Here is a 54,435-nt window from a genome sequence, read left to right as displayed (position 1 = left end):
GCCGATCGAGAAGGGCAGCAGCGTGCCGTCGAAGCTCTGCCCGATCGCCGTGCCGACCACGATCCCGATCAGCGTCGTGATCGAGCCGTAAAGCGAAGAGGCGGTGCCGGCGATATGTCCCTGCGGCTCCATCGCGAGCGCAGTGAAGTTGGCGACCATCATGCCGAACGAGAACATCATCAGGGCGGAGAGCACCATGAACAAGGCGAGCGGCAGCACGCCGAGACTTTCCGTCAGCAGCATCACGCCGGCCACGACGGTGTAGAGCGTCAGCGCTCCGTGCGAGATCACGCGCATGCCGAGCCGTCCGACCAGCCTCGCATTGAGGAAGCCGGCAATGGCGGTGCCGGCGGCGATCACCGCGAAAGCGAGCGGGAAGTAGTGGCCGAGATGATAGATGCCGGTGAAGACCTGCTGGGCGCAGAAGACATAGGCAAAGAGTGCGCCGAAGACGCTGCCGGCGGCAGTGGCATAGCCGATGGTCTGGCGATTGGTCAGGGTCTGCCGAAACGCGGAGAGCACGTCGGCGGGTGCCAGCGACCGGCGCTCGGATTCGGGAAGGGTTTCAGGCAGCCGCAGCACGCACCATGCGAGCGCGAGCAGCCCGTAGAGCATCAGCACCACGAAGATGCCGCGCCAGGCCGTCACCAGCAGTACCGCCTGTCCGAACGAGGGGGCGATCACGGGCACCGCGATGAACACCATCATGGCAAGCGACATCACGCTCGCCATGCGGCGACCGACATAGCAGTCGCGCACGATCGACGTCGCGATCACGCGCGTCGCCGCGGTGCCGAGTCCTTGCAACGCACGCGCCAGCAGCAGCGTCTCGAACGAGGGCGCTGCGACCGCCAGCACGCTCGCGACCGCATAGACCGCCATGCCGCCGAGCAGCACCGGCCGGCGGCCGAAGCGGTCCGACAGGGGGCCCATGACGAATTGGCCGGCGCCGAAGCCGATCAGGAACGTCGACAGCACCAGCTGGAGGTGGTTCGCGACGGGAATGTTGAGGGCAGTGCCGATGCTGGGCAGCGCCGGCAGCATCATGTCCATCGCAAGCGGATTGAGCGCCATGATGGACGCGATCACGATGACGAATTCTGGAAAACCCATCGGGCGGTGTCCCGCGGACACCCAATCGTCGGCATTGACGTCGGACAAGAAGATTACCCCTGAAATCGAGCGACTTTATCTCCGTGCATGCTGCGTTGCACAACCCATGTTTCGGGATGGCTGGCAGGCGGAGCAGGTCCGGACAAGATTTGGTGAGAGCCGTCGGAGCGGAAGCGCAAATGAGGTCAGCGGGTGCTGCGGGCCCGCTCAATCTCGTCCTTGCCGGTGAAGTGATAATAGAGGGTCTTCCTGGTGACGCCGGCCTTCTCGGCGAGCGTATCCATGCTCACTTGTCCTGCTCTTCACCGCGCTCATATGCTTCTGGATTCTGCCGCTCGATTTAGCGCGAAGCGAAAGCGTCTGGCCGGACGTTACGGTCCATGACGCGGTCGTCCCCGGGCCGAGCACGGCCTGCCCTCAGCTCCGTTGGTGCGGGCAGCCGGGGTCGAACCGGCACAGCGCTTGCGCACCGAGGGATTTTAAGTCCCTTGCGTCTACCAATTCCGCCATGCCCGCTTGATCCAACGAGATCAAACACTTAAGTCCATCTCCGGCCGTCTGGAATTGGCGCGTTGCGTACCCGGAGGGACGGTTCTTCCTTAAGCGAGGCGGACGCACAAGGCAAAGCCTCAATCCGGACAACTGTTGTTGCTTTAGGCATTCTCAATCCACGGGGGCTATTCATTCGGCATGGCGGCTTCGTTTTCCTCTTCGCTGCGCGGCTTTGGCGCGCTCCTCGCGCTGCTTGCGGCCGGCGCCGCGCTGTCCGGCTGCGCCGGCATGAGCGAGACGATCGCGCCGGCCTTTGCCGATCCCGCCAGATACGAATTGTACGACTGCAAGCAGCTGCAGGCTGAGCGCAAGCTGCTCGCCAAGCGCACCAATGAGTTGCAGAAGTTGATGCAGAAGGCCGAGACGGGGACGGGTGGCGCGGTCGTATCCGAGCTTGCCTATCGCAACGACTATATTGCGGTGCGCGGGCAGTCGCAGTTGGCCGAGGAGGCCTGGAGCCGCAACAAGTGCCGGGAGACGCCTGAGGCGGCACCGCCTGCGCCGCTGCCGCTGACACCCTCCGGCAAGTCCACTTCGAAATCCGGAACAAGGTGACCTGCTGAGGCGCCGCGCCGGCGGCGCTTCGCATCAGGGCCGCCAGCCGTAGATCCAGTCCTGCCGCGCCAGCATGCGCTCGGGACCGAGCGCGCGGATCGCAAGATCGCGTGCGATCGCGAGCGGCCCGCCGAGATGATAGATCCGGCCCTGCTGCCGCGCGGTCCGCTGCACCCGAAGGACCCGCGCCCGGCGCGCTCGGCCGTATTGCGTCAGTGCGGCTGTGACGCCCTTGCTGCTCTCGGCGGCCTCAAGGCTCAAATGCCGGGCGAGCACGGCGGCATCCTCGATCGCCATGCCGGCGCCTTGGGCTGCAAAAGGCAGCATCGCATGCACGGCGTCGCCGAGCAGCGCCACCGGACCTTTGCTCCAGGGGCAGCCCTCGGGCACGCCGAACAGCGCCCATTTCCGCCAGCTGTCGACCGCGGCGAGCATCATCCGCGCCGGCTGCGGCCAGCGCGCGGCAGCAAAGGCATCCATCACCTCGAGGGGATCGCCGGGCGTGCTCCAGCCGGGCCTGTTCCATGTGCCGGGCAGCACCGCGACCACGTTGATCTGCCGTCCGCCCGCAATCGGATAGGCGACCAGATGGGCGTTCGGCCCCATCCAGAGCTGCACCCGGCGCGCGGTATGGTCCTTCGGCAGTTGCATGGCCTCGAGCGTGCCGCGCCAGGCGATCAGCCCGGAGAAGCGCGGCTGCACCTCGGGAAACAGGTGCTGGCGGACCGTCGACCAGATGCCGTCGGCGCCGATCAGGGCGCTCGCGAGATCGCTGCGGCGGATCGTGCCGCTGCGATGGACGACGGTCAGGCCCTTGGCGTGGGGCGCGACATCCTCGAAGGCTGCGCCTAGCTTCAGGTCGATGTCGGGATGATCGGCGACAGCGCCCGCCAGCGCCGATTGCAGGTCGGCGCGGTGCACCACCCAATACGGGGCGCCGGCACGCGCGGAAGCTGCTTCACCGAGCGGCATGCGCAAGAGCTCGCCGCCGGCGCGTGCGCTCATGATCGAGACCGCCTCCGGTATTACCGCGCGCAGCTTGAGGCGTTCGGTCAGGCCGAGCTCGACCAGCACCCGGCTGGCATTGGGGGAGAGCTGCAGGCCGGCGCCGACTTCCTCGAGGCGCTCGGCCTTTTCCAAAACGACGATGCGGAAGCCGCGGGCCGCGAGCGCGAGCGCGGCCGTCAGGCCACCGATACCGGCACCGGCGATGACAATCGTTCGGGAGAGCGCCACCCCTGACCGACGGAAGCGGTCAGGCCACCTTGTCCTTCAGGACGCATTCCGGCGGGCGGGCTTCGCCCGGCTTCAGGTCGGCCGCGAAGCGGTACAGCGTCGAGCAATAGGGGCAGATGATCTCGTTGTCGTTGCCGAGGTCGAGGAAGACGTGCGGATGATCGAACGGAGGGTTGGCGCCCACACACATGAACTCTTGCGAGCCGATCTCGATGACGGGAACACCGGCATCGTTATGGAAGTGCGGGACGACATGGTCGGACATCGTAACTCATCCTGGAGTGGCAATGGCGGCAGATACAATCAACAACTGACGCGGCATCTTTAAGGCGCCGCGGACCATACTTGCGGGTACAGATGATTGCTAGTCCAGCGGAACCGAAAGGTTCGCAATTGCCCCATGCTCATTTGCTCATGCAAATTCGACACAATCTTGAGGCCTGAGAGAAGCCCTTCTTTCGTCGGGGACGTTGTGTCGCAATTTTGGCAGACTATCTCTGTGGACGAGCGCAATTTGCGACGAAAGACGAATCTCAGGCGCAAGCGATCCGAAGGGACCATCCAGGCTTTCCGCATGAAGTGGCTGCGAATCAGCACAGCGTTGACCGGTATCGCGGCGTGCAGCTTCATGCTCGTGCAGGTGGCGCCGCATGCCCGTGAGGCCGGCGCGATCCTCGCTGCCCAGGATGATCCCTCCGCGCTTTCGGAGCTGAAGGTCGATGCGCTGCTGCGGCAGAATGACCGGCTGGTTCAGGACAATATCGAGGCCGCGCTCGCCGCTGGTGATACCGATCTCGCCGATAGCTTCGTTGCGCTGGCGCGCGATCGCAACATCGCGCTCCCCGACGACCTCCTGAACCGTGTCGGTGACGCCGTCAAGGTGGAGAACTCCACCTTGCATTACGCAAAGCGGTTCGCCGCCGGTCTCGTCACCGGCAACGCGGACGACGTCGCGAGCCTGTCGGGAACGGTGGCCGGAGATCTGTTCGTGATCGGCGACGTCAGGGACGTGGTGCGCGAGGGCAAGCATCTTGCCATGGGCGAGGACACCGACCGACTCGTGCTCGGGCTTGCGGCTGCCGGACTTGCGGTGACGGCGGCAACCTACGTGTCCGTCGGCGGTGCCGCGCCGGTGCGCGCCGGGCTGACGCTGGTGAAGGATGCGCGCAAGGTCGGACGGCTCGGCGAGGGGCTTGCCGCATGGGCCGGCCGGTCGGCGCGCGAGGTCGTCGACACGCCGATGCTCCGGAACGCGGTGGTATCAGGCTCGGTGCTGCGCCCTAGCCAGACCGCGAGCGCGATCAAGGCCGCGTTCCGTGCCGAGAAGGCCGGTGCGCTGGTCCGGCTCGGCAAGGACGTCACGCGTGTTGCCGAAAAGACGGGCACGCGCGGGGCGATGGACACCTTGCGCATGGCCGAAGGTCCCAAGGACGTCGCGCGCGCGGCGCGGCTTGCGGAAGCGCAGGGCGGCAAGACGCGCGCGATCATGAAGCTCCTGGGCCGGGGCGCGCTGCTGCTCATCGGCGGCGCGTTCGATCTGGCGCTCTGGCTGTTCGGCGCGGCGCTGACGCTGTTCGGCCTTCTCTCCTCCATCAAGGCGACGACCGAGCGCCTGACCCAGGCCTGGTGCGATCGCAGGCGGGCGCGGCGGCTCCGCCGGGCGCAGATCGCGGCTGACGCCGCTTTGGCGGATGCGGCCCTCAGGGTCTGAAACGCGATGAGATCGAGGTCATTCGTCGTCGCCGCCTTGGGTCATCGTTTGAGCATGATCTTCGCGCAAATGCGGTCCGCGTTTGTCGCGCGGAAAAACCGCTGCACACAATTCCGGATCATGCTCTAAGATCGACCTTCTCCCAAAGCATGATCCGGAAAAGTGCGCGGCGGTGTTCCGAAAAGATCATGCTTAAACAACAACCTGAAGTGCGATGACGATTCATCCCAATCGCATCGCGCTTTGGAGACCCGTGGAACTGATGATGCCGAGCTTTCACAACGGCGCCGTTGAAATTGCCTATCTCGACGAAGGCGAGGGCGATCCGATCATCCTGGTGCACGGCTTTGCCTCCAGCAAGAACGTGAACTGGGTCTATCCGACCTGGGTTTCGGAACTGCGCAAGAACGGCCGCCGCGTGATTGCGCTCGACAATCGCGGCCACGGCGAAAGCGCGAAGCTGTACGAGCCCGAACAGTACTCGATCCCGACCATGGCCGGCGACGTGCTCGCGCTGATGGATCACCTCGCCATCCCGCAGGCCGACATCATGGGCTATTCGATGGGTGGACGGATGGCGGCGTGGCTCTCCCTCAAGGAGCCGCAGCGCCTGCGCTCGGCGATCCTCGGCGGCATCGGCATCGGCGGCCTGATCGAGGGCACCGGACCCGGCGAGAACGTCGCCAGGGCGCTGGAAGCGCCGGAGCTCGAGGACGTCACCGATCCCGTCGGCCGCACGTTTCGCGCGTTTGCCGATCAGACGCGCTCCGACCGCCGTGCGCTCGCCGCCTGCCTGCGCGGCACGCGCGATCTCATGACCAGGGACCAGGCTGCGCGGATCGACGTGCCCGTGCTGATCGCGGTCGGCAGCACCGACGATGTCGCCGGTTCTGCCAGCGCGCTCGGCGCGATCATCCCCCGTTCCGAAGTGCTCGACATTCCCAATCGCGACCACATGCGTGCGGTCGGCGACAAGGTCTACAAGACCGGCGTGCTCGATTTCCTTTCCCGCCGCGGCTGAGTCGGCAAAGGGCCAAGAGGGTCTTCGCCTGCCAATCCCTAAAGCATGATCCGGAAAAGTGCGCAGCGGTTTTCCGAAAAGATCATGGCCTAAATTTCGGTGACGACCGATGCTTCACACCGCCCTGTCGCTGAACGCGGCGGGAAGCGTGGCGAGGAACGACATGACGCGCTGTGTGCGCAGGGGCGGGCGGCGGTTGGAGGTGCGCAGCATCCATAGGGGCTCCGCCGGCGCGCGCCAGGGCGCAAGCACTTCGACGAGGCGGCCGGCGCGCAGGTCTTCATGGACGAGCCACGCCGGCCCCCAGCCTATGCCGAACCCATTCGCGATCAAAGCGAGTGAAGCGTGCGCGTCGTCGCAAATGTGCTTGGGCTTGGGCGCGACGCGAACGGGTCCTTTGCCGCGCGGGTCGGCGAAGCGCCAGGTCAGGATCTGGCCGCTCGCGGGATTCCGGAAGCCGACGTGGTCGTGCGCGGAAAGCTCGTATGGAGTCACCGGCGCGCCGCGCGCGTTCAGATAGGCAGGCGAGGCGCAAGCGATCCAGGAGAACGTGCAAAGCCGCCGCGCCTGATGGCCGGGCGCGCGGTCGAGGGGCCCTGAGCGGATCGCGACGTCGACGCCTTCCGCCGCGAGATCGAGAATCTCGTTGCGGAATTTGACCTCGATCTCGATTTCCGGCCGCTCCCGCAGGAACGCGGGCAGGCGCGGCAGGATGCAGGCGCGCGCGAACGAGGCGGGGGCGGTCACGCGCACCCGTCCGCCATCGTCGCGCGCGACTTCGCCGAGCGCGGATTGGACACGGGCGAGACTTTCGGCCAGCGCGCGTCCCGCCGTCATCAGCCGGTCGCCTTCTTCGGTCAGCGCCAGCGAATGGGTGGAGCGATGCAAAAGCCGCAACCCGCGAGCCTGTTCCAAGCGGGCGACCGCCTTGGACATCGCCGAGGTGGTCGTCCCCGCCCGCCGCGCGGCTTCGGCGAAGGAGCCCGCCTCGACGACGCGGACGAAGGCGAGGAGACGCGAGAGGTCGGGAGGCAAGGTTGTGGACATGCAGTCAACATCATCATGGCTACGCGGTCACTACAAGAGCTCTGTCTGAACGGCTAATTACGGGGCGTCAGCGCGCATTCAGCGGCGCTGGAAACGCGGGAAGTCCGATGAACCCCATCGAAATCACTATGCAAGCCCTTGACGCCGCCGAGCGGGCGATTCCAGTCGGCCAGCCGGTCTACATGCTCAATCTGCTGCGCTACCGCACGCAGGCCCGTTACGAGGACGGATTCGAAGCCGCGCCCTGCTCAGGCCGCGAAGCCTTCGATGAACGCTACAGGCCGGCATTTCGGCGTCTGGCGGCCGGTAAGCCACTCGTGCGGGTGTTTTCCGTCCCGGTCCTGGCGAACATCGTCGGCTCGCCAGGCGAACGTTGGGACGAAGCGGCGATCAATGAATACGGCGATTTCGCCACGTTCCGCGCGATCGTCGAAACCGAGGAGTACCGTCGCGAAGTCGCCCCGCATCGCCACGCGGCGCTCGAGGATTTCCGGCTGTTCGCGCTCGCCAAGGCGATGTGAAGCATTGAGGCGACGGCCTCCGCTTTCGCCTTAAGGGAGCTGCTGACGCTCTTGTAGTTGAAGCATTTGCCTCTCCCGTGAGGGGCGGGACAGTCTTGGAAGACGAGGATAAATAGGCCGCCCAGTGAGTCGGCCACGCGCCCGAGTTAACTGGACGGCCTGTTCTTGTCCCTCTGAGCCGGGGTCGCGTGGAGCTTATTCCAGAAGTGACTTAGGACGGCGTTGATGGCCCTGTCGCTCTTATTTGACCATTTCCTTCGGAAGTCGACCATCCTCTTCACGCCAATGCGCGCTCGACGCATCATGTCGGCGCTCGCAGGCCAGGTGATCGCAGCCACTCGTTGATATGCAAGCCTGTTTCGGCCTGCCGGGCTTTGCGGATTGCATGTTCCCGCTCGATGCCGGGTGGAAGCAATTTAGCTTTCTCACGGAGGCGCAGAGCCTCTGCAGTAAGGCGTTCTTCAAGGGATGTGGCTTGTTTGATGCGCAGCTGCATGGGTTAGCCCCTTTCCAGAGGGAATGGCGGGAGCGCGTGATGGCGTTCTCATCACCGAAGAATTGCCGAGGGCCGTGCGGTGATCAATGCAATCTGTCATGTGCGATACCAGGCATATGGTCAATTTTGATCACCCTCGAAAAGTTAATGAGAACGAGATTAGGACAGTTCGTCGCCTTCGGGTCACAAGCGGCGGTCGAGGCAAATACGGTTCGACGTCCGGTCTGCCGGCGAGGGCAGACATTATCTCGCGCTCAAGCATTCTTCAGCCTGAGGTCATCGTTAGCGCGTGTCCGTGAGGCGACGCCGAGCCTCATCAGCCATCGTCCGGGGCCGGCGTTCGCTTCCGCAAGCACCTGGCCGCGCAAGACCGAGGGGCAACGTTCGCCGCGCTGGGCTAGCTCGATGACTCTCGCGGCGATGGTCTCACGAGCCCGCGCGTCGCCATTGATATGAAGATAATTGCAAACTTCCTCACAAGCTAGGGACATCGCCTCAATATCGTTGGGCTCGAATGCGCCTGCTGATACGAACGGAAGGATGACACCCATAATTCAACTCCTCTTTTAACTGGACGCCTCTTGGTTCGGCATCTTCATAACGAAGAGTCTGCGTACATCTGGAGCGAGAGTCTGAGCTTTAGTGCTCACTTGGCGGCGGAGAACACGTGCCACTAGACCGCGCCGATACGCGGTCGGAATTTTCTTGATGTTCGGTTTGTCCTAGAATGTATGCTAGTGAATAATTAAAGGCGGAAAGTATGGCCAAGGCAATGAAGAAGCGGCCCTTCGACGTCCAGGTGTTCCTCCACACCGTGGCCGGGGGGAGGACCGTTTCGAAGTATCAGAAGAATCGGAAGGTCTTCTCTCAGGGAGACCCCGGTGATGCGGTCTTCTACATACAGGAAGGCAAGGTCAAGGTTTGCGTCGTCTCCGAGCAGGGCAAGGAGGCGGTAGTCGCCCTCCACGGAAATGGGGACTTCTTTGGTGAGAGTTGCCTGAATGGGCATCCGCTGCGGGTGGCGACGGTCGTGACGGTGACGGAGTGCGTCATCATGCGGCTCGAAAAGACGGCTATCATGCGTGCGCTTCGCGACGAGCCGAAGTTTTCTGAGATGTTCATGGCTCATCTGTTGTCTAGGAACGCCCGAGTCGAGGAAGACTTGGTCGACCAGCTGTTCAATTCCAGCGAGAAACGTTTGGCGAGGGTCCTCCTCCTAATGGCGAACTTCGGCAAGGAAAGTAAGCCCGAGCCGGTCATAGCGAAGATAAGCCAGGAGACACTCGCGGAGATGGTCGGGACCACGAGGTCGCGGGTCAGCATGTTTATGAACAAGTTCCGCAAGCTTGGGTTCATCAAATATAACGGATCACTGGAGGTCCATAATTCTCTGCTGAACGTGGTGTTGCACGACAGTCCTCACCTCAGGAAGCGTGCCGAAAAGCAGAAATAGGCTAAACCCGCCGACGTTGTCTCTCTGGCTAGCTGCAGCACCAGCGTGGGGACCATCCGATGCTTCCATCTATGGCCGCTTGTGAATCTGGTAGCCCCACGACCGCTTCGGGTCACGAGCGGACGTGCAAGCGGCTCGCTCGAGAGCGCCCAGAGTCCGCCAAGGGCTGTTATCGGACTCTACTTCTTTGCCGACGCGGATAGGCTGTTGAACGCCAAGTCAGTTCTGGGTGCTTCTTTTCGATGAATGCGCTCGCTGCTCGGACGAAACCAAGCACGATGACGCTTCATCCCAATCTCATCGCGCTTTGACGTCGTCGCCAAAACGGCGCGTCAGCGCCATCAGCACCACGAAGGTGGCGACCCACACCATCCGCGCGCCGTAGCGGTCGTGCGGGCCGGAGATCACGCCGCAGATGAAGGCGTTGCCGAGCAACGCCAGCGTCACCGTCGCGGCCAGCAGCGTCAGGTCGTCCAGCCGGCGCTTCGCCAGCGCATGCGCAAGCAACCAAACCAGCGCCAGCATCGAGGCCAGCGCGACGGGGACATGCAGCCAGTTGACGTAGTCGAAATTGATGTCCCAGTGCTGCTGCCGCGCCGCCCGCATCGGCGCAACCTGCGCGGGGATGTAGCGCTCGATGATGCCGTAGGTGTGCGGGATCCAGCCATTGGTGCCTTCGCCGGTCGCCACATGCAGCAATTGCTGTCCCATCGCGCGCAACGCCGCGCCGGCTTGCCAGGCCGGATAGTCCGCGAGCGAATGCACGACGATGTAGCCCATCTCCTCGTTCATGCCTTCGAAGCGGCCGAGCGTGTTGAACATGCTCTTGCCCCACAGGAATTCGTCGGCGGTCGCCGGCAGCTCGTTGCGATAGGGGCAGAGCTTGTAGCGTTCGCGGGGGCAATGGTCGTTGAGATAGCGCGCAACGATGCCATCCTGCAGCATGCGGCCGAAGGCGACGCCATAGCCGCCGGGCGTCCAGGCCAGCTTGCCGGACAGCGCGTAGTTTGCCGACACCAGCATCAGGCCGCCCGCAACGATGGTGAGGCTCGCCTGTGTCAATCCGGCAAGCGGAAGCCGCTTGCCCACGAACGGCCGTGCCATCCAGCCCGCGGCGCAAAGACCGAGCAGCACGCCGAGCGTGGCGCTGTGGGTTGCGGCGGCAAAGGCGGTGAAGGCGAACAGGGCGATCTTTTCGAGCCGCGACGTGCGCTGTCCTCCGATGACAAGCAGGAACAGCGACAGCACCGAGAGTCCTGCAAAGATGTCGGTGAGCAGCAGGCTCGCAAGCCAGGGCAGCGCGGTCGACAGGATCAGGCAGAGGCTGATCGCGACGAAGCGGAAGGTCTGCATCAATCCGAGCACACGAAGCGTGAGCTGCAGCAGCCACAGCGTCGCCAGCGACTGGACGGCGAGGTTGATCCAGAAGCCGAAACTCTCGCCATAGTGCAGATAGAGGCCGAACACCGTGGAGCGGCTTGGGACGAGATAGCCCTCGTACCAGCGCGCCAGATAGCCGCCGGTATCCCATTGCAACAGCGGATAGCCGTTCCAGAACGCCGGCGCGATCATCAGGAGGGGCAGGGCCGCCGCCGCGAGCCGCAGCCACAACGAGCCCGCGGCGCGTGCGCGCAATTGATCGGTGGTGATGGTCAAATCGGTTCCGTGCCCCTCGTTCGGACCTCGCCTGCAATAGCGGCTCGGAGCGAATTCACCAATAGTTTGATGCCGCCCCGCTTGAATTTGGCAGAACTCTGACCACTTTGAGCCGACCTTGCCGCTTGGGGGCGTCAGAAGAAATGCTTGTGTTTCAAAGCCTTGGCGTACCCCCGCGGGGCAAGGGGCTGTTCACTCTCAGGCAAGCCCGTCAGGACTTTGTCGCCTAGACTGTGCTATACAGCCGGTAAAAGAGGCCAATTCGAGAGAGCAAATCGCATGGCAGTGCATCAGGTCAATCCGGGAGGAAAGCTCGCATCGCTCGATCCGATCTGGGACCGGATTCGGGGCGAGGCGGAGGACATCGTCCACCGCGAGCCCGAGCTTGCGACCTTCATCTATTCGACGGTGCTGCACCACAGCCGCCTCGAAGACTCCGTGGTCCATCGCGTCGCCGACCGGCTCGATCACTCCGCGCTGTCGGGCGATCTGGTGCGCCAGACCTTTGACGAGGCGCTGCGCGACGATCCCGATCTCGGCAACGCCTTCCGCGCCGATCTCGTCGCCGTCTACGATCGCGATCCCGCGACCTCGCGCTTCATCGATCCCTTGCTCTACTTCAAGGGCTTTCACGCCATCCAGACCCATCGCCTCGCGCACTGGCTCTATCTGAAGGGCCGCAAGGACTTTGCGTACTATCTGCAGAGCCGCGCTTCCGCGGTGTTTCAGACCGACATCAATCCCGCCGCGCGCATCGGCCGCGGCATCTTCCTTGACCACGCCACCGGTTTCGTCTGCGGCGAGACCGCGGTGATCGAGGACGACGTCTCGATCCTGCATGGCGTCACCCTCGGCGGCACCGGCAAGGAGAATGAGGACCGTCATCCGAAGATCCGCCATGGCGTGCTGATCGGCGCCGGCGCGAAGATCCTCGGCAACATCGAGATCGGCCATTGCGCCCGCATCGCCGCCGGCTCGGTCGTGGTCAAGCCGGTGCCGCACAACGTCACGGTTGCAGGCGTGCCCGCCAAGATCGTCGGCGAAGCCGGCTGCGCCGAGCCGTCGCGCACCATGGATCAGATGATCAACGCCATGGGGCTTTGAGACCGGGCTTTGATGTTGTGAAGGGCCGGATTCTCCGGCTCTTGTCGTCCCCAAATTCTTTGGCAATTCATGCTGGCGGTTCGTCGCGTCTCGTCCTAAAACCCCGCCACGTTAGATTTCGATTGGAGACTTGCCGTGGACGTCAAGGAAGTAAGGAAGCTCGACGCGTATTTGAAGCGCGTATTCGGCAATCCCAAGATCCGCGTCGTGCCGCGGCCGAAGAAGGACGATTCCGCCGAAGTCTATATCGGCGAGGAATTCATCGGCGTGCTTTTCGTCGACGACGAGGACGATGATCGCTCGTTCCAGTTCCAGATGGCGATCCTCGAGGACGATCTCGTCGATCAGGAGTAGAGCAGGCGCCTTGCAGTGCCTCGGAGTCACGCATCCATCGCTCCGAGCATGTCGGGAATCGTGACAAACTTCTCCCGGGGCTTGCCGAGCGCGGCTCCCCTGCGCTTCTCGGCCGCGTCGATCGTGCGCCAATCCGGATAGCTCACGATGCGTGCGACGCGGCCGGTCAGGCGCGCAAGCAGTGCGTCAGGCGTATCCGAGCGCGGCCGTCGATGGGTGATATCCGCCAGGACGGCCTCTGCGGTCGCAATCCCGCAGCCGCGATTGGTGCCGATCGTGCCGTTCGGTCCGCGCTTGCTCCATCCGCAGACATAGAGGCCCTCGATCACCGAACCATCGACCGCGACACGTCCGTCGACGTTCGCATGCACGCCGCGATGCGCGTCATAGGGAACCCCAGCCACCGGCGTGGTCTTCCGGCCGACGCTGCTGAGCGAGAGGCCGCATGCGATGTCCTCGATAGCGCCCGATTCCTGCTTGAACGCGATGGCCTCCAGGCGGCCTCGTCCTCGGAGCGCGACAGGTGACAGACGAAATCGAAAAACGCAGCGCCGCGGCTTCGTCACGGACGTCTGCGAGAACGCGCGCAGCAACGACAATTTTTCGGTCAGCTCCGGATCGTCGGGAGATCGCGGCTCGAATTCATCGGAGCTGACGTTGCGCATGTCGACGCATGTGTCGAGTTCGAGAAAGTCACGCAATTCCTTTGCGGTGAACCTGGCCTGCGCCGGTCCGCCGCGGCCGACGACGTGGATTTCGCGGATCCGGCTCTCAGCCAGCACGTCGAGCGCGTGACGCGCGATGTCGGTCCGGCGCAGCTCGTCCGCGGTCTTGGCTAGGATGCGCGCCACGTCGAGGGCGACGTTGCCATGGCCGATGACGATCGCGGTCTCATGATGAAGATCGAACCGCAGATCCGCAAACTGTGGATGCCCGTTGTACCACGCGACAAAATCGCCCGCCGTGTGGCTGCCCGGAAGTGCTTCGCCGGGGATGTCGAGCGCCCGGCTCAGTTCCGCGCCTGTCGCGAGCACGACGGCGTCATAGGCCTCGCGCAGCTCGTCGATCGTGAGATCGTCTCCGATCGTGACGCCGCCGATGAAGCGAAACCCGGGCATCGCGGCGATCCGGTCGAAGGCCGTTGTGACCTGCTTGAGCTTCGGATGGTCGGGGGCCACGCCGAACCGCACCAGCCCGTACGGCACCGGGAGCCGTTCGAACATGTCGACAGTCAAGGGCACGCCCGAGCGCAACAGGGCCTCGGTGGTGTAGAAGCCGCTTGGTCCGCTGCCGACGACGGCGATGCGGTTTTCGTTTGCGGCGGACCCCGTCATCGGCCCAGCGCCCGCCTGCGTTCATCGGCCCCCGGCAGAGCCGGCAGGCGCGCACCGATGACGGGAGTCTCGGTCGCGCGCTTGCGGTTGACGTCGATCCAGTGCTTCTTGTCCGCGGCGAGGCGATAGTCGGGCTCGATCGCGCCGACCGGGCATGCCGGCGCGCAGCCGCCGCAATCGATGCAGTTTTCCGGATCGATGTAGGTCATGGCGTCGTCGACGTGGAAGCACTCCACGGGGCAGACGGTAACGCATTCGGTGTATCGGCAGCCGCGGCAATTGTCGGTGACCACATATGTCATCGTCAGGCCCCGCTGACCTGAACGAGGATGTCCGAGAATGTCGGGGCACGGCCGAGGTCGGCGAAGGCGGGAGACGTCAGCACGTGAACCGTTGCGCCCCGGCGATTGGACCGCTGCCAGTAGCCGGACGGGGCCACCACCACACCCGGCATGACGTCGGCCGAAACGGTCGCGAAGGCCTCGAACGCGCCACGGTCGTTGAACACGCGAATGGGCGCGCCCGCGACGATGCCACGCTGTGCCGCATCGTCCGGATTGAGGAGCACCGCCTGTTCCTCGCCCGCCTGCGCGGTCTGCGCCGGCAAGTTGCCGTAGTTCGAATTCAGGAAGGCGTGGCTCTTCGGCGAGATCAGGCTGAGCGGATAGCGCGTCGCGAGCATGGGCGCGGTGCGCGGGTTCTCGTTCGGCGGGATGTAGTGGGGCAGAGGATCGACCGGCGCGGCGTCCTGATCGCCGTTGTAGCCCTGGCGGAACAGCGGCACCACGAAGTTGCCGCCGGCGGCGATGGTCGAGCTGAATTCGCACTTGCCCGATGCGGTCGGAAAATTGCCCTCGCGGTGCGGCGCCCAGTCGGCCGGCGCGGGCATGTTGAGGCGCGCATAGCCCTTGGCCTTGACGTCGTCGAGCGTGATGCCTGCGAGCACCGGGCTGCTCCAGTCGAGCGAGGCCTCGATGATCTCGTCGTCGCTCCGGAAGAAGGAGGGGTCCGTGATGCCCATCGCGCGCGCGAGCCGGCGGAACAGCTCGGTGTTGGACACGGCTTCGCCGAGCGGCGCGATCGCCTGGTTGTTGTAGGACAGATAGAGATGCCCCCAGGAGAACATGATGTCCTTCTGCTCGAGCTGCGTGGTTGCGGGCAGAACGATGTCGGCGTATTTGGCGGTGTCGGTCAGGAAGTGCTCGCTGACGACGGTGAAGAGATCCTCGCGTTCCAATCCCTTTTCGAGCTTGCCCTGTTCGGTCACCATGGCCATTGGATTGGCGTTGTAGACAAACAGCGCCTTGATCGGCGGATCGAAGCCGAGCTCGCCCGTCAGCGCCGCTCCGAGGCGCCAGGAATTGAGCACGCGCATCTTCTCCGGCTGGAGATCGGGACGCATCAGCACGTCCCATCTGACCGGGAAGGCCCAGATCGGGAGCTGGAGCAGCCCGCCGCCGACGTGCTTCCAGGCGCCGATCAGTCCCGGAAGACAGGCAATTGCGCGCACGGTCTGACCGCCGCCGGCATGCCGTTCGACCGCGACGCCAATGCGCACGACGGCCGGAGGTGTCGTTGCATATTCCCGCGCCAGCTTGACGATGTCGTCGACGGGAATGCCGGTTTCCTGCGAGGCGAATTCGGGTGTGTAGCTGGACGCCCGTTCGGCCAGCTCGTCGTAGCCCACGGTGTATTTGTCGATATAGTCGCGATCGACCAGATTCTCCTTGATGATGACGTGGATCATCGCGAGCGCCAGCGCGGCATCGGTGCCGGGACGGATCGGAATATGCCAGTCGGCGAGGCGCGCGGTGCGGGTGCGGACCGGATCGATCACCACGAGCTTGGCGCCGGCCTTTTTCGCCTGCTCGATGAACGGCCAGTGATGCGAGTTCGTGCTCAGCGTGTTGCAGGCCCACAGGATGATGTACTTCGAGTGCACGAAGCTCTCGGGATCGACGCCCGGCGTGTGCCCGATCGTCATCATGTACGCGGTGCAAGAGCCGGAATCGCAGAAGGTGCGCTCCAGAACCGTCGCGCCGAGCTTGTTGAAGAGGGGATCGCCGACGTTCAGCCCATTGATGATGCCCTGCGTGCCCAGATAGCTGTAGGGCAGGATGGCCTGCGCGCCGTCCTCGGCAATGACGGATGTCCAGCGCGCCGCGATGGTCTCCAGGGCTTCCTCCCAGGAGATCCGCTGGAACTGCCTGGTGCCCTTCGGTCCGACGCGTTTGAGCGGATACAGGACGCGCTTGTCACTGTAGACGCGCTCCTCGTAGTTGTTGACCTTGACGCAAAGCCGTCCACGCGTGAACGGATGATCGGGATTGCCGCGGACGGCGACGGCCTTGCCGTCCTCGACCGTGGTCAGAATCGAGCAGGTGTCCGGGCAATCGTGGGGGCATGCGCCGATGACCGTGGTCCTTGCCATGGATCTCTCCGCTTCCTGATTTGAGGCAATCCGAAGGATGCGGTCGCCGGGCCCGGCCTGGCTTTTCAAAACGTGCGGTGTTGTTGTCCCAGCCTGCTCTCGGCCGGTGGACGCCCGGGCCGGTCTCTGGCATGTTAATTGCTGGACCCGGCACTACCTTTACCCGCACATCGCGTTATCTGACGGAGAGACACGATGGGTATGCTCGGCAATTCTGTCGATAAATATGTTACCGGCAGAATGCTTCAGACCTCCAATGAGCGGCGATGGTCGCACCTGCTCGCGGAGCGGTGGAGCCATGATCCGGGCGATCTGCCGCCGCAATTGCCGCGCGACACCGAGATCGCGATCCTGCTGCGCGGCAACTCGGTCGTCGATCGGGAAGGTGCAGGCATGCGGCAGCGCACTTTCGGCAGAAGGGGCACCGTGTGGCTATGTCCGGCCGGCATCCGCGAGGACTTCATCCGCGTCGAGAACCAGATGCAGGAGTGCCTGCATATCTTTCTTCCCGGACACCCGTTCGACGACACCATGCTTCGGGATCTCGACATCGACCCGTCCGGAATGTCGATCCGCTACGAGAGCATCGACCGGGACATCTTCATCGAGCACGTCGCGGACCGGATCCTCGGCGAGCTCGAACATGAGACCTCGACCGGCCGCCTCCTGGTCGAGAGCCTGGGGCGGGCCCTGTCGGCTCATCTGGTGCACAGCTATGCGGCCACCTCGGTCCGTCTGAAGCAATCCCATGCCGTCCAGAAGCCGCTCGATGCCAAGCGGCTGTCGCGCGTGACGGAGTTCATCGCGGCGTCCGTCGATCGAGATTTCACGGTGAAGGAACTGGCGTCGGTGGCGTGCATGAGCCCGGCGCATTTCTCCCGCAGCTTCAAGGCGGCGACAGGTAGCGCGCCGCATGAATATGTCAGCCGTCAGCGCCTCGACCTCGCCAGGAGCCTCTTGTCGACCAGCGATCGTCCGCTGGTCGACATTGCTTACGCCACGGGATTTTCGTCGCAGGCCAATTTCAACCGCGCCTTCCGCAAGGCGGTCGGGACGACGCCGAGCCTGTACCGGGCGCAGAAGGTTCGGGACTGAGGCCTCCCTCCGTCACGGGAGGGCGGACCTCGCCGCAAGAGCCATGTCTTGTCGAGAACGCGGAGCCGAGCGGTCGCCTCCGCGACCGTCACCCCATGCACGACGGGTCAGGATTGACTTCGAAAAATACGAATAAGCGCAACAACTTGGCTACTGTGCATGGGGTTGTTTTCGATGTTCTTGTTCAGGGAGGCTTCGATCTTGCTGCGGGCGAGCGGCCGAGCTCAGCTGTGCGGTCCGCGCAATTGCGCCGTCAGCCTGTCCATCGCCTCCGCCACGTCGCGCCACTGCGACAGCCAGTTCCGCGGAAAGCGGAAGGTGAGGTCGGCCCCGCCGACGCGGCGCTCCGAGAGGCACATGCCGGGTGTCGCCGCATCGCGGGTACAGCGCGCGGTCAGCGCGGGGTTTGCCGCGGAATAGAGATCCTCGCTGCCGTAGGGCGTGTCGGTGCGGAACATCCGCATCGTCAGCCCGTCCACGGGCATGGTCGCGGCCTGATCGAGATAGCGCGGATAGATCGTGGCCGTCCGCTGCTCGGGCGAGAGCGCATCGTGATGGGCCGCGATCGACAGGAAGATGCGGTCGATCGATTGCACCGCCGCTTCCACCGTGTCGGCGGTGACGTGCTTCGGCGGGCCGGGCGGCTCCAGGGAGGGATAGAGGAAGTCGAGATCGATGCGCTCCTGCGGCCCCGAGTGCCGCTGGATCTTCATGCGGATCGCGGTCACCGGCAGGTTGAACAGCGTACCGCCGATGCTCACCGGCAGCTTGTCCGGGGCGTTCGCGCCCCTGCTGCCCCAGGTCGGCCACAGCAAATAGGCGACGAGCGCAACCGCGCATGCCGCGGCAGTGCCCCCGAGCAGGATCGGGACGACATGCGCGCGGGTGCGCGTGCGGGGGGACCTGAGGGAAGCTGCCGAAAACACCGTCATGAATTGCGCAAGTCGAGTCGGAAGTCGGCCGATGGCCGACGAATCAGCGGCGAATATGCCACGCGATGGCGGTTTCGCGGAGCGTTGCCGGCTGCGGCGAGCGGGGATGGCTCTGCGTCGACCGGCCGGCCGCGTTAACCTTCCCTTAAGGATAATGTAGCGTTAACCGGCACTCTTTGTCACAGGAAGGCTCCGGCGTTGCGTAAGTGCGGACTGTTCCGATGACACCTGAAGCCCTCAATACTTTCTTTTCGATCTGCATCGGTTTCGCGCTCGCGGGCGCGCTCGTGAACGGCTACCAGGCGCTCGCGCAGCGGCCCGCCGGCTTCGGCCTGCTGCAGGATGGCGTGGCGCCGAAAACGTTCGCGGCGGTTCCGTTCCTGGTGTTCGCCGCACCCTTCATCATCATGCGCAACACGCTGCGCGGCGTGCAGGTGGAAAGCCGCCGCGTGGAATTCGTGATGATGGCGACCGTCATCGCCGGCTTCTGGAGCATGATGAGCGGCACCTTCTTTCTGATGACGCTGCGCGCGGCCGGCATTCTGGTCTGAGGCCCGCGCTCTGAGCGCGGGCGGCCCTTTGCGTCGGGGCTGTCGTTTCGCTATGGCTGGGTCAACCCGACAGGAGACCTTGATGGCGATCTACGAGCTCGACGGGCAGGCGCCCGATCTTCCCGCCGACGGCAACTATTTCATCGCGGAGACCGCGACCGTGATCGGCCGCGTGCGCCTGAAGCCGGGCGCGAGCGTCTGGTTCGGCGCCGTGCTGCGCGGCGACAACGAGTGGATCGAGATCGGCGAGGGCGCCAACGTGCAGGACGGCTCGACCTGCCATACCGATCTCGGTTTTCCGCTTCACATCGGCAGCAATTGCACGGTCGGCCACAATGTCATCCTGCATGGCTGCACCATCGAGGAGGGCGCACTGATCGGCATGGGCTCGATCGTGATGAACGGGGCCAGGATCGGCCGCAACAGCATTGTCGGCGCCGGTTCCGTCATCACCGAGGGGAAGGAATTTCCTGAACGATCCCTGATCATCGGCTCACCGGCGCGCGTGATCCGCCCGCTCGACGACGCCCAGGTGCAGCGAATGGGAAGCGCGGCCAAGTTCTATGTCGCCAACGGCCCGCGTTTCAAGAAGGGCCTGAAGCGGATCGGTTGAGCTCAGCTGCGGGGCGTTCGCCCTCGGAAAAGGGGATCGCGATCGGTCATCGCAATCTTGCCTCTCTCGCTTACAAGCTGATGTAACGACATTTGCTCCGGAACCGGTCTTCACCGCGTCGGTTGACCGGCGAAGGAGGACTTCCGATGGCCAGATCGTCTGCAAGCGGTTCAATCAAGACAACGATCATGATCCTCGCAGTCGCGGCGATGCCCGCCCTGTCGTTCGCGCAAACCACCGGCGGCACGACCGGATCGAGCGGAGGCTCAGTGGGATCGACCGGAAGTTCGGCGGGGTCGATGGGTGGCACCGCCAGCGCGCCAGTTCCGCCGCCCGGTACCAACAGCCTGGGTACGGCTCAATCATCCGGCCCCGGCTCCGGAGTCACCACCGGCACCGGCGGAGGTGGGGCGGCTGATGCAACGGTGAACGCTGAGAACCGGCAGCTCGACAGGAAAATGAAGAGCATCTGCCGCGGCTGCTGATGCTCGCGCGGAAGTGAGACAGCGTCGCTGTCACGAACTCCCAACCGACGTTAGCTTGGTCCTGCTTTGAAGCGTGGAGCGTGTCCACGCGGAGGATCGAGTGATGTTTCGCAAGATGATCATGACGGCGCTGACTGTGGCGGCGTTCGGACTATTGGTGCCGCAGGCGGCCGAGGCGCGCGGCGGCTTCGGACGTGGCGGAGGCTTCCATGGTGGAGGCTTTCACGGCGGTGGCTTCCATGGCGGAGGCTGGGGGCATCGCCCTTGGTATGGCGGCGGCTTCTGGCCAGGTGTTGCCATTGGGGCGGGTTTCGGTGCCGGCTACTACGGCGGCTATTACGGCTACGGTTATCCCTACTACGGTGATCCCTACTATTATGGTACCGGCTACAACGATGGTTATGGCGGCTGCTATGTCGCGCGGAAGCGCGTCAAGACGCCGTCCGGATGGCGATACCGTCGGGTTGACGTCTGCGAGTGAGGCGCGGAATAGCTGTTAAAAAACAAGGCCGTTGACGCAGTATACCGTCAACGACCTTGCCAGCCCCGGATATTGAAATCGGCTCACGCCATCCGGTAAGCGCCAACATCGCGCGGAATCAAACGGGCGAATGTGATCCAGTTCACAAACGGCGAAAATAAAGTTCCCGAAACTGATCGGCTCAGCCGCGCGACCGCTTGCGCGCGCTGGTTTGGACGCGGTGCCGCGCCGGTTTCCTGCGGGTGACCGACGGCGTTTCGACCTCGGTCGCACGTGCACTGGCAAAGGACTGCCGCAAGCCGTCGATGGATTCGTTCAGGGCCGCCACCTGCTCGGACAGGCGCTTGGTGTCGGCCTGCTGCGCGGCGAGCAGCCGCTTCATGGTCTGGAGCTGGTCCTGCACCACCTGGAGCTGGTCGATCGACTCCTGTTGGGTCGCCTCCAGGCCCTTGGTCTTCTCGACCAACTGCTCGGATGCCTGGGCCGCGCGGGCCTGGAGCTGCCGGGATGCCACCACGCGGTCGCTCTCAGGGGCGGCGCCGGTATAGGCACGCCAGATCGCGATTGAAGTCACGCCCGCGATCAGGAGCAACAGGGCTGCAGCGGTCAGCGCGATGGGCTGGCCGCCAAGGCGAAGGAGGGATGTGGACGGTGTGTCCCGGGCGAGATCGATCATCGCTTACAAGACCCAAATTGAAACTTGGTGAGTGGCGAAGGCCGGCAACCCAGAGGGGCGACCGGGGCGTCTCGAAAGCGTTAGGTTTCAGCAAGGAATGGGACCAAAAAGAGGCTGGTTGGGCTTAAGGGGGCGGCGTCTTCAAAAAAGGAGGTTCAATAACACCTTTTCCGCCGGGTTTCGTGAGATTCGCTCAATCCGGGTCGCAGGCGTTCGCCCGAGGACGCGTTGCTGACCCCGGTTGATCAGGGCTTCGCTCGTTAGCGATTCCGCATCAGAATCGCTAGGCGAGGCCGACCGTCGCGGTATGGGTGCGGGCCGTGACGTGGGCGGTGAAGCGGTCGTCGAACCCGATTCCGGTCTTGCCGTCCATAGGTGTCTGGTGCCGCGCCTACGGCCGAAACTGCGACAGCAGTCCATCGTAGGGCTTCGATCGCGGCACGGCATAGGGCCCGAGCCGGGAGGTCTTCAGCCCCAGCCGCACCAGCGCTTCCGCCAGCGTCACCGCAGCAGTGACGCCGTCGATCACGGGCAGGCCGTGCATGGCGGCGAACTCGGCGGCAAGGTCGGCCATGCCGGCGCAGCCGAGCACGATGGCTTCGGCGCGGTCGTCGCGAATCGCGGCAGTGATCTCCGCCGAAATTTTGCCGAGCGCATCGGTGTTGCGCTCTTCCAGTGCGAGCACCGGCACTTCGGCCGCCCGGACGCGGGCGCAGCGCTCGGCGAGTCCGTATTTCCGCAAATTGTGCTCGATCGGCACGATGGACACACCGAGCGTCGTCACCACGGCGAAGCGCGCGGCGATCAGGCTCGCCATGTGGAATCCGGCTTCGCCAATGCCGATCACCGGCGCTTTCGCGGCGGCGCGCGCGGCGTCGAGGCCGGTGTCGTCGAAGCAGGCGATGATGTGCGCCTCCGCACCGTCGCGGTCGGCCTCGCGGATGCAGCCGAGCATGCCGGGGACCGCGAAGGCCTCGTCGTAAAACCCCTCGATCGAAACCGGGCCCATCGACGGCTGACGCGCGTCGATTGCCGTGCCGGGCAGGGCGACGCTGCGCGCCGCAGCGGCGATCTTTGCCGTCATCGACGCAGTGGTGTTGGGATTGACGACGTGCAGCCGCATCGGATCAGACAAGTCCCTTGTCAGACGAGTCCCTTGCCGGCGTCCGAACCCTTGGCCGCCTGCCGCTTGTTGAGCATGTGGATGGTGCCGAGCGCAAGGGCGATCATCGTGAACGACACGGCCGAGATCACGGTGCCGAGCGCATAGATGTCGGGGTTCGTTACGGTGGTGGTGAGGCCCTGCAGATCGAGCGGCAATGTATTCACCGCGCCGATGGCCTGGCTGGAGCGGGCGAGCTCGTCCCAGGACAGCGTGAAGCCGAACAGGCCGATGCCGATCACGGAGGGGAGAATGATCGGCAGCACGACGTAGCGGAACGTCTGCCACGGCGTCGCGCCGAGATCGCGGGCGGCTTCCTCGAGGCGCGGGTCGAAACGGTTGAAGATTGCGAACATGATCAGGAGGCCGAACGGCAGCGTCCAGGTCAGATGCGCGCCGAGGCCCGAAGTGAGCAGGCCCATCGAGGTTTCGAAATTCTCGTTCCAATGCGCCTTGATCAGGTCGTCGACGATGCGGAATTCCAGCGAGATGCCGAGCGAGGTGATGATCGAGGGCACGATCAGGCTCGCGATCGCCGAATAGAACAGGATGCTTTGCGCCCTGAATTTACGGCGGAACGCCATGCCGGCAGCGACCGACAGCACGACGGTGACAATCATCACGATGATGCCAAGCAGCAGCGAGCGGCGGAAGGCCGCGCCGAGATCGACGATGCCGGTGCCCTGGAACAGTTTTGCGATCCAGAAGGTCGAGACGCCGTTCATCGGGAAGGTGAGGCCGCCCTGCGGCCCCTGGAACGACAGCACGTAGATCGCGATCATCGGCCCATAGAGGAACAGCACATAGGTCGCGAAGAAGATCGCAAGCAGGTAGAAAGAGCGCGGACGTCCTTCCCTCATGCTCAGAGCTCCTTCTTGATGTCGACGATGCGCGACATCATGGTGATGATCAGGAAGGTGATCGCGAGCAGGATCACGGCATTGGCGGCGGCGGCCGGGAACTGCAGCGCGTTCACGCGCGTCTCGATGATCTTGCCGGCGGCCGCGATCTGCTGGCCGCCCATCACGCCGATGGTGATGAAGTCACCCATCACGATGGTGATGACGAAGATCGAGCCGATCACGATGCCGGGTTTTGCGAGCGGAATGATGACGTTGACGAGGGTCTGGAAGCCGGTGGCGCCGGCGTCATAGGCCGCCTCGATCAGCGACTTGTCGATGCGCACCATGGAATTGAAGATCGGCACCACCATGAAGAAGGTGAAGAGATGCACCAGCGCCAGGACGACGGAGAATTCGGAGAACAGCAGCCATTCCACGGGATGATTGATCAGGCCCGTCTTCATCAGGCCTGAGTTCACCAGCCCGTTGCGCCCGAGCAGCGGAATCCAGGCGATCATCCGGATCACGTTGGAGGTCCAGAACGGGATCGTGCACAGCAGCGACAATCCCATCTGCCAGGTCTTGGACTTGACGTGGAAGGCGAGGAAATAGGCGACCCAGAAGCCAATGAACAGCGTGATGGCCCAGACCAGGAAGCACAGCTTCAGCGTCTTCAGATAGGTCTTGCCGATCGTGCAGAGCTCGGGAAGCTGCGCGATGCAGCCTTCGAACGTGTCGGTGTAGCCGCGGCCCGAGAAGGCCGGCAGCAACTGGTATTCGTTGTAATCCCAGAACGAAACGATGACGACGAAGACGAGCGGGATCAGGAAGAAGGCGAGAAACACCAGCATCATCGGCCCGGCCTGAAGCCAGGAGATGAAAGACGGTGACAGTCGCGCCGCCTTGCTGCGGCGCGCCGTCTCCGATCCCCGGATGAGGTCCGGGGATGCGTGATGCAGGATGTCCTCGGAGGTGTCCATCAGGTCACGCCGCGATGAACTCGTTCCACTTGCGGACCATGTAGTCGTTCTCGTCCATCACGGCGTTCCAGCAGGCGACCGCGCCCATGCGGTCCTCGTAGGAGCCGCCATCGCGCACCGCGCCGGCCTTCTCGAGCAGCGAGCCGTCGGGCGCCTTGATGTCCTTCTCGGCCGGCTTGCCCTCCATCCAGTAGGCCCACTCGTAGGGCTCCATGTGCGCCTTCGCGGTGGAGAGGACGGCGGAGTAATAGCCCTGGCGATTGAGATAGGCGCCGGCATAGCCGGACAGGAACCAGTTGACGAACTCATAGGCCCATTCGAGCTTTGCGCCCGAGACTCCCTTGGAGACGCAGAAGCCGGAGGCCCAGGAGCGGTAGCCTTCCTTGAGCGGCTGGAACGTGCAGGGGATGCCCATCGAGCGCACCTTCGTCACCGCCGGCGACCACATTGATTGGATCACGGTCTCGCCCGAGGCCATCAGGTTGACGCTCTCGTTGAAATCCTTCCAGAAGGCGCGGAATTGACCAGCCTTCTTGGCTTCGGTCATGACCTTCATGGTGAGATCGATCTCTTCCTTGGTCATGTTGCCCTTGTCGGCATATTTGTATTTGCCGGAGGCTTCCACGACCATCGCAGCGTCCATGATGCCGATCGAGGGGATGTTGAGGATCGAGGCCTTGCCCTTGAACTCGGGGTTGAGCAGCTCGGACCAGGAATTGATCGGCCGTTTGATCAGGTCGGGGCGGATGCCGAGCGTGTCGGCGTTGTAGACGGTCGGGATCAGCGTCACGAATTCGGTCGCCGACGTCGCGAACTTCTTGGAGTCCTTGCCTTCGAGGTAGAGCACCTTCCAGGGCGCCGTGCCCTGGCCGCCGATCTTCTTGCCGCCGGGCGTCTCGCCCTTGGTGAAAACAGGCGTGATGTTGTCGAACTGTTTGATCTTCTTGGCATCGAGCGGAAGAATGTTGCCCGACGGCACGATCTTCTTCAGCGAGAAATATTCGGTGTCCAGCACGTCGAAGGAATTCGGCTGGGTCATGACGCGCTTGGTGACGTCGTCGGTGGTCGCGGTGATATATTCGATCTTGATGCCGGTGTCCTTCAGGCACTGCCTGGAGATGTCGTCGCCCTCGTTCACGGCGGTGCCGAGATAGCGCAGCACCTTCGCGTCGGCCGACTTCACGTAGGGAAAGCCGGTGATCGCGCCCGAGCCGGCGGCAAGGCCGGCGAGACCTGCGGTGCCCTTGAGCAGCGTGCGGCGGCTGACGCCGGTCGTTCTGGTGGTCTCGCTCATATCAGTCACTCCTCTGTTGCGCATTCCAGTGATCGATCGGCGCTATTGCAGGCGTCGCGCCTTGGCGGGATCCCAGGTGGCCAGCACGCGGTCGCCCGGACGGAACGGGTGGACGTCGAAGGCGGCTTCGGGAATGTGGGAGAACAGGGCGGTGCCATCGTCGAGCGTGAGCGAGACGGCGATGTAGGAGCCCTGGTACTCGGTTTGGGTCAGCAGCGCCGGCGCGCCGAACGCGCCGTCAGCGAACGGCACGATGCCAAGCTGATCGGCGCGGACGGCGATGAGGTTGCCGGCGTCGCTGAGGACATTGTGGCCGCCGATGAAGCGGGCCACGAATTCGGTGCGGGGATGGTGGAAGATGTCGCGCGCCGTACCCTGCTGCTCGATCCGGCCGTGGTTCATCACCACGATGTGGTCGGCGAGCGCCATCGCCTCTTCCTGGCCGTGGGTGACCTGGATGAAGCTGATGCCGAGCTCGCGCTGCAGCCGTTTCAGCTCGCCGCGCATCTTCACCCGCAGGAACGGATCGAGCGCGGAGAGCGGCTCGTCGAGCAGGAGTATCTGCGGCTCGGTGATCAGTGCGCGGGCGAGCGCGACGCGCTGTTGCTGGCCGCCGGAGAGCTGCGCCGGCAGGCGGCCTGCATATTGGCTCATCGCGACCAGCTCGAGCAATTCGCCGGCACGCTTGTGCCGCGTCGGCTTGTCAACGCCGCGCATCTTCAGCGCAAATGCGACATTGTCGAGCACAGAGAGGTGCGGAAACAGCGCGTAGGACTGGAACATCATCGCCGTGCCGCGCTTGGCGGGCTCGAGGTCGGTGACGTTCTGCGCGCCCAGGATGATGTCGCCCTCGCTGACCGCCTCGTGCCCCGCGATCATGCGCAGGGTCGAGGTCTTGCCGCAGCCGGAGGGGCCGAGCAGGCAGCAATAGGTGCCGGCCGGGATCTTCAGGTTGACGTTGTCGACCGCCAGCGTGGCGTCGTAGCGTTTGGTGACGGCGACCAGTTCGAGAGCGGCGGGAGTGGCCATGGCGTGTCCGAGGAGGGCGATGCGTCCGGCCTCTCTCCGCAAGGTCCGTGCCAACAGCCCGCGGCCAGTCGAATTTCGAGAACTGTGCAGCGGAGTCAGATCGTTAGGTCAATGCCGGCGCAGTTTGGCCTGCCGGCACATGCGCGGACGCCTGCACACAAAACGAGCGAGGATTGTATAAAGTTTCGCCTGTGATTGGATACAGCTCGTCGACTAACATTCGAGGGAACGTCGCCGATCGAGCCCTCACGCCATGGCCGCCAAGACCCGCCAGAAATCCGATGCGCCAGATGCGAGCGATCGCGTCAGCCGTATCCGGGAGGGCGTGACCGCCGCGATCCTTGAACATCGCCTGCTGCCTGGCACGAAGCTCGGCGAGGACGAGATCGGCGAGATCTACGGCGCGAGCCGCACGCTGGTGCGCACCGCGCTCCAGCAGCTCGCGCATGAGGGCATCGTCAACATCGAGAAAAATCGCGGCGCCTTCGTCGCGCGCCCGACGCCCGCGGATGCCCGCGAAGTGTTCGAGGCGCGGCGCCTGATCGAGCTCACCATCGTCGATCATGCGATCGACGCGGCGTCGCCGGCCTGGCTCGATCGCCTGCAGCGCCATCTCACCGAGGAGCGCGAGGCGGAGCTGCGCGGCGATGCGCGCGCATCGGTGCGGCTCTCCGGCGAGTTTCATCGTCTCGTCGCCGAGATGAGCGGCCACAGCATCTATCTCGGATTCCTGAAGGAGCTGATCGCGCGCTCCTCGCTCATCATCCTGCTCTACCGCCGCCACGACACGCCGGCCTGCGGCACCGATCATCACGCGGGAATCGTCGAGGCGATCGGCCGGCGCGACGGCGAGGCCGCGCGCGCGCTGATGTTGTCGCATCTGCAGGAGATCGAGGCCGAACTGTTCCTGAAGGAGCTCGCTGCAGGGGATTGGCGGCTCGCCGACGTGCTGCTTGGCGCCTGAGCGATCCTGATACTAGCGGCGTGCAGATGCCTTCGTCGGCTTTCGCCGCATCTGCTTTGCGGCGGCGGGACGTCGCTCATAGGCGGCGAGAAATACGTTGACGCCATTCTCGATCAGCGCGCGATGGCGGGCCGGGCTCGGCGCTTTCATCGAGAGCGTCCATTTCAGGATCTCCTTGCCTTGAATCAGGCTGAGAAACTGCGTCGCCGCCACGCCGACGTCGGGAACCTCGACAAGGCCCTGCGCTTGCGCTGCACGCAGGAAGGCAGCCACCTCGGCGTCGCAGCGCTCCGGTCCGGACTTCATGAAAACTTCCGCCACGCGCGGATAGCGCGAGGCGCACGACATCACGAGTCTGTGCACGGCAAGCCCGCGCTGGTCGAGAAAGGCTTCGAGGAACGCCGTGCCAATGGCGTGGAGTTCTGCCCTGAGATCGATCTTGCCGCCGTGGTCGCGCCATAGCGTCTTCGGCCCGAAGCGCTTGCACTCCTCGTTCACGAGCGCGAGCAGCAGATCGTCCTTGTCGTCGAAATGAACGTAGAGCGTCGCCTTCGAGACCCCGGCCGCGCGCGCGATCGCGTCCATGCTGGTGGCATCGAACCCCTGATCGAGAAAAAGAACGCGAGCGCTGTCGAGAATCCGGCTGTGCTTGGCCCTGGCGCGCGGCTTCTGACTCGTTTCGGCCAGCTCTTTGGTCTCTCGCATCTGCGCCTTATGCACCGTCGTCGTCATTGACCCGTAACCCCACGGCTTGACTTTTGGTTCCAACCTGCAACATACAGCCTCCCGGACAAAAACTAAACGGTTTAGTTCTTTGACAGCTCATCTTCCAGGCAGGTCCAGGCACGTCCCCGTCGTCGCAGGAGGGTGGCGGCCGGCGCGGGCCTCGGCCTGGGCCGGCGTCTCGCTCTGCGGCGTTGTGCTGGCGTCCTGCGCCGTCGGACCGGACTTCGTGTCGCCGGACGGACCGATGGTGGCCGGCTATACACGCGAGCAGCGCCCGGCCGCCACCACGAGTGCGCCGGTGACCGGCGGCAATTCGCAGGGCTTCGAAACAGGCAGGGACATTCCCGGCGCCTGGTGGGCGCTATTCCGCTCGCGGCAGCTCAACGCCTTTGTCGAGGAGGCCATCCGCAATCATCCCGACGTGCAGGCGGCGCAGTTCGCCCTTCGCTATGCGCGGGAGAATACACTGGCGCAGCAGGGCAGCCTGTTTCCGCAGGTGTCAGGCAGCGCCTCGGCGGAGCGCGACCGGACGAGCACGTCGCAATCGGGGCAATGGCCGGCGCAAGGTTCGACCTACACGCTCTACAACGCTTCCGTCAGCGTATCCTACACGCTCGACATCTGGGGCGGCACGCGGCGTCAGGTCGAGGCGCTGCAAGCCCAGGCCGACTATCAGGGCTTCAAGCTCGAAGCGACCTATCTCGCGCTCACCGCCAACGTGGTGACGGCCGCGATCACGGATGCCTCGCTCCGCGATCAAATCCTTGCGACCGAGGAGATCATCAAGGCGGAGTCGGATCAGCTGGCGCGCATCCAGCGCCAGTTCGAGATCGGTGCGATCTCGAAATCCGACCTGCTGTCGCAAGAGGCGACGCTGGCGCAAGCCAAGGCGACGCTGGCTCCCCTGCAGAAGCAGCTGGCGCAACAGCGCAACCAGCTGATGGCGTATCTCGGCCGGCTGCCGAGCCAGGACCGCGGCGAGCATGTGCGGCTGGCCGATCTACGCCTGCCCGGGCGGCTGCCAGTGTCGCTGCCCTCGAAGCTGGTGCGGCAGCGGCCGGACATCCGTCAGGCCGAGGCGACCTTGCATCAGGCGACCGCAACCGTCGGTGTCGGCATCGCCAACCTGCTGCCGCAGCTCACGCTCTCGGGCAGCTACGGCGCCACCAGCCCCGAGCGGTTGTTCTCGCCCGAGACGATCGTCTGGAGCGCCGCTTCCAGCGTCAGCCAGAAGATCTTCGACGGCGGAACGCTGTACCACACCAAGGAAGCCGACGTGGCGGCGTTCGAGCAGGATCTCGCGCTCTACAAGAGCACGGTGGTGACCGCGTTCCAGAACGTCGCGGATTCCCTGCGCGCCATCCAGTACGACGCCGCGACGTTGAAGGCGCAGGCCGCGGCCGAGAAGGCGACGGCCGACAGCCTCGCGATGGCGGTCGAGCAGTTCAAGACCGGCGCCGTGCCGTACGCCAACATCATCAACGCCCAGCAATCCTACCTCAACGCACGGGTGTCGCGCGTCAAGGCGCAGGCGACCCGCTTCACCGACACCGCCGCGCTGTTTCAGGCGCTCGGCGGCGGCTGGTGGAATCGCGTGGATGAAACGCCGGACGCGCTGCCGCGCGCCAATGCCGGTTACTTCGCCGGCACCGACAAGAAGACCGAGGACGCGTTGCGATGATCAAGCGGATGACAATCATGCTGTGCGGGATGGCGATCCTGTTCGGCGGCCTTTACGGATTCCAGACGTTCAAGGAGATCATGATCAGGAGGGCCATCGGCGCGTTGGCCAATCCGCCGCAGACCGTCTCCACCGTGGTCGCCGCGAACGCGCCCTGGCAGTCCAGCCTGAGCGCGGTCGGCTCGCTGCGCGCCGTCAACGGCGCCGATCTCGCGCTCCAGGTCGCCGGCATCGTGCAGAGCATCGAGTTCTCCTCGGGCGACAGCGTCACGGCGGGACAGACCCTGCTGTCGCTGGTGGCGACCGACGACCTCGCCAAGCTGCGTTCACTGCAGGCGACGGCGGAGAACTATGCCATCGTGCTCAAGCGCGACGAGGAGCAGATCAAGTTCAACGCGGTGAGCCAGGCGACGGTCGACAGCGACAGGGCCAACCTGAAGAACGCCCAGGCCTTGGTGGAGCAGCAGAAGGCCCTGCTCGAGCAGAAGACGCTGAAGGCGCCGTTCTCCGGGCGCCTCGGTATCCGCGCCGTCGATCTCGGCCAGTACCTCTCCGCCGGCACCAGCATCGTCACTCTGCAGAGTCTCGATCCGATCTATGTCGATTTCTACCTGCCGCAGCAGGCGCTGGCCTCGATCCGCATCGGGCAGGACGTGTCGGTCGCGGTCGATGCCTTTCCGGCCGAGCGCTTCACCGGGCAGATCACGGCAATCAACGCCAAGGTGGATTCGAGCAGCCGCAACGTCCAGGTTCGCGCCACCTTGCGCAATGGCGGGGCCCGGCTGCTGCCGGGCATGTTCGCAAAGGTCGAGATCGCGGTCGGCAAGCCCGAGCAGGTCGTCACCCTCCCGCTCACCGCAATCGTGAACAATTCCTACGGCGACCTGGTCTACCTCGTCGACGATCTCCGCGATGGGCAGGGCACCGCGCGGCAGATGTTCGTCAAGACGAGGCCCCCGAAAGGCGACCGCGTCGCGGTCAACGACGGCATCAAGCCGGGCGAGACCGTGGTCATCGCCGGCCAGTTGAAGCTGCGCAACGGCAGCCCGGTCAAGATCGACAATACGCACGTGCCGCAGGCCGAAGCCGCGCCGAACATCGTCGATCAGTAGGCTTCGCGACGGCGCGGGATACCGCAACAAAGAGTGCCGAGAAACGAGTTCAGGACAAGATGCGTTTCACTGATATCTTCATCCGCCGGCCGGTGCTGGCGCTCGTGGTCAGCGCCCTGATCCTCGTGCTCGGCCTGCGCTCGATGGCGACGCTGTCGATCCTGCAATACCCGCGCACGCAGAACGCCATCGTCACGGTGAGCACCGCCTATGCCGGCGCGGATTCCGACATCATCGCCGGGTTCATCACGACTCCGCTCGAAAACGCCATCGCCCAGGCCAACGGCATCGACTACATGACGTCGAGCAGCGTCACCGGCACCAGCACCATCACGATCAATCTGCGGCTGAACTACGACTCCGGCAAGGCGATGACGGAGATCAATGCCAAGGTCAATTCGGTGCTCAATCAGTTCCCGAGCGGTACGCAGCAGCCCACGCTGACGCTCAAGGTGGGTCAGACCATCGACGCCATGTACATCGGCTTTGCCAGCGACGTGCTGGCGCCGAACCAGATCACCGACTACCTCACGCGCGTGGTGCAGCCGCGCCTTCAGGCCGTCTCCGGCGTGCAGACGGCCGAATTGTTGGGCGCCAAGAAGTTTGCGCTCCGGGCCTGGCTCGATCCCGACAAGCTGGCGGCTTACGGCCTCACCGCAACCGAGGTATCGACCGCGCTGTCGGGCAACGACTACATCTCCGGCCTCGGCACGACCAAGGGCCGGCTGGTGCAGGTCGACCTTGCTGCCTCGACCAACCTCCATTCGCTGGAGCAGTACCGCAACCTCGTGGTCAAGACCGTCAACGGCGCCATCATCCGCCTGCGTGACGTCGCGAACGTGACGCTCGGCAACGACGACTACGACAGCGAAACGAAATTCAACGGCAAGACGGCGGTCTATATCGGCATCCAGACGGCGCCCACGGCCAATCTGCTCGACGTCATCAACGGTGTGAAGGCGGTCCTGCCCGACATCAAGGCGCAGCTTCCGAACGGTCTGGTCGGCGAGGTGCTCTACGACTCCACCGACTTCGTCAATTCCTCGATCGACGAGGTCGTCCACTCGCTGGTGGAAGCGGTGCTGATCGTGATCGTGGTGGTGTTCCTGTTCCTGGGCTCGTGGCGATCGGTCCTGATCCCGGTGATCGCGATCCCGCTGTCGCTGATCGGAACATTCGGGCTGATGCTGCTGATGGGCTTTTCCATCAATCTGTTGACCCTGCTTGCACTCGTGCTCGCCATCGGGCTCGTGGTGGATGATGCCATCATCGTCGTGGAGAGCGTGCACCGGCTGATCGACGAAGGCGTCGCGCCGGTCGAGGCCGCGATCCAGTCCGCACGCGCGCTGGCGAGCCCGATCATCGCCATGACCGTGGTTCTGATCGCGGTCTACGTGCCCGTGGGATTCCAGGGCGGCCTCACCGGCGCGCTGTTCACCGAGTTCGCCTTCACGCTCGCAGGCGCGGTCACGGTATCTGCGGTGATCGCGCTGACGCTGTCGCCGATGAACTGCGCCTGGCTATTGCGCAAGACCGAGCGCGATGCGACGAACTGGGAGGCGCGCTTGGTCCGGACGATCGACCACGTGCTGGAGTGGCTCTCAGGCGCCTATCGCCGCCGGCTGGAGGCCGTCTTTGCGATGAAGCCGGTCGTGGCCGTGTTCGCGCTGCTGCTGTTGGCCGGCATTCCCTGGCTCTACGCGACCTCGACCAGCGAGCTCGCGCCCGACGAGGACCAGGGTGTCGTGCTCTCGCTGACGACGTCGGCGCCCTCAGCGACACTTCAGCAGCGGCAATTCTACAGCCAGCAGGTCTACGATCTCGTGGCCAAGCGCCCGGAAACGAAGACCCTCTTCCAGATCGACACGCCCACCCAGGCGATCGGAGGCTGGGTGCTCAAGCCCTGGGACCAGCGCAGCCTGACCACGAAGACTCTTCAGCCGGATTTCCAGAACCTGCTCAACACCATCGCCGGCACGCGCTCGGTCGCCTTCCAGCCGTCGCCGCTGCCCGGCAGCAACGGCCTTCCGATCCAGTTCGTGATCGGTACGACCGGTTCATACAACGAGCTCGACCAGGTCTCGCGCAACTTCATGGTGCAGGCGCTGAAGAGCGGCCAATTCATCTTCCTCGATACCGACCTGAAAATCGACAGGCCCCAGACGCTGGTCTCCTTCGACCGCGACAAGGCCGGTGATCTCGGCCTGAAGATGAGTGATCTCGGCGGTGCGCTCGCGACCATGCTCGGCGGCAACTATCTCGACTATTTCAGCCTCGACGGCCGCTCCTACAAGGTAATTCCTCAGGCCAAGCAGAACGATCGGCTGACGGCAGACCAGTTGCTAGGCTATTACATCAAGGCGAGCGACAATTCGATGGTGCCGCTCTCGACCGTAGCCCATCTGGAGAACAGGACCGTTCCGCAATCGCGCAATCATTTCCAGCAGATCAATGCGGCGACGATCTCGGGCGTTGCGATGCCGACCGTGTCGATGGGCAGCGCGCTCGCCACGCTCAAGGATCTCGCGAAGACCCTGCCGGCCGGCTACACGGTGGATTTCGGTGGCGCCTCGCGGCAGCTCGAGCAGGAGTCGGGCGGCTTCGTCACGACGTTCGCTTTCGCCGTCATCATCATCTTCCTGGCGCTGGCGGCGCTGTTCAACAGCTTCCTCGATCCCATCGTGATCCTGGTGTCGGTGCCGATGTCGCTGGCCGGCGCCCTGATCTTCATCAGCCTCGGCATCGGCGGTGCCAGCCTCAACATCTACACCCAGGTCGGGCTGCTCACGCTGATGGGCCTCGTCAGCAAGCACGGCATCCTGATGGTCGAGGTCGCCAACGAACTGCGCCTCGAGGGCAAGGGGGTGACCGAGGCGATCATCGAGGCGGCGACGATCCGGCTGCGGCCGATCCTGATGACGACCGCGGCGATGGTGCTCGGCGTCGTTCCGCTGATCACCGCGAGCGGGGCGGGCGCGGTGTCGCGCTACAACATGGGCCTCGTGATCGCGACGGGGCTGTCGATCGGTACGCTGTTCACGCTGTTCGTGGTGCCGGTCGCCTATGCCCTGATCGCGCGGCCAGCTGCGTCTCCGGCTCCCGCCGAGCCAGCGCCGGCATAGCCCAGAAAGTTGCGGTCGGCCTTTGGAAGAGGCCTGGCCGCGCTCGAACCGGTCTGGGGCAGGGAGGCGGTCCACGTCAGCGATTGAGTTCGCTTTCGGCGGCAAGCTGCCCGTCAGGCGTGATCTCGTATTCGCCGTTCTGCTTGGTCATCCATCCTGACCTGACCATCTCTCGTGCAAGCTGGATCGAGCAGATCGGATGATTGCCTCCTGGGTGATACAGCCTGTCATTTCGGACGAGCAGGTGCCCGTACAATTGAGCCTGGCGTAGCGCCCTGCGCATTCCGGGTGATGGATTTTTCATGCCGGTTCAAGCGCGAGCACGATGAAGGTTCCTAATGAACGCGGCGACTTCTGGCATTTCCGCGCGCCGGCTGCCGGGTGAGGGCCGCTTGTCCGCAGCGGCCTGAAAAGGATCGCGGCGTACCGGGACCGGAACGGGCATCGGCATTCTGCAAGCTGCACCCACCTCGGCTGCAGCGTGCACTGGAATTCACTCGAGCAGTGCCGGGATTGCCCGTGTCACGGGTCGCAGCTCGCCGCTGATGGCACTGCGCTCAATGGCCCCGCAATGTCGCCGCTGGGCGAGGCCGACAAGCCCGCCGCTCTTGAAGCCGCAGAGTGAGCGGACATCCCGGAAAAAGTTGCGGCCAGCCATTGGGGGATGGCTGGCCGCGCGCGAACCGGTCTGGGACGGGGAGGGGTGGGGATGTGACCGGGCCGCGTAACTCGTTGTCTCGTTCCTACTGATCCTTCGCGCTGGCGGTGGAGACCGCCGGCTTGGTATCGCCCAGCGAGACCCAGACATTGGGATCGCTCTGCGACTGGCGCTTGACGAAGCGGTAGCCGGTCTCCGTCCAGGCAACGACGTTCTCGTTCTGATTGTCGAGAACGAACTCGCCCTTGTCGGTCTTCACCGTCAGCACCGCGTGGCCTTCGCCCTTCTTGTCGCGCACGACGGTGATCAGCAGGGCCTGGCGCGGCCATCCGGCGTCGATCAGCATCTTGCGCTTCAACAGCACGTAGTCTTCACAGTCGCCGTAGCCATCTGATGGCAGCGACCACTTCTCGATCACGCCCCAGTGCTCCTGGTCGGTCAAAGGCTTGACGGTCTCGTTGACCCAGCGATTGACCTTGACGAGGTCGCGCCATGCGGCCTGCGACATCACGATGTCGCGTGGCTGCAGCGGCGTGCCCTGGCACTGAGCGGCGTTGTCCGCGCAGAACTCGACCCAACCGATCGGCGAACGCGTGGTGTCGCCGAGGCTCGCGTAGAGCATACGGCTTTCGCCGGCCTGCGCTGCTGCGCTGATCCCGAAGAGCATGGCGGCCAGCGCCAGCCTCTTCCCCTGTCCCCTGAAGTCAAACATTGCGGTCCCCGTTTCTTGTTGGGACCACATTGCGCACGGAGCTTTTGAGCTGCCGCTAAGTCAGTCAAGTCAAGTCGAGACGAATGCAAGTAAAAGGCGCGGCGAATTCGATCTATACTTGAATCGAATTCGAGTAAAATTCGACATGACTGCAATTGATTCAAATTTTACCGGTTAAGGCGGAAACGCTGGCAGAAGCGTGGTTTGCGCCCATCCGCAACCGACGCGTTAACCGCAAGGGGGCTCGCCGCGGGACATGAAAAAGGCGGCGTCCGCATCGCGGAGGCCGCCTTCGAGCCTGGAAATAACGGGGTTTTCGCGTCCTCGCGCTTTACCGCGCGGTAACGCTCTCTTCGAGTGTCTCGATCGGCTGCTCGTGCAGGAACTCCAGCGCGAAGCCGTCTTCGAGGTTTCGGACCACGCGGCCCTGGACCCGGCCGAGCAGCACCGTCGATTTCAGCGGCGGGCGGTTCTCCGCGGCGATCGCGGCGCCTGACAGCGAGAGGTCGATGATGCGGCAGGTCATCTTGGTGCCGTCCTCCAGCGTCAGCACCGCGATGGGGTTGCGCGGCACGATACGGTCGTGACGGCGGTCCTCCGGCAAATTGAGGATGTCGCGGTTGGCGAGCCAGGTCAGTTGGGCCGCGAGCTTGTCGCGCTTCCTCGGCGTCGCACCGATCGTCATGGCGAAGCCGTTGTCGATGATGCGGGTGATCTTGCCCTCGACGCGGCCGATATGGTCGAGATAGGCGACGACGCGGTCGCCGACATTGCCGATGCCGGGCGCGAGCAAAGCGAGGCCGCCCGGCGACATGTTGATCACCTGGCAGGGGAATTCCCGGCGGTCCGGCAGCATGTAACGGCCGAGCAGGTGCACCTTCACCCGCTGGAAGCGCCTGCGCTCCTCGGCGGCCGGAAGAAATTTTTTGTTCGCCAACGCCATTTTCAACACCCGACCCCCCGCCCGGGCGGAGTCCGGGACGACCCTAAGGTGCATAGGGTTAATGCCGCGTTAGGATTGGAGACGTCGGTTCACGAACGGAAACAATGCGTTCGAAAGCCACGTCCAGAGGGCCGGCGTCACCGTTCAAGCCGTCCTCGCCCCTGCCGATGCAACAGGCCCAGCAGCGCCAGCAGCACCGCGGCCGAGATCGCGGGCAAAGCCCGCCATCTGGGCATGACCTGTTGGCCGTCCATAATGCGGATGGTCGCCCCGATGCGGGCATTGGATGCGGCGGGATCGAACTTAGAGCTGCTCATTCCTTGCGGCGGGTCCAGCTTACCTGGGGCTCGTCGGCCCATGCGGTCCCAAGACCAAGCATCGCAATCCAGGTCTCGGCCAGCTTGCCGCCTTCAATACGATAGCTTTGCATGCCGGCGCGGCTGCGCTTCTCGCCGGTCGTCGGATCGGGCCAAACGAATGCAAATCGGAACCACGCGCGGTCGGTCGAGAAAGAATGATCATACACCACGACGCGGATTCCGGGCCGGTCTCGGTGCACAGTCTGCAATTCCGCAGCATACTCGTCCCGCGTGACGGTCCTGTCGCCTCTTTCGTCATGACGGATGTAATGCGATCCCACGCAGTCCGGGATGAAGTCAAATCGCCCCTCGTGCCAAACCCGTTCCCAGCGATCGAAGAGCGCGCGTATGTTCTCAGTCATGGGCTCTCCGAAATCGAATTGGTGCGGCACTGCGCGTCGTTGCAAATTTCTTGCCGAAATGCGGGTTTGCAACGCAATGCGGGTGCGCCGGTCACATAGGCCACTTCCGCCGTCGCGGGCTGAGCTATGATACGCTGCGCGATACGCTCGCACCACAAATCATAACAAGCGGGCAACGAGGAAACCATCATGGACCAAATCCGCGTCTGCACTCACGCTGGTCCCGGCTCAGAACCCGTCATCCGCACCGTGCCGTGGCCGAAGGTCGGCCGCAAGGCCGCGCTGATCAAGGTCGGTGCCTGCGGGGTCTGCGGCACTGATCTGCATATCCTGAAGGGACATTGGCCGAAGCCGTTGCCGTGGCCGTTCACGCTGGGTCACGAACTCGGCGGTGTCATCGTCGAATGCGGCGATGAGTTCACCGAGGACTTCATGAGCAAGCCGCTCAAGGTCGGCTCGAAGGTGATGATCCCGCCGCTGATGCCCTGCGGCCGCTGCTACTACTGCATCCACTATCCGCAGACCGCGAACAAGTGCCTGACCCCGGTCTATTACGGCCGCTATCTCGGCTTCGACAAGGCGCCGCACATGTGGGGCGGCTGGGCCGAATATGTCTATGTCGACCTCGACATGCTGCCGGGCACCAAGATCTACAAGCTGCCCGATGACATGTCGCTGCGGCTCGGGGCGTTGTCCGAGCCGCTGACCTCCTGCATCCGCGCCTTCAATCGCGCGACCCGCGCCGGCGGCTTCAGCTGGGGCGACACCGTGGTGATCCAGGGCTCCGGCCCGATCGGCATTCTCGCCGTAGCAGCCGCACGGGAGATGGGAGCAGGGCGCGTCATCTGCGTCGGCGCGCCCGAGGAGCCGCGGCTCAAGCTGGCGCGCGAGTTCGGTGCGGAGGCGACGGTGAACATCGAGGAGCTGAAGTCGCCGCAGGAGCGCATCGATCGCGTGCGGAAAATCGTCGGCGGCTTCGGCGCCGATCTCGTGATGGACTGCTCGGGTCATCCCACCGCCGGCCCCGAAGGCGTCGAGATGCTGCGCGACGGCGGCACCTATGTCGAGATGGGCCAGTTCACCGACGCCGGCTCGATCGACACGTCATGGCACCGCATTTGCACCAAGGATCTCAACGTGCTGGGATCCTGGGGTTTTACCGGCAACGATCTGCCGCTCGGCGTGGACATGCTCTACCGCACGGCCGGCAAATATCCGTGGCTGAAGATGCAGACGATCTATCCGTTCACGGAAGAGGGCGTAGCGCAGGCGGTGAGGGATGCGATGGCGATGAAAACGGTGAAGTCGACCATCGTGCCGTGGCCGGAGCTGGTGGAGTGAAGACGTGTAGCCCGGATGAGCGAAGCAATATCCGGGGGCCTGCTGATGATTTCCCGCATGTCGCTTCGCTCATCCGGGCTACGCGTCGGAGTTTGGATTGAGCGACGAAATGACAAACGAAGAGACTGCCTACCCGAACCGACGCTCTCCCTTCAGCGCCATCCGCGCGATCGACTACACCGTCATCTTCGTGCGCGACATGGCGGCGATGCGCCGCTTCTATGAGGATGTCCTCGCGTTCCCTCTGCTGCGCGAGCTGTCGCCGAACTGGATCGAATACGGCTTGGGCAGCAACACGCTGGCCTTGGCGAGGCCGAGCCGGACTGCCTCCGATGCGCCGATCCCGGCAGGCAGCGCCTCGCTGCAACTGGCCTTCAAGGTCTCCGCCGCCGAGGTCGACCAATGCGCCGATGAACTCCTGCGGCAAGGCGTGGCGCTGCTGTCGCCGCCGACGGACCAGTCCTTCGGTCATCGTACGCTGTTCTTCCGAGATCCCGACGGCAATCTGCTGGAGGTGTACGCGGAGATCCGAGCGCACGAACGATGACGCCGAGCCAGTGGCCCTCTATGCGAGCTTGCGCGCCGCCGCGGTTGCCTTGTCGCCGGTGTTCGGCGTCCCGGTCGGCTCGATCAGCAGAAGATGAACCTCCTCGCGAGCCACCGGGCGATGTTCAACGCCTTTGGGGACGACGTAGAGTTCGCCCGGACCGAGCGTCACCGTCCGATCCCGCAGTTCGATGTCCAGAGTGCCCTTGAGCACGAGAAAGAAATCGTCGGTGTCGTCGTGCTTGTGCCAGGTGAACTCGCCCTTCACCTTCACCACCATCACGTCGCAATCGTTGAAGGTCGTGACCGTGCGCGGCGACCAGAAATCGCCAAAGGTCGCGAGCTTGTCGGCAAGAGATATTCCGTCGGCCATGTATCCCCCGGTTTTGTTGTTCCGTGAGGCTCGATTTGGGATCGAATTGCCGATGCGACAAGGGCTCGCATCCAGCCGATCGCACTCCTTCACCACCCTCGCGCCCACCACCTTCGTACCCTCGAGCTCCCGTACGATCCGCTCGTCCGGTCCCACCATCCCGAGATCGAACTCGCGATCCGGCGTGACGAGGATCGAGCGCTTGCCGACGATCACCACCACCGTCATGTCGTTGCGCTCGCCCTCTGCCGCCCATGCGCGGATGTCGCCGGCGTAGGGCTCCCTGCGCCAGGCGTTGGGAGAGCCCGAGTCGCAGCGGACTTCGATGCCATCCTCTGACGTTGTCAGGACGAGTTTCGACCGGCTCGGCTTCCATCGTTCGTCGATGAGATCGTTGACCAGCCACAGGCAGGCGAAGTCCTGGCATTCACCTGGCCGCGCGGCGTAGATCGCGCAGCCGCGGCCGGGCTTGCAGTGCCGGCACCAGGCATTTGCGGCGTGGCCAGCGCCTCGATGGCCATCATCTTGCAGCAGAGCGTGCAGTCGCCGCAGCTGCGTTTGACGGAGGGCGTCACGCGGTCATTCCCATGAGAATCCGGTCGGTCTCAGGTTAATGGAGGTGGCTGCAAGAGTCTGATGCAACCTTAAGGAGCGGCTCTTTCCGTCAAGCCATGCAACATAGGCATGGCGATTTGCCGGCGCTTGGCGTAAAGAGCGCCCAGATCAAATCGCCAGCGTGCGGCCAGGCCGTTCGCCGTGCATGCAGCTCAGGTCCGCCGGATCACCGCTCCGCGCCTGAATCAACCAAGGTTCTCCATCTCGTGTCCCTTCCGGCCCTGACCCCGCCGCTCGCCCGCGCTTTGGCCGAGCGGAACTATGATTCACTGACCCCCGTCCAGCTCGCCGTGCTTGCCCACGAAGCCAGCGGCCGTGACCTTCTGGTGTCGGCCCAGACCGGCTCCGGCAAGACGGTCGCCTACGGATTGGCCATCGCGAAAAATCTTCTTGATGACGCCGAGCAGTTCGGACCCGCGGCAGCGCCGCTCGCCCTGATCGTGGCGCCGACCCGCGAGCTCGCGCTTCAGGTTCAGCGCGAGCTGGCCTGGCTCTACGGGCATACAGGCGGGCGCGTCGTCTCCTGTGTCGGCGGCATGGATCCGCGGCGCGAGCAGCGCGAGCTGGCGGCAGGCGCGCACATTGTCGTCGGCACGCCCGGGCGGCTGTGCGATCATTTGCGGCGCGGCCGTCTCGACATCTCCGAACTCGCCGCCGTCGTGCTCGACGAGGCCGACGAGATGCTCAATCTCGGCTTTCGCGAGGACATGGAATTCATTCTCGAGACCACGCCGGAGACGCGCCGCACCCTGATGTTCTCGGCGACGTTTCCACGCGGCATCGTCGCGCTGGCCAGGCAGTATCAGCGCGATGCCTTCCGGATCGAAGTCGCCGGCGACGAAGGCGGTCACGCCGATATCGAGTATCGCGCGATCCGCATCGCGCCCGCCGACGTCGAGCACGCCGTCGTCAACGTGCTGCGCTTCTACGAGGCGCCGAGCGCGCTGGTGTTCTGCAGCACGCGCGATGCCGTCAGGCATTTGCAGGCGGCGCTGCTGGAGCGCGGCTTTTCGGTCGTCGCTCTCTCCGGCGAATTGACGCAGAACGAGCGCACCCTGGCGCTCCAGTCGCTGCGCGACGGGCGCGCCCGCGTCTGCGTGGCGACCGACGTCGCCGCCCGCGGCATCGATCTGCCGAGCCTCGACCTCGTCATTCATGCCGATCTGCCCAACGACGCCGAGGTGATGCAGCATCGCTCCGGCCGCACCGGGCGCGCGGGCCGCAAGGGGACCAGCGTCCTCCTGGTGCCGCCCGCACGTCGGCGGCGCGCGGAGCTGCTGCTGAATCTCGCAGGGGTGGACGCGGTCTGGGGTACCGCGCCGCAGGCGGATGAAATCCGCAAGCTCGATCATGAGCGCATGAAGGACGTGCTGTTCACCGAGGAGACGACGGCCGACGATCTGGTGCTGGCGCAGGCGCTATTGGCCGAGCGCCCGCCCGAGGATATCGCCGCCGCGCTCGCGCGGCTTTACCGCGCGCGGCTGCCGTCGCCCGAGGACATCATCGATCCCGGCGAGCGAAGCGGCCGGACGCGCGACGATCGCGGTCGCGACAAACCTCAAGGTGCGGACAGCGGCGACCGGCAAGACAAGCCCCGATCCAAGCCGGGGAAATCGTCGTCGAAGCACGGCATGGCGGAGGGCAGCGTCTGGTTCCGCGCCGCGATCGGACGACGCAAGAACGCGGAGGCGCGCTGGCTGCTGCCGATGATCTGCCGCCGCGGCGGCATCGACAAGCACGATATCGGCGCTATCAGGATCATGGACACCACCACCGAGTTCGAGATTTCCGAGCGGGTCGCGGAGTCGTTCGCTGCCAAGGTCAAGCGTCCGGACAAGGAAGACAGCATCCGCATCGAGCCGATGGCGGACGCGCCGCGCCGGCCGGAAGCTTCGGAGGAGCGCTCTCGCGCGCCCCGACGCGAGGCCGGCGAGCATCGTGAACGGCGCGACGATCGCCCGCGCGAGGCAAGTGGATTCAAGCCACGCAGCAAAGCTCACGGCGAGCGCGCGCCGAATTTCGGCGATGCTTCTTCTGTCGGAAAGAAGAAGCACAAGAACAGGCCGGGCCACGCAGAGCCGGCGGTCACGCCGTGGCCGGTGAAGGGCGCGTCGGGAAAGAAGGCAAACAAGAAGCGGCGAGGTTGAGCTTCTGCCGTTCGGCGATGACGGCAATGATGCCGCCGGATTGCACCGGCGACATCATCTGAAAGGCCAAGTGTGGGTTCAGCGGCCTCCGCCGCCACCACCTCCGCCACCGCCACCGCCACCGCCATCGCGCATCGACGAGCTGTAGCGGGGATCGGCCTGCTTCATGTAGGTGGGCGAGGTGTCGCGATGGATTACTGTCGTGGGTTTTCTGCCCACGTTCGGTGTCTCGATCAGGAAGCCGCAGCCTTCGAAGAAGGCGGTGTCGCAGCCATAGGTCCGGTACTGCGCCGCGTTGGCGCTGGTCGCGGTCAACGCGACCGTCCCGACGCAGGCAATTAAAGCAACTTTCGACAATGTGAGCTTCATGGATATTCTCCAGCCTCGGTTCGGCGAGACCGGAAGGGCTCGCACACACCTTCGACGGAGGCTGATCTGACTCGGTTCGAGGAAGCGGTTTCACGCCCGCGTGAGCCGGCAGGGCAATCGCATATGACGTGCACGATGCGGCAGCATCGGCGGTGGGCTCCCTCTCCCGCTTGCGGGGGAGGGCTGGGGTGGGGGTGTCTCCGCGTCGGGATTGTCGAGAATTGCGGAGGATGTCCCTGTGTGGTGAGAGCCCTCACCCGCCGCGCTCTGCAAGCGGGAGAGGCGGAGCAAGCCCGCGCGGTCCTCGCGAAATCCATATGCAATTGCCCTGCGTGAGCCGGGGGCGGTCGGGGAGGGACGTTACGTCGCAGCGAGGTCGCGCAACATATAGGTCGCGCCTTCTCCGTAGGAGGCTAGCTTCGCGCGCAGCGCCGCATCTGCCGCCACGGGACGGAAGCCGAGACGTTCCCACAACGGCCGCGTGGTGTAGACCGAGACCAGCGCGAGCGTCGCGATGCCGGATGCGCGCGCCAGCTCCGCGATGGCGGTCATATAGGCGCGCGCAACGCCGCCGCGCCGATCTGGCAGCACGGCGATATCGTGCACGTAGAGACAGTCTGCATCTCCTGGGAGTCGTTCCAGGAAACGATCGAGCGGCGGGATCTGATGCTGCTTCCAGGGATGCGCGAGCCCGTAGCCGGCGATCTCATCGCCGGCGACAAGCACGCGGCATCCGTCGGGATAGAGCCGCATCTTCTCCGCGAACACCTCGGGGCCTTCCGGAAGCTCAGGATGGATCCGCGCCGCGATGGCGCCGATCGCGGGCAGATCGGATGGGTGCGCTGGACGCCAATGCGGCTTGCTCATGTCACTTTGTCGTTCCGTCTCGGTTGGCTCAGTTTATTCCGCTGCGTTGATGCGCGCAGCGAAAAAAATCTTCCGGCCATCCGAGGAATACGAGGCCGCGCGCGGCGTCCTAACCCATGCAAGCCAATTGCATGACAGGAGATATCATGACGTCCTCGATCCGCCTCGCGCTCGCGCTGGCAATATCGCTCGCGATCGTTCCCGCCGCCTTGGCCGCACCGCCGACCAAGACGGGCAAGACCGAGAAGGGCAGTGTGCTTACCGATGCCAAGGGCATGACGCTCTACACTTTCGACAAGGATGCGGGCGGCAAGTCGGCCTGCAACGGTCCATGTGCGACGAACTGGCCGGTGCTGAAGGCCGAGGCGGGCGACGCCGCCGGTGACGGCTACACCATCATCACGCGCGACGACGGCTCCAGGCAATGGGCCTACAAGGGCAAGCCGCTCTACACCTTCGCCAAGGACCAGAAGCCCGGCGACATCACCGGCGACGGCTTCTTGAACGGCGCCTGGCATCTGGCGACGCCGTAACGGCGCTCTGCGCAAACACGGTGCGTCGGCCGTTGCACGCGACAGCCGACGTATTGCCGCGCCGTTATCTCGGATATTCGAGCTGCATCGCGACGAAGTCGGCCGTGCGCGGCCCGTAGCGCGCATCGATGGATTGCAGCGTCTGGTCCAGCGCTCGCGCCGGCGGCAGGTCGACGGCGGCCGGCGGCGTCTGCTGTGTCGGCCAGTCGGCCGCGATCCTGTCCGGCAGGATGCGGAGGCCGCTGCGGCTTGTCCGCGCCTCTGCCGTGGCGGCGAAGGTGATGGCGTGCGAGCGGTAGGTGCGCGACCAAGCATCGGCGATCAGCGCAAGTGACACCTCGTCGATATCATGCGTCAGCGCGATTCCGAGTTGCTCGCGGTTCCAGAATGCGAGCGTGTTGGCGATCGCCGTCAGCGCAAAGGGGCGTGTGAACCGGAAGGCCTCGCTGCGGTGGCGCGCATCCCATTCCGCAAGTCCGATGTCGCTGGCGACGGCTAGCGCCTTGGCGCGGCCGGCAATGGCCTCGACCAGGGTCAGGGCCATCGGCATGGACGCGGTGATGCCGGTCGTCGTCGCGACGCCGCGGTCGACCACCAGCCTGCGGTCCGCGACATAGCGGATCGCGGGATGCTTTTGCAGATCGCGCACGGAATACCAGTGCGTGGTGGCCTGGCGGCCGTCAAGCAGTCCGGTATTGGCAACGACCTTGGCGCCGACGCAGACGCCGATCACGATCGCGCCCTTGCTGGCCTGGCTCTTGATCCACTGCAGGGCCACGGCATCGTCTTCGCGGCTCATCGCCGGCACGATGACGTAATCCGCGCCGTCGGGATGCGCGGCGTCGAACTCGGCGATCGTCGCGTGCGGCTGCACCTTCAACGCGGGATAGAGTGCGACGGGTCCGGGCTGCGTTCCCAATGTGAGGACGTCGGCGACATCGGCGCGCGCGAGGATGCCGTACGGCATCAGATAGTCGGTGGTCTCGGTCATGTCGTTGATACCGACGATCGCGATCAGGGGACGTTTGCGCTTTGGCGGTTTCAACGCCGCAAGCGTTGCCTCGGTCTCGTCTTTGGATATCGCAGGCGCGGTTCCCTGGGCCGGCGATCCAGGCAGCAGGAACAGCCAGGTTCCGCCGATCGCCGCCAGCAGTGCCACGCAGCCGACGCCGCTCAACGTCAGAATGCGCCCTATCATGATGATGTCACCCGATCCTCGTTGCTTCACGCGAGGCGGAAGCTAACCGTTGGCAACGACGTCAGGAATGACGCAGATCCAGCAAAAACGGCCATCCGCATGCGCGTTGATGTGTCGCGCGTCGCGCGGCGGAGACTATCTCAGGCCCTCATACACCATCAGCCCGCGTGCGATCTGCAATTTGCGGATGGCGCGCGGCAGGAGTTTCTCCGGCTGGTGCAGATAGCGCCAGGAGGTGAGGGTGAAGGCGGAGAGCGAGCCGCATTCGTCGTCGAACGGCGCGAGCACGCCTGTCACGCTCACCGGCGTGTGCGGGCGGGCGTTGAAGGGGAGCAGCAGCAGTTCGAGATGCGCCCTGCTGCCGTCCTCGCGCACCGCGCTGATGCCGGCGATCGCGCCGAGCGTCTCGTCGGCGACGATTGTCGCAATCTCCTCGATCTCGATGCGGCTCGCATCGGCGAACAACGCCGCGAAGCTCTGGTCCTTGAGGTCTGTTCCTGCGAGCGCGCAGACGCGCGTGCCGGCGACGCGAAACGGGAAACCGAGGTTCGGCTCGCAGGACAGCACGAAGATGTCGCCGAGCAGGCCGCGGACCGCAGCCGGGTCGATGTCGGCCCGGTCAGGGGCTCGCGCAGTGCCGCGCTTCTCGTTCCAATACGCGAAGAACGCGCGGCTCGACGGATGTTTCATGATTGAACGCTCGCCCGGGGGCGCCACCTCACGGGACAAACCTGTCCCGCTTCAGTGCACCCGCGATCCCTTCTCTTGTTGTGCAGGAGGGGATTTGCAGCGTCCATGCCGCAGCGGCGATTTCGGCCCTCTTGTGCCTGCCTTTGCGTCGTTAACGTTAAATTAACTATGCGCTTTGTGCCGGCCGCGCGCCTGCTATGGTGACCGCGATCGCAAGCCTCGCCGCTTTCTCCAGGTTCTCGGCAAGGCCTGTACACAGGGCGTCAAACAGTTTGGTCACGGGCCGCGGGGAGGGGTGGGGATACTCCTTATCTCTCGGCCACCGGAAGACCGACACGGACAGGCAGGGCTTCCCAGGGCCCTGCCTTTTCCGTTTGTGCACTTGCGCAGGGACGGTAAAGGCGACTATCTCCAAGCCTACCGCTCCGATCGCGCCTGAAAGCGAAGCTGCCTTGGATTCCCCGCAAGATTCGTCACCGGACGTGCCCGCCGTCGTCGAGGAGGCTCCGCGCGAGCCGATCCTGACGCTGCCCGCGGCGCTGACCGCCTATATCCTGCTTTTGGCGGTGATCCATCTGCGGGTGCTGCTGCCGCCGGAGCTCGAGAACTGGACCATCGACGTGTTCGGCTTCATCCCGAAGCGCTACGATTCCTCGCTGCTCAATTTGCAGATCCCGGGCGGGGCGGGTGCGAAGGTCTGGACTTTCGTCACCTATTCGCTGCTGCACGCCAATCTGACCCATCTCGGCTTCAACGTGCTGTGGCTGCTGCCGTTCGGCAGCGCGCTGGCGCGGCGCTTCGGCGCGGTCAGGTTCTTCGTCTTCCTGGCGGTGACGGCGGCGGCCGGCGCGCTCGCCCATCTCGTCACCCACGAGCATGCGGTGGCCCCGATGATCGGCGCCTCGGCCTCGGTGTCGGGCGCGATGGCAGCCGCAATCCGCTTCGCCTTCGTCCGCGGCAGCTTCCTGTCGTTCAGCCGCTCGGACGCCGATACCGCCGCAAGAGTTCCGGCGCTGCCGCTGTCGCGCGCGCTCCGCGACGGGCGGGTGATCGGCTTCCTCAGCGTTTGGTTCGGCGTCAACATCATCTTCGGCGTCGGCGCGATCGGGATCGATTCCGAAACCACGAGCGTCGCCTGGCAGGCGCATATCGGCGGCTTCTTTGCCGGCCTGTTGCTGTTCGCACTGTTCGATCCCGTGCCGCGCGTCCGAAGCGATGCTGCGGATGCGTCATCACAGGACATTTCAAACCGTATTTGAAGCGGCGCTTGCGGCGCGGCCCGAATTCATCCATCATCCCCGAGAACAATGTTCCGAAGCCGCAAGCTGACAGCGGCGATGCTTCGCAACGCGCCTGAGCGTGAAACCGGCGCCAAAACTGTTAGTTGAAGACTCGAAGAACAAGTGCGGATCGCCTCAAGGGCGGACGGCTCCGATTCAGGGAGGCTGCAATGACGGTACGTTCCATTCTGAACACCAAGGGGCACCAGATCGTGAGCGTCGAGCCCGACGCCAAGCTGGCCGCCACGATCAAGCTGCTCGGTGAGAAGAAGATCGGCGCGGTGCTGGTGATGAACCAGAGCCGGCTCGAGGGCATCCTGTCGGAGCGCGACATTGTGCGCGTGCTCGGAGAGCGCGGCGCCGGCGTGCTGGAGGCCCCGGTCTCAGAGGTCATGACGCGCAAGGTCGTGACCTGCAAGGAGACCGACACCGTGGCCGAGCTCATGGAGATGATGACGTCGGGCAAGTTCCGCCATCTGCCCGTGATCGACAACGGCAAGGTGGTCGGCCTGATCTCGATCGGCGACATCGTCAAGCGCCGGGTCCAGGAATACGAGTCGGAGCAGGAAGCCCTGCGCGACTACATCAAGACGGCCTGACCGGCCTCATAGCTGGCCTCATTCCTGTGCTTTCGGCGCGGTGCCCTCGGGCGCCGGCGCCAGCACATGGATGGCCTCCTGGATCGAATCCAGCGCGCGCTCGGCTGCGCGGGTGCCGAAGGCGATGAGGTCATCGGCGCGGTGGAAGTCGAACCAGCCGATCTGGCCGACCCGCGGCGTGATCAGCATGTCAGGCGGATCGCCGGCAAGACGGGCGCGGGTGATGCGGTCCTGCATGATGTTGAAGGCATCGACCATCACCGAGGAGATGCCGGGCCGGCCGCCGCCGCCGAAGAACTCGCGCTTGACGGTTTTCTCCGGCGAGAACAACCGCGGAAAGCGCCGCTTGACCGTCGTCTCCCCGGCCACGGGCGCCACCGTCTCCGGCATCGCGCCGTGCGAATAGATCGTCGTGGAATGGGTGAAGATGTCGCTGGAAAGGTTTGCGGCGATGACGATTTCGGCACCGAGCGCACGGGCGGCCGAAACCGGCACCGGATTGACCAGCGCGCCGTCGACCAGCCAGCGGTCGCCGATCAGCACCGGCGCGAAAATGCCGGGCAGCGCATAGGAGGCGCGCATCGCGTTGACCACGCGGCCGCGCGTCAGCCAGATCTCGTGGCCGGTGCGGACCTCGGTCGCCACGGCCGCGAACTTGATCGGAAGGTCCTCGATCTGGGTTTGGCCGCAGGCCTCCTCGAGCCGGATTGCGAGCTTCTCGCCGCCGATCAGCCCGGAGCCGTTGAGGCGGATGTCGAGATAGCCGAGGATGTTGCGCATGCCTTGCAGGCTGCGGCCCCATTCTTCCAGCGTGTCGAGCTGGCCGGCCGCATAGAGGCCGCCGACCACGGCGCCGATCGAGGTGCCGACCACGACGTCAGGCACGATGCCGTTGGCGAGCAGGGTCCTGATGATGCCGATATGGGCGAAGCCGCGCGCCGCGCCGCCGCCGAGGGCAAGGCCGATGACCGGCCGGCGAATGCTGCCGAGCCCCACTTTCTCGCCATTGGAGCCTCGACCCTTCAATCTGTCCAGCACCGAAACCCTCCTACGCCGAGGCCCGCCCGCACACCAGACTAGGCACCGCTCTTGCGCTCCGCCATATCAGGGGTGAAGCATGGTTTATGCCGCTTTGCGAAGGGCACGGGGCAGGAGTATGGCGAGGGATGGTCGGCTCTGGGGTAATCACGTAAGCGTCAATCGGGTTCCAGCGATCGTGCGCGGGGCGGGCCGTATTTGCTGGGGTTTCAGAGGCTTGAATTTGCCGCGTTTTCGGTGAAAGCAGGGGGCATGACACGCGGGGGTGACGGCATCATCGGATGGCGGCGCAGCGGCAGGCTGCTGCCGGCGCTGATCCTTGCCGCGTGCTTCGTTACCTCAGGCCAAAATACTGCGCAGGCGCAGCTTTTCTCCGATCGTCCGCCGCCGGTGCCGCCGGCATCGGTGCCCGACCCCGGCGGCGCCGTCAGCCTGGCACCGCCCTCCGGGCCGGGCGCGGGACCTCCGAGCCTGCCGCCGACCCTGATGCAGCCCGCTACGCCCAGCATGCCGCCGCCCGCGGTCACGACCGTGCCGCCGGCCGCCCCGCTGAACGCGGCCGTGCCCGGACAGGGCGTGCTGTCGCTGACCGCGAAATACGGCAAGGATTCAGCCCCCATTACCAGTGGCCTGGTCTGGCGCGTGTTCACCGACCGTCCCGACGAGAACGGCACCTTCAAGCTGATCCGCGAGGACCGCAACGCCGCGCCCAACATCGTGCTGCCGCCGGGCAATTACGTCGTGCACGTCGCCTTCGGCCTCGTCAGCGCGGTGCGCACCGTCAGCCTGAAGGCCGAGACCGACCGCGAATCCTTCGTGCTGCCGGCCGGCGGCCTGCGCATCGAGGGCCGCGTCGGCACCAGCCGCATTCCGCAGAACCAGATCTCGTTCGCGATCTACAAGGGCAGCCAGTTCGAGTCCGGCGAGCGCGCCTCGCTGGTGCCGAACGTCGCCGCCGGTGACGTCGTGCTGATTCCGGAGGGCACCTATTACATCGTCTCCAACTACGGCGACGCCAATTCGGTGGTGCGCTCGGACATCCGCGTCCAGGCCGGCAAGCTCACCGACGTCACCATCACCCACCGCGCTGCGGTCATCACCCTCAAGCTGGTCAGCGACAGGGGCGGCGAGGCGCTCGCCAACACCGCCTGGTCGGTGCTGACCCCGGGCGGCGACGTCATCAAGGAATCGATCGGCGCGTTCCCGCGCGTCGTGCTCTCCGAAGGCGAATACCGCGCCATCGCCAAGAACGAGGGCAAGGTCTACGAGCGCGGCTTCAACGTCGTCAACGGCGTCGACGGCGAAGTCGAAGTCGTCGCGCGGTAGAGCCCGGGCGGCGGTGCCTGCAGCAGGCGCCTGACTCGACGCACCGCGCGATCGTTCTCATCCAGCGCACGGACATGCATCTCTCGTTACCGCCAAGTCCGTTTTGCCGCCAGGTCCGTTCTGGGTGCTGGGAGCAACCGGCTCTTTGCCACGCCCGTTGTTTCGCCAAAGGGCCCCTTGGGGCGGAGGAAACACCGCTGATCAGGGCTTATTCCCGCACCTGCGGCTTCATCACACTCCGGTGGGCGATACGAATTTCCGATCATCAATTTTATTCTCTTTCCACCGCGCTGGGTTATATGTCGGGCATCCATCTAATGGGGGTAGCCGGAGCAGACTTGTGCGTCTGCGAGACCGGCAAGGAGCAGGGACCAAGCCCGTCGGCATGTTCGAAGTGATCCTTACCAGGCGCAAGCGGTTTGGCTGGCGGTGGCAGGTGTGCGACCAGTCCGGCAAGATATTTGCCGATGGTTTCGAGCGCACCCGGCCGTCTGCCAAATATCAAGGCGAGCGCGCGTTGTTCTTTCTGTTGTCGCAGGCCTATCTGCGCAACCGCTCCGCCGCGTCCAGCGAGGACTAGCGGAACCAACGGGCTACGGGCTCGCCTAGACATCGACGACCAGCTTGCCCTTCGCCGCGTGATCGCGGATCAGCACATAGGCGTTGCCGACATTCTCCAGCGTAAAACGCCTGGGATCGAGCATCGGCACCAACTTGCCCGCCTCCACCAGGCGCGTCGCCTCCATCATGATCTCCCCATGATGCGCGCGCCCTTCGCCCGACAGCAGCGGCAGCAGCGTGAACACGCCGGAATATGTTGCGGCGCGGAACGACAGCGGCGCAAGCGCGTGCGTCCCCCAGCCGAGCGCACTCACCACATGGCCGAAGCGACGCACCGCTTCAAAGGAGGCGTCGAGGACCTTGCCGCCGACGGTGTCGTAGACGACATCGAAGCCGCGGCCGCCGGTATGCTGCGCAACATAGGTTTCGACCGGGGTGTTGCGGTCGATGAACACCGCGCCAAAACCTTCGATCGTGGCGCGCTGCGCCGCCGAGCCGGCTGCGAACACGTCCGCTCCGAAAGCGCGCGCGATCTGGATCGCGACATGGCCGACGCCGCCGGCGCCGCCATGAATCAACACCTTCTGGCCGGCCTCCAGCGACGCGCGGTCGATCAGGCCTTCCCAGGCCGTGATGAAGATCAGGGGCAGGGCTGCCGCTTCCCGCATGCTGAGATTGGCGGGCTTCTGCGCCAGCAGGTCGGCATCGACAGCGGCGAACTCGGCCAGCGATCCCTGCACGCCGCCGACGCCTCCGGTCATGCCATAGACTTCATCGCCCGGCTTGAACCGCGTCACCTCGTGTCCAGCCTGCTCGACCACGCCTGCGAGATCGATCCCGGCAATTGCAGGCAGCGGATGCCGCGCATGCGGCGCCGCGCCGGCATGGATCTTGGTGTCGAGCGGATTGACCCCGCTCGCGCGCACCCTGACCAGCACCTCGCGCGGGCCGATTCCGGGCGTGGAGATGGTTGAGAGCCGCAGCGGCGCGTTGTGCGCCTCCAGCACGGCTGCACGCATTGTCGATCGTTTGGTCATGATCGTTCTGCTCCGGTTGTTCCCCCCAATATGCCCATAAATTTTTGCATGGAAAGCAACGACGATGTACGATCACTGTGCATTATTGCATGAGGCATCCGATGGACTGGAGCGATCTGCGCATCTTCCTGGCGATCGCGCGCGAAGGCACGCTCGGGGCTGCGGCGCGAAAGATCGGCCAGACCCAGCCGACCATGGGCCGGCGGCTTCGCGCGCTCGAACAGGCGTTGGGACAGACGCTCTTCCAGCGGACCGCCGACGGCTTTGTCCTCACTGACGAGGGCACCGCGGTGCTGCGCCACGCCGAGCGGATCGAGGAGGAAGCGCTCGCGCTTCAACGTCACGCCTCCGGCGCGGAGACGCAGCTCGACGGCCTTTTGCGCCTGTCGTCGTCGGACTGGTTCGGGACGGTGATGCTCTCTCCGGTGATCGCCGCCTTCGGCAAGCGCCATCCGGGGGTGACCGTCGAGCTCCTGACCGATGCGCGCCTCTACAGCCTGCCGCGCCGCGAAGCCGATCTCGTCTTCCGCATCAAGTCGTTTAGCGAGCCCGAGATTATTTCCAGGAAGCTGCTGCACATCCCCTACGCGCTCTATGGCAAGAAGGGCAGCAAGCCGCCGCGCGCCGGCGACGGGCGTGGGGTCCGCGTCGTGACCATGAACGTCGAATTCGCCGACATGCCCGACGCGGTCTGGCTGAAGCGCACGTTGCCCAACGCGGAGGTCGCTTCGCGCAGCAACAACAGGCAGGCGCAGGCCGAGCTCTGCGCGAGCGGCGGGGGATTGGCGGTGCTGCCGCGACCGCTCGGCGACCGCGACCGCCGCCTCGTCGCGCTTGACATCGGTACGTCGCCGCCCGGCCGCGATACCTTCGTCGGCTATCACCGCGACCTCAAGCGCCTGGCTCGCCTGCGCGCGCTGCTGGATCTGGTGATTGAGCGGTTGGCGGGCACGCACCCGTAGCAGCCCGGACGGAGCCAACGACAGGGCTACAATCCCTTGCGTTGCCTGACAGGCGAAACACCTAAACCATCGGTCAAGACGCGTCGCCGAAAATATTCCGCTTTGCCGAAATTCGGAAGCGGCGTATGTATCGCCGCAACCCGGTCCAAGGAAGAGTGGCGTATCGCGATCGTCACGAACGCGGGCCGGGCGGCGGTGGACGCAGGTGACATCGGCGCGAATGGCTTTCGCAGGGCGGGCGACCGTGAGCGGAGGCGTCGCGCACACGACCGGTGTTATCGGCGTACGGCAAAATCGTGTCGTCCTGGCGCCCGGGGTCTGTGCGCCAAGTCTTGCGGTGATGTGTGCTGCCCGACCGGGCACGCGCATCAGCCATCCGCAAGGCGACGGGGGCAATAGTGCATCGCTCCCCGGGGAGAGCACGACATAAGCCGTTCCAACCACTGCGCAGGGAAGGCCGGGATGTCTCCGGTTGCCCTGTTACCCGCTGTGCATGAAGCATACGCAATCTGCTCCTGGCATGGCGGTCGATGGGAGCCAACCGGCTCCCGGTCTTCCCTGCGCCCTCTCTTTCATGAGGGTGAGACAACGAAGCAAAGCTCGGGCGAGATGAGCCGCGAGGATGCGCCCGCATGTTCTTCAATGAAGATGCAAATCGAAAAAGACGCCGTTACCCAAACTCCGTCATTGCGAGGAGCCCTCGCGACGAAGCAATCCAGATTCTTTCCGCGGCGGCAGTCCGGATTGTCTCGCTACACTCGCAATGACGGCGCTGAGCCAGTGCATCCCAACATCACATCTCGTGCCCCGGACGCAGCGCAGCGCCGCTTCAGCGGTGCGCTGCAGAGCCGGGGCCCATGCGACAGCGCGTTGCGGGTTGCGCCACACGTGAGTATCGCCTTTGCACAACTGTCATAGTCTCTAACGCCCACTAACCAACGCCCGACTTAAAACTGTCATAATCGCTGAATGGAACCCGCGCCTGCGCGCTTTTTACACGGCGTTAAGCGCGTCTGCATTGGATGCGCCGGCAAAGTGCGTTGGGGACTGCCATGAATGCCGCGAAGAGGGTGTCGGAAAAACCGGCCGCCGAGATGTTTGACGACATCCCGGTGTTTCTGCGCAAATGGCATGCGGCGTTGAAGCCGGGCGAGCGGCTGCCGCGCTACGAGGACGTGATGCTCGGCAGCCTCGGACGGCTAGCCGACCACATCGCGCTGCTGAAGAACGACGGCGCGCTCGAATTGTCGCGCAGCGGACGTTACGTGCAGAAATGGCTCGGCGAGGAACGCTGGGACATTCCCGTCTCCGAGCTGTCGCCCGATTGTGCCACGGCGCTGTCGGAAGCTTCGGCGTGCGCGCTTGCAAGCGGACGGCCGCATCAGGCGAGCGCGCATTGCGTGCGCGACGGCATGGTCAGGACCTACGACGTACTTGCGCTGCCGACGTCCTCGCGCTGGGGCGCAACGCTGGTCGGCGTCTATGTCAACGAGCGCGGCGCGCAATACAATATCCTCGACGCGATCTTCTCCTCGACCGACGACGCGGTGGTCTCCCTGGCGATGCTGCGCGATGCGGGCGGCAAGCCGT

At 64.7% G+C, this 54,435-nt stretch carries 56 protein-coding genes, 1 tRNA gene and 1 pseudogene (2 of these 58 cut by a window edge); 27 read left to right on the top strand and 31 right to left on the bottom strand.

The features are described from left to right. From ACSHT2_RS08485 to ACSHT2_RS08475, 3 genes are all read right to left on the bottom strand, one after another. Positions 1-1,161: the 5' portion of a multidrug effflux MFS transporter gene (locus ACSHT2_RS08485; RefSeq protein ID WP_440641168.1), read on the bottom strand. The gene continues 87 nt to the left of window position 1, outside the view; only the first 1,161 of its 1,248 coding nucleotides appear in the window; it begins with the start codon at positions 1,159-1,161; the stop codon falls past the left edge of the window. A gap of 137 nt (positions 1,162-1,298) precedes the next feature. Next, the gene (locus ACSHT2_RS08480) at positions 1,299-1,397 is read right to left on the bottom strand and encodes a TetR family transcriptional regulator (protein ID WP_440641167.1); all 99 of its coding nucleotides are present in this window, start codon (positions 1,395-1,397) and stop codon (positions 1,299-1,301) included. Positions 1,398-1,540: 143 nt separating this feature from the next. Next, a tRNA-Leu gene (locus tag ACSHT2_RS08475) sits at positions 1,541-1,629 on the bottom strand. Positions 1,630-1,803: 174 nt separating this feature from the next. On the opposite strand from ACSHT2_RS08475, the gene ACSHT2_RS08470 reads away from it, so the two are divergent. Next, a complete protein-coding gene (locus ACSHT2_RS08470; RefSeq protein ID WP_440641166.1) occupies positions 1,804-2,220 on the top strand; it encodes a twin-arginine translocation pathway signal in 417 nt (138 codons plus the stop codon). 33 nt (positions 2,221-2,253) lie between these two features. Here the strand turns inward: ACSHT2_RS08470 and ACSHT2_RS08465 are convergent, their stop codons facing one another. Beyond that, positions 2,254-3,456, bottom strand: a complete 1,203-nt coding sequence (locus ACSHT2_RS08465) for an FAD-dependent monooxygenase (RefSeq protein WP_440641165.1) — start codon at positions 3,454-3,456, stop codon at positions 2,254-2,256. 19 nt (positions 3,457-3,475) lie between these two features. Further along, positions 3,476-3,721, bottom strand: a complete 246-nt coding sequence (locus tag ACSHT2_RS08460; protein ID WP_008562814.1) for a zinc-finger domain-containing protein — start codon at positions 3,719-3,721, stop codon at positions 3,476-3,478. Positions 3,722-4,030: 309 nt separating this feature from the next. Between ACSHT2_RS08460 and ACSHT2_RS08455 the strand changes: the two genes are divergently transcribed. Together ACSHT2_RS08455 and ACSHT2_RS08450 are read left to right on the top strand one after the other, a co-directional pair. Then, on the top strand, positions 4,031-5,167 hold the full coding sequence (locus tag ACSHT2_RS08455; protein ID WP_440641164.1) for a hypothetical protein: 1,137 nt from the start codon (positions 4,031-4,033) through the stop codon (positions 5,165-5,167). A gap of 265 nt (positions 5,168-5,432) precedes the next feature. Further along, a complete protein-coding gene (locus ACSHT2_RS08450; protein WP_440642800.1) occupies positions 5,433-6,188 on the top strand; it encodes an alpha/beta fold hydrolase in 756 nt (251 codons plus the stop codon). A 114-nt stretch (positions 6,189-6,302) separates the two neighbouring features. On the opposite strand, the gene ACSHT2_RS08445 is transcribed toward ACSHT2_RS08450, so the two are convergent. Continuing rightward, entirely contained in the window at positions 6,303-7,235 is a 933-nt protein-coding gene (locus ACSHT2_RS08445; RefSeq protein WP_440641163.1) for a LysR family transcriptional regulator, read from the bottom strand. 107 nt (positions 7,236-7,342) lie between these two features. Between ACSHT2_RS08445 and ACSHT2_RS08440 the strand changes: the two genes are divergently transcribed. Continuing rightward, a complete protein-coding gene (locus tag ACSHT2_RS08440) occupies positions 7,343-7,756 on the top strand; it encodes a hypothetical protein (protein ID WP_028177305.1) in 414 nt (137 codons plus the stop codon). Between the two features lie 301 nt (positions 7,757-8,057). Here ACSHT2_RS08440 and ACSHT2_RS08435 read toward each other — a convergent pair whose 3' ends face one another. Continuing rightward, positions 8,058-8,252 carry a hypothetical protein gene (locus ACSHT2_RS08435; protein WP_440641162.1) on the bottom strand — a complete coding sequence of 65 codons (195 nt, stop codon included), beginning with the start codon at positions 8,250-8,252 and terminating at the stop codon, positions 8,058-8,060. 254 nt (positions 8,253-8,506) lie between these two features. Next, on the bottom strand, positions 8,507-8,803 hold the full coding sequence (locus tag ACSHT2_RS08430) for a hypothetical protein (RefSeq protein ID WP_440641161.1): 297 nt from the start codon (positions 8,801-8,803) through the stop codon (positions 8,507-8,509). A 209-nt stretch (positions 8,804-9,012) separates the two neighbouring features. On the opposite strand from ACSHT2_RS08430, the gene ACSHT2_RS08425 reads away from it, so the two are divergent. Further along, entirely contained in the window at positions 9,013-9,705 is a 693-nt protein-coding gene (locus tag ACSHT2_RS08425; protein WP_440641160.1) for a Crp/Fnr family transcriptional regulator, read from the top strand. 297 nt (positions 9,706-10,002) lie between these two features. Here the strand turns inward: ACSHT2_RS08425 and ACSHT2_RS08420 are convergent, their stop codons facing one another. Further along, on the bottom strand, positions 10,003-11,361 hold the full coding sequence (locus ACSHT2_RS08420) for a hypothetical protein (protein ID WP_440641159.1): 1,359 nt from the start codon (positions 11,359-11,361) through the stop codon (positions 10,003-10,005). Between the two features lie 279 nt (positions 11,362-11,640). Between ACSHT2_RS08420 and cysE the strand changes: the two genes are divergently transcribed. Together cysE and ACSHT2_RS08410 are read left to right on the top strand one after the other, a co-directional pair. Continuing rightward, on the top strand, positions 11,641-12,465 hold the full coding sequence (gene cysE, locus ACSHT2_RS08415) for a serine O-acetyltransferase (protein ID WP_028180886.1): 825 nt from the start codon (positions 11,641-11,643) through the stop codon (positions 12,463-12,465). Between the two features lie 135 nt (positions 12,466-12,600). Next, positions 12,601-12,819: a DUF3126 family protein gene (locus tag ACSHT2_RS08410; protein ID WP_007602550.1), complete on the top strand. Its 219-nt coding sequence runs from the start codon at positions 12,601-12,603 to the stop codon at positions 12,817-12,819. Positions 12,820-12,845: 26 nt separating this feature from the next. Here ACSHT2_RS08410 and ACSHT2_RS08405 read toward each other — a convergent pair whose 3' ends face one another. The 3 genes from ACSHT2_RS08405 to ACSHT2_RS08395 are packed head-to-tail and all read right to left on the bottom strand — an operon-like array spanning position 12,846 to position 16,584. Continuing rightward, a complete protein-coding gene (locus ACSHT2_RS08405) occupies positions 12,846-14,153 on the bottom strand; it encodes an FAD-dependent oxidoreductase (protein WP_440641158.1) in 1,308 nt (435 codons plus the stop codon). Continuing rightward, positions 14,150-14,455: a 4Fe-4S dicluster domain-containing protein gene (locus ACSHT2_RS08400; protein WP_440641157.1), complete on the bottom strand. Its 306-nt coding sequence runs from the start codon at positions 14,453-14,455 to the stop codon at positions 14,150-14,152. The genes ACSHT2_RS08405 and ACSHT2_RS08400 overlap by 4 nt, the downstream gene beginning before the upstream one ends. A 2-nt stretch (positions 14,456-14,457) precedes the next feature. Next, a complete protein-coding gene (locus ACSHT2_RS08395) occupies positions 14,458-16,584 on the bottom strand; it encodes a molybdopterin-containing oxidoreductase family protein (RefSeq protein WP_440641156.1) in 2,127 nt (708 codons plus the stop codon). 195 nt (positions 16,585-16,779) lie between these two features. Between ACSHT2_RS08395 and ACSHT2_RS08390 the strand changes: the two genes are divergently transcribed. Continuing rightward, positions 16,780-17,679, top strand: coding sequence for a helix-turn-helix domain-containing protein (locus tag ACSHT2_RS08390; protein WP_440641155.1), 900 nt, complete (start codon positions 16,780-16,782; stop codon positions 17,677-17,679). Between the two features lie 224 nt (positions 17,680-17,903). Here the strand turns inward: ACSHT2_RS08390 and ACSHT2_RS08385 are convergent, their stop codons facing one another. Then, positions 17,904-18,611, bottom strand: coding sequence for a hypothetical protein (locus tag ACSHT2_RS08385; RefSeq protein WP_440641154.1), 708 nt, complete (start codon positions 18,609-18,611; stop codon positions 17,904-17,906). Positions 18,612-18,832: 221 nt separating this feature from the next. Between ACSHT2_RS08385 and ACSHT2_RS08380 the strand changes: the two genes are divergently transcribed. The 4 genes from ACSHT2_RS08380 (at position 18,833) to ACSHT2_RS08365 (ending at position 20,741) form a co-directional block, all read left to right on the top strand. After that, entirely contained in the window at positions 18,833-19,162 is a 330-nt protein-coding gene (locus ACSHT2_RS08380; RefSeq protein WP_028180891.1) for a DUF6949 family protein, read from the top strand. A gap of 82 nt (positions 19,163-19,244) precedes the next feature. Continuing rightward, on the top strand, positions 19,245-19,775 hold the full coding sequence (locus tag ACSHT2_RS08375) for a gamma carbonic anhydrase family protein (protein ID WP_440641153.1): 531 nt from the start codon (positions 19,245-19,247) through the stop codon (positions 19,773-19,775). A gap of 146 nt (positions 19,776-19,921) precedes the next feature. After that, the gene (locus tag ACSHT2_RS08370) at positions 19,922-20,260 is read left to right on the top strand and encodes a hypothetical protein (RefSeq protein WP_440641152.1); all 339 of its coding nucleotides are present in this window, start codon (positions 19,922-19,924) and stop codon (positions 20,258-20,260) included. A gap of 103 nt (positions 20,261-20,363) precedes the next feature. Beyond that, positions 20,364-20,741, top strand: a complete 378-nt coding sequence (locus ACSHT2_RS08365) for a hypothetical protein (RefSeq protein WP_440641151.1) — start codon at positions 20,364-20,366, stop codon at positions 20,739-20,741. A gap of 181 nt (positions 20,742-20,922) precedes the next feature. Here the strand turns inward: ACSHT2_RS08365 and ACSHT2_RS08360 are convergent, their stop codons facing one another. The 6 genes from ACSHT2_RS08360 to ACSHT2_RS08335 all read right to left on the bottom strand — a co-directional run bounded on the left by ACSHT2_RS08360 (position 20,923) and on the right by ACSHT2_RS08335 (position 26,724). After that, the gene (locus tag ACSHT2_RS08360) at positions 20,923-21,417 is read right to left on the bottom strand and encodes a hypothetical protein (protein WP_440641150.1); all 495 of its coding nucleotides are present in this window, start codon (positions 21,415-21,417) and stop codon (positions 20,923-20,925) included. 391 nt (positions 21,418-21,808) lie between these two features. Further along, on the bottom strand, positions 21,809-22,540 hold the full coding sequence (locus tag ACSHT2_RS08355) for an aspartate/glutamate racemase family protein (RefSeq protein WP_440642799.1): 732 nt from the start codon (positions 22,538-22,540) through the stop codon (positions 21,809-21,811). 20 nt (positions 22,541-22,560) lie between these two features. Beyond that, entirely contained in the window at positions 22,561-23,439 is an 879-nt protein-coding gene (locus ACSHT2_RS08350; protein WP_440641149.1) for an ABC transporter permease, read from the bottom strand. A gap of 2 nt (positions 23,440-23,441) precedes the next feature. Beyond that, entirely contained in the window at positions 23,442-24,401 is a 960-nt protein-coding gene (locus ACSHT2_RS08345; RefSeq protein ID WP_440641148.1) for an ABC transporter permease, read from the bottom strand. Between the two features lie 4 nt (positions 24,402-24,405). Then, the gene (locus ACSHT2_RS08340; RefSeq protein ID WP_440641147.1) at positions 24,406-25,695 is read right to left on the bottom strand and encodes an ABC transporter substrate-binding protein; all 1,290 of its coding nucleotides are present in this window, start codon (positions 25,693-25,695) and stop codon (positions 24,406-24,408) included. A gap of 42 nt (positions 25,696-25,737) precedes the next feature. After that, complete coding sequence (locus tag ACSHT2_RS08335) at positions 25,738-26,724, bottom strand: ABC transporter ATP-binding protein (protein ID WP_440641146.1); 987 nt, start codon at positions 26,722-26,724, stop codon at positions 25,738-25,740. A 253-nt stretch (positions 26,725-26,977) separates the two neighbouring features. Here ACSHT2_RS08335 and ACSHT2_RS08330 point away from each other — a divergent pair, with 253 nt between their 5' ends. Beyond that, complete coding sequence (locus ACSHT2_RS08330) at positions 26,978-27,688, top strand: GntR family transcriptional regulator (protein ID WP_440641145.1); 711 nt, start codon at positions 26,978-26,980, stop codon at positions 27,686-27,688. 12 nt (positions 27,689-27,700) lie between these two features. Here ACSHT2_RS08330 and ACSHT2_RS08325 read toward each other — a convergent pair whose 3' ends face one another. Beyond that, the gene (locus tag ACSHT2_RS08325; RefSeq protein ID WP_440641144.1) at positions 27,701-28,420 is read right to left on the bottom strand and encodes a TetR/AcrR family transcriptional regulator; all 720 of its coding nucleotides are present in this window, start codon (positions 28,418-28,420) and stop codon (positions 27,701-27,703) included. Positions 28,421-28,502: 82 nt separating this feature from the next. On the opposite strand from ACSHT2_RS08325, the gene ACSHT2_RS08320 reads away from it, so the two are divergent. The 4 genes and pseudogenes from ACSHT2_RS08320 to ACSHT2_RS08305 form a co-directional block, all read left to right on the top strand. Beyond that, complete coding sequence (locus ACSHT2_RS08320) at positions 28,503-30,095, top strand: efflux transporter outer membrane subunit (RefSeq protein WP_440641143.1); 1,593 nt, start codon at positions 28,503-28,505, stop codon at positions 30,093-30,095. Next, positions 30,092-31,207, top strand: coding sequence for an efflux RND transporter periplasmic adaptor subunit (locus tag ACSHT2_RS08315; protein ID WP_440641142.1), 1,116 nt, complete (start codon positions 30,092-30,094; stop codon positions 31,205-31,207). Before ACSHT2_RS08320 ends, ACSHT2_RS08315 begins: the two co-directional genes overlap by 4 nt. 59 nt (positions 31,208-31,266) lie before the next feature. Further along, positions 31,267-34,329 carry an efflux RND transporter permease subunit gene (locus tag ACSHT2_RS08310; RefSeq protein WP_440641141.1) on the top strand — a complete coding sequence of 1,021 codons (3,063 nt, stop codon included), beginning with the start codon at positions 31,267-31,269 and terminating at the stop codon, positions 34,327-34,329. A 385-nt stretch (positions 34,330-34,714) separates the two neighbouring features. Beyond that, positions 34,715-34,954, top strand: a pseudogene (locus ACSHT2_RS08305) (Rieske 2Fe-2S domain-containing protein); the annotation flags it as partial. 118 nt (positions 34,955-35,072) lie between these two features. Here the strand turns inward: ACSHT2_RS08305 and ACSHT2_RS08300 are convergent. The 4 genes from ACSHT2_RS08300 to ACSHT2_RS08285 all read right to left on the bottom strand — a co-directional run bounded on the left by ACSHT2_RS08300 (position 35,073) and on the right by ACSHT2_RS08285 (position 37,363). After that, positions 35,073-35,699 carry a transglutaminase-like cysteine peptidase gene (locus ACSHT2_RS08300; protein WP_440641140.1) on the bottom strand — a complete coding sequence of 209 codons (627 nt, stop codon included), beginning with the start codon at positions 35,697-35,699 and terminating at the stop codon, positions 35,073-35,075. A gap of 331 nt (positions 35,700-36,030) precedes the next feature. After that, positions 36,031-36,642, bottom strand: a complete 612-nt coding sequence (locus ACSHT2_RS08295) for a PilZ domain-containing protein (RefSeq protein WP_024340745.1) — start codon at positions 36,640-36,642, stop codon at positions 36,031-36,033. A 137-nt stretch (positions 36,643-36,779) separates the two neighbouring features. Further along, positions 36,780-36,959, bottom strand: a complete 180-nt coding sequence (locus ACSHT2_RS08290; RefSeq protein WP_440641139.1) for a hypothetical protein — start codon at positions 36,957-36,959, stop codon at positions 36,780-36,782. After that, positions 36,956-37,363 (bottom strand): nuclear transport factor 2 family protein, encoded by a 408-nt coding sequence (locus ACSHT2_RS08285; RefSeq protein ID WP_440641138.1) that lies wholly within the window; start codon positions 37,361-37,363, stop codon positions 36,956-36,958. Before ACSHT2_RS08285 ends, ACSHT2_RS08290 begins: the two co-directional genes overlap by 4 nt. Before the next feature lie 189 nt (positions 37,364-37,552). Between ACSHT2_RS08285 and ACSHT2_RS08280 the strand changes: the two genes are divergently transcribed. Further along, positions 37,553-38,704, top strand: coding sequence for a zinc-binding dehydrogenase (locus tag ACSHT2_RS08280; RefSeq protein ID WP_440641137.1), 1,152 nt, complete (start codon positions 37,553-37,555; stop codon positions 38,702-38,704). A gap of 109 nt (positions 38,705-38,813) precedes the next feature. After that, positions 38,814-39,251 carry a VOC family protein gene (locus ACSHT2_RS08275; protein WP_440641136.1) on the top strand — a complete coding sequence of 146 codons (438 nt, stop codon included), beginning with the start codon at positions 38,814-38,816 and terminating at the stop codon, positions 39,249-39,251. Positions 39,252-39,269: 18 nt separating this feature from the next. Here ACSHT2_RS08275 and ACSHT2_RS08270 read toward each other — a convergent pair whose 3' ends face one another. Next, a complete protein-coding gene (locus tag ACSHT2_RS08270) occupies positions 39,270-39,623 on the bottom strand; it encodes a cupin domain-containing protein (RefSeq protein ID WP_440642798.1) in 354 nt (117 codons plus the stop codon). 836 nt (positions 39,624-40,459) lie between these two features. On the opposite strand from ACSHT2_RS08270, the gene ACSHT2_RS08265 reads away from it, so the two are divergent. Continuing rightward, positions 40,460-42,385, top strand: a complete 1,926-nt coding sequence (locus tag ACSHT2_RS08265) for a DEAD/DEAH box helicase (RefSeq protein WP_440642797.1) — start codon at positions 40,460-40,462, stop codon at positions 42,383-42,385. 78 nt (positions 42,386-42,463) lie between these two features. Here ACSHT2_RS08265 and ACSHT2_RS08260 read toward each other — a convergent pair whose 3' ends face one another. Then, positions 42,464-42,754 carry a hypothetical protein gene (locus ACSHT2_RS08260; protein WP_440641135.1) on the bottom strand — a complete coding sequence of 97 codons (291 nt, stop codon included), beginning with the start codon at positions 42,752-42,754 and terminating at the stop codon, positions 42,464-42,466. Between the two features lie 360 nt (positions 42,755-43,114). Further along, a complete protein-coding gene (locus ACSHT2_RS08255) occupies positions 43,115-43,621 on the bottom strand; it encodes a GNAT family N-acetyltransferase (protein ID WP_440641134.1) in 507 nt (168 codons plus the stop codon). 146 nt (positions 43,622-43,767) lie between these two features. On the opposite strand from ACSHT2_RS08255, the gene ACSHT2_RS08250 reads away from it, so the two are divergent. Continuing rightward, the gene (locus ACSHT2_RS08250) at positions 43,768-44,154 is read left to right on the top strand and encodes a COG4315 family predicted lipoprotein (protein WP_440641133.1); all 387 of its coding nucleotides are present in this window, start codon (positions 43,768-43,770) and stop codon (positions 44,152-44,154) included. A 64-nt stretch (positions 44,155-44,218) separates the two neighbouring features. Here the strand turns inward: ACSHT2_RS08250 and ACSHT2_RS08245 are convergent, their stop codons facing one another. Beyond that, positions 44,219-45,352 carry a DJ-1/PfpI family protein gene (locus ACSHT2_RS08245; RefSeq protein WP_440641132.1) on the bottom strand — a complete coding sequence of 378 codons (1,134 nt, stop codon included), beginning with the start codon at positions 45,350-45,352 and terminating at the stop codon, positions 44,219-44,221. Positions 45,353-45,487: 135 nt separating this feature from the next. Next, positions 45,488-46,042, bottom strand: coding sequence for a PAS domain-containing protein (locus ACSHT2_RS08240; protein WP_440641131.1), 555 nt, complete (start codon positions 46,040-46,042; stop codon positions 45,488-45,490). Between the two features lie 452 nt (positions 46,043-46,494). Between ACSHT2_RS08240 and ACSHT2_RS08235 the strand changes: the two genes are divergently transcribed. Both ACSHT2_RS08235 and ACSHT2_RS08230 read left to right on the top strand, forming a co-directional pair. Then, complete coding sequence (locus ACSHT2_RS08235; protein ID WP_440641130.1) at positions 46,495-47,301, top strand: rhomboid family intramembrane serine protease; 807 nt, start codon at positions 46,495-46,497, stop codon at positions 47,299-47,301. A 191-nt stretch (positions 47,302-47,492) separates the two neighbouring features. Beyond that, positions 47,493-47,921 carry a CBS domain-containing protein gene (locus ACSHT2_RS08230; protein WP_440641129.1) on the top strand — a complete coding sequence of 143 codons (429 nt, stop codon included), beginning with the start codon at positions 47,493-47,495 and terminating at the stop codon, positions 47,919-47,921. An 18-nt stretch (positions 47,922-47,939) separates the two neighbouring features. Here ACSHT2_RS08230 and ACSHT2_RS08225 read toward each other — a convergent pair whose 3' ends face one another. After that, a complete protein-coding gene (locus tag ACSHT2_RS08225; protein WP_440641128.1) occupies positions 47,940-48,959 on the bottom strand; it encodes a patatin-like phospholipase family protein in 1,020 nt (339 codons plus the stop codon). Positions 48,960-49,211: 252 nt separating this feature from the next. On the opposite strand from ACSHT2_RS08225, the gene ACSHT2_RS08220 reads away from it, so the two are divergent. Then, complete coding sequence (locus ACSHT2_RS08220; RefSeq protein WP_440641127.1) at positions 49,212-50,285, top strand: hypothetical protein; 1,074 nt, start codon at positions 49,212-49,214, stop codon at positions 50,283-50,285. 340 nt (positions 50,286-50,625) lie between these two features. Then, entirely contained in the window at positions 50,626-50,865 is a 240-nt protein-coding gene (locus tag ACSHT2_RS08215) for a hypothetical protein (RefSeq protein WP_239624609.1), read from the top strand. Positions 50,866-50,890: 25 nt separating this feature from the next. Here ACSHT2_RS08215 and ACSHT2_RS08210 read toward each other — a convergent pair whose 3' ends face one another. Continuing rightward, on the bottom strand, positions 50,891-51,883 hold the full coding sequence (locus tag ACSHT2_RS08210; RefSeq protein WP_440641126.1) for a zinc-dependent alcohol dehydrogenase family protein: 993 nt from the start codon (positions 51,881-51,883) through the stop codon (positions 50,891-50,893). Between the two features lie 101 nt (positions 51,884-51,984). Between ACSHT2_RS08210 and ACSHT2_RS08205 the strand changes: the two genes are divergently transcribed. Further along, positions 51,985-52,845, top strand: coding sequence for a LysR family transcriptional regulator (locus ACSHT2_RS08205; RefSeq protein WP_440641125.1), 861 nt, complete (start codon positions 51,985-51,987; stop codon positions 52,843-52,845). A gap of 1,052 nt (positions 52,846-53,897) precedes the next feature. After that, a protein-coding gene (locus ACSHT2_RS08200) for a putative bifunctional diguanylate cyclase/phosphodiesterase (protein WP_440641124.1) crosses the window boundary here: on the top strand, positions 53,898-54,435 show its 5' end (the start). The gene runs 1,925 nt beyond the window's last position; 538 of the gene's 2,463 nt are visible here — the first part of the coding sequence; its start codon is at positions 53,898-53,900; its stop codon lies off the right edge, out of view.

The organism is Bradyrhizobium sp. PUT101, assembly GCF_052043945.1.
Classification (GTDB): Bacteria; Pseudomonadota; Alphaproteobacteria; order Rhizobiales; family Xanthobacteraceae; genus Bradyrhizobium.
Note: the sequence above shows the minus strand (reverse complement) of the source record. Positions and strands in the feature narration are given on the sequence as shown.

What these genes read in the sequence shown, in the direction of transcription:
- ACSHT2_RS08480 (WP_440641167.1), bottom strand. Translation starts at nt 1,397, where the DNA reads ATGGATACGCTCGCCGAGAAGGCCGGCGTCACCAGGAAGACCCTCTAT.
- ACSHT2_RS08470 (WP_440641166.1), top strand. Translation starts at nt 1,804, where the DNA reads ATGGCGGCTTCGTTTTCCTCTTCGCTGCGCGGCTTTGGCGCGCTCCTC.
- ACSHT2_RS08460 (WP_008562814.1), bottom strand. Translation starts at nt 3,721, where the DNA reads ATGTCCGACCATGTCGTCCCGCACTTCCATAACGATGCCGGTGTTCCC.
- ACSHT2_RS08455 (WP_440641164.1), top strand. Translation starts at nt 4,031, where the DNA reads ATGAAGTGGCTGCGAATCAGCACAGCGTTGACCGGTATCGCGGCGTGC.
- ACSHT2_RS08450 (WP_440642800.1), top strand. Translation starts at nt 5,433, where the DNA reads ATGCCGAGCTTTCACAACGGCGCCGTTGAAATTGCCTATCTCGACGAA.
- ACSHT2_RS08445 (WP_440641163.1), bottom strand. Translation starts at nt 7,235, where the DNA reads ATGTCCACAACCTTGCCTCCCGACCTCTCGCGTCTCCTCGCCTTCGTC.
- ACSHT2_RS08440 (WP_028177305.1), top strand. Translation starts at nt 7,343, where the DNA reads ATGAACCCCATCGAAATCACTATGCAAGCCCTTGACGCCGCCGAGCGG.
- ACSHT2_RS08435 (WP_440641162.1), bottom strand. Translation starts at nt 8,252, where the DNA reads ATGCAGCTGCGCATCAAACAAGCCACATCCCTTGAAGAACGCCTTACT.
- ACSHT2_RS08430 (WP_440641161.1), bottom strand. Translation starts at nt 8,803, where the DNA reads ATGGGTGTCATCCTTCCGTTCGTATCAGCAGGCGCATTCGAGCCCAAC.
- ACSHT2_RS08425 (WP_440641160.1), top strand. Translation starts at nt 9,013, where the DNA reads ATGGCCAAGGCAATGAAGAAGCGGCCCTTCGACGTCCAGGTGTTCCTC.
- cysE (WP_028180886.1), top strand. Translation starts at nt 11,641, where the DNA reads ATGGCAGTGCATCAGGTCAATCCGGGAGGAAAGCTCGCATCGCTCGAT.
- ACSHT2_RS08405 (WP_440641158.1), bottom strand. Translation starts at nt 14,153, where the DNA reads ATGACGGGGTCCGCCGCAAACGAAAACCGCATCGCCGTCGTCGGCAGC.
- ACSHT2_RS08400 (WP_440641157.1), bottom strand. Translation starts at nt 14,455, where the DNA reads ATGACATATGTGGTCACCGACAATTGCCGCGGCTGCCGATACACCGAA.
- ACSHT2_RS08395 (WP_440641156.1), bottom strand. Translation starts at nt 16,584, where the DNA reads ATGGCAAGGACCACGGTCATCGGCGCATGCCCCCACGATTGCCCGGAC.
- ACSHT2_RS08390 (WP_440641155.1), top strand. Translation starts at nt 16,780, where the DNA reads ATGGGTATGCTCGGCAATTCTGTCGATAAATATGTTACCGGCAGAATG.
- ACSHT2_RS08385 (WP_440641154.1), bottom strand. Translation starts at nt 18,611, where the DNA reads ATGACGGTGTTTTCGGCAGCTTCCCTCAGGTCCCCCCGCACGCGCACC.
- ACSHT2_RS08380 (WP_028180891.1), top strand. Translation starts at nt 18,833, where the DNA reads ATGACACCTGAAGCCCTCAATACTTTCTTTTCGATCTGCATCGGTTTC.
- ACSHT2_RS08375 (WP_440641153.1), top strand. Translation starts at nt 19,245, where the DNA reads ATGGCGATCTACGAGCTCGACGGGCAGGCGCCCGATCTTCCCGCCGAC.
- ACSHT2_RS08370 (WP_440641152.1), top strand. Translation starts at nt 19,922, where the DNA reads ATGGCCAGATCGTCTGCAAGCGGTTCAATCAAGACAACGATCATGATC.
- ACSHT2_RS08365 (WP_440641151.1), top strand. Translation starts at nt 20,364, where the DNA reads ATGTTTCGCAAGATGATCATGACGGCGCTGACTGTGGCGGCGTTCGGA.
- ACSHT2_RS08360 (WP_440641150.1), bottom strand. Translation starts at nt 21,417, where the DNA reads ATGATCGATCTCGCCCGGGACACACCGTCCACATCCCTCCTTCGCCTT.
- ACSHT2_RS08355 (WP_440642799.1), bottom strand. Translation starts at nt 22,540, where the DNA reads ATGCGGCTGCACGTCGTCAATCCCAACACCACTGCGTCGATGACGGCA.
- ACSHT2_RS08350 (WP_440641149.1), bottom strand. Translation starts at nt 23,439, where the DNA reads ATGAGGGAAGGACGTCCGCGCTCTTTCTACCTGCTTGCGATCTTCTTC.
- ACSHT2_RS08345 (WP_440641148.1), bottom strand. Translation starts at nt 24,401, where the DNA reads ATGGACACCTCCGAGGACATCCTGCATCACGCATCCCCGGACCTCATC.
- ACSHT2_RS08340 (WP_440641147.1), bottom strand. Translation starts at nt 25,695, where the DNA reads ATGAGCGAGACCACCAGAACGACCGGCGTCAGCCGCCGCACGCTGCTC.
- ACSHT2_RS08335 (WP_440641146.1), bottom strand. Translation starts at nt 26,724, where the DNA reads ATGGCCACTCCCGCCGCTCTCGAACTGGTCGCCGTCACCAAACGCTAC.
- ACSHT2_RS08330 (WP_440641145.1), top strand. Translation starts at nt 26,978, where the DNA reads ATGGCCGCCAAGACCCGCCAGAAATCCGATGCGCCAGATGCGAGCGAT.
- ACSHT2_RS08325 (WP_440641144.1), bottom strand. Translation starts at nt 28,420, where the DNA reads ATGACGACGACGGTGCATAAGGCGCAGATGCGAGAGACCAAAGAGCTG.
- ACSHT2_RS08315 (WP_440641142.1), top strand. Translation starts at nt 30,092, where the DNA reads ATGATCAAGCGGATGACAATCATGCTGTGCGGGATGGCGATCCTGTTC.
- ACSHT2_RS08310 (WP_440641141.1), top strand. Translation starts at nt 31,267, where the DNA reads ATGCGTTTCACTGATATCTTCATCCGCCGGCCGGTGCTGGCGCTCGTG.
- ACSHT2_RS08300 (WP_440641140.1), bottom strand. Translation starts at nt 35,699, where the DNA reads ATGTTTGACTTCAGGGGACAGGGGAAGAGGCTGGCGCTGGCCGCCATG.
- ACSHT2_RS08295 (WP_024340745.1), bottom strand. Translation starts at nt 36,642, where the DNA reads ATGGCGTTGGCGAACAAAAAATTTCTTCCGGCCGCCGAGGAGCGCAGG.
- ACSHT2_RS08290 (WP_440641139.1), bottom strand. Translation starts at nt 36,959, where the DNA reads ATGAGCAGCTCTAAGTTCGATCCCGCCGCATCCAATGCCCGCATCGGG.
- ACSHT2_RS08285 (WP_440641138.1), bottom strand. Translation starts at nt 37,363, where the DNA reads ATGACTGAGAACATACGCGCGCTCTTCGATCGCTGGGAACGGGTTTGG.
- ACSHT2_RS08280 (WP_440641137.1), top strand. Translation starts at nt 37,553, where the DNA reads ATGGACCAAATCCGCGTCTGCACTCACGCTGGTCCCGGCTCAGAACCC.
- ACSHT2_RS08275 (WP_440641136.1), top strand. Translation starts at nt 38,814, where the DNA reads ATGACAAACGAAGAGACTGCCTACCCGAACCGACGCTCTCCCTTCAGC.
- ACSHT2_RS08270 (WP_440642798.1), bottom strand. Translation starts at nt 39,623, where the DNA reads ATGGCCGACGGAATATCTCTTGCCGACAAGCTCGCGACCTTTGGCGAT.
- ACSHT2_RS08260 (WP_440641135.1), bottom strand. Translation starts at nt 42,754, where the DNA reads ATGAAGCTCACATTGTCGAAAGTTGCTTTAATTGCCTGCGTCGGGACG.
- ACSHT2_RS08255 (WP_440641134.1), bottom strand. Translation starts at nt 43,621, where the DNA reads ATGAGCAAGCCGCATTGGCGTCCAGCGCACCCATCCGATCTGCCCGCG.
- ACSHT2_RS08250 (WP_440641133.1), top strand. Translation starts at nt 43,768, where the DNA reads ATGACGTCCTCGATCCGCCTCGCGCTCGCGCTGGCAATATCGCTCGCG.
- ACSHT2_RS08245 (WP_440641132.1), bottom strand. Translation starts at nt 45,352, where the DNA reads ATGATAGGGCGCATTCTGACGTTGAGCGGCGTCGGCTGCGTGGCACTG.
- ACSHT2_RS08240 (WP_440641131.1), bottom strand. Translation starts at nt 46,042, where the DNA reads ATGAAACATCCGTCGAGCCGCGCGTTCTTCGCGTATTGGAACGAGAAG.
- ACSHT2_RS08230 (WP_440641129.1), top strand. Translation starts at nt 47,493, where the DNA reads ATGACGGTACGTTCCATTCTGAACACCAAGGGGCACCAGATCGTGAGC.
- ACSHT2_RS08220 (WP_440641127.1), top strand. Translation starts at nt 49,212, where the DNA reads ATGACACGCGGGGGTGACGGCATCATCGGATGGCGGCGCAGCGGCAGG.
- ACSHT2_RS08210 (WP_440641126.1), bottom strand. Translation starts at nt 51,883, where the DNA reads ATGACCAAACGATCGACAATGCGTGCAGCCGTGCTGGAGGCGCACAAC.
- ACSHT2_RS08205 (WP_440641125.1), top strand. Translation starts at nt 51,985, where the DNA reads ATGGACTGGAGCGATCTGCGCATCTTCCTGGCGATCGCGCGCGAAGGC.